The 41,822-nt window shown below is 41.5% G+C and carries 38 protein-coding genes, 2 pseudogenes and 1 other annotated feature (1 of these 41 cut by a window edge); of the genes and pseudogenes, 39 read left to right on the top strand and 1 reads right to left on the bottom strand.

Features of this window, described 5'->3' with window-relative positions; all coding sequences use genetic code 11:
- From I2E70_RS10530 to I2E70_RS02330, 39 genes and pseudogenes are all read left to right on the top strand, one after another.
- Window positions 1-1,765 (top strand): LPXTG cell wall anchor domain-containing protein (locus I2E70_RS10530; RefSeq protein ID WP_229060241.1); only part of this gene is annotated, 1,765 nt, incomplete at its 5' end.
- 146 nt (window positions 1,766-1,911) lie between these two features.
- Window positions 1,912-2,421 carry a dihydrofolate reductase gene (locus I2E70_RS02510; protein ID WP_195423269.1) on the top strand — a complete coding sequence of 170 codons (510 nt, stop codon included), beginning with the start codon at window positions 1,912-1,914 and terminating at the stop codon, window positions 2,419-2,421.
- A gap of 208 nt (window positions 2,422-2,629) precedes the next feature.
- Window positions 2,630-3,862, top strand: a complete 1,233-nt coding sequence (clpX, locus tag I2E70_RS02505) for an ATP-dependent Clp protease ATP-binding subunit ClpX (RefSeq protein WP_009731088.1) — start codon at window positions 2,630-2,632, stop codon at window positions 3,860-3,862.
- 11 nt (window positions 3,863-3,873) lie between these two features.
- Window positions 3,874-4,476: a ribosome biogenesis GTP-binding protein YihA/YsxC gene (yihA, locus tag I2E70_RS02500; protein WP_003007440.1), complete on the top strand. Its 603-nt coding sequence runs from the start codon at window positions 3,874-3,876 to the stop codon at window positions 4,474-4,476.
- A 149-nt stretch (window positions 4,477-4,625) separates the two neighbouring features.
- Entirely contained in the window at window positions 4,626-5,330 is a 705-nt protein-coding gene (locus I2E70_RS02495; protein ID WP_021153281.1) for a glucosaminidase domain-containing protein, read from the top strand.
- Between the two features lie 166 nt (window positions 5,331-5,496).
- Window positions 5,497-6,294, top strand: coding sequence for a formate/nitrite transporter family protein (locus I2E70_RS02490; protein WP_195423267.1), 798 nt, complete (start codon window positions 5,497-5,499; stop codon window positions 6,292-6,294).
- 61 nt (window positions 6,295-6,355) lie between these two features.
- Window positions 6,356-6,490, top strand: a sequence feature (ribosomal protein L10 leader region).
- A 38-nt stretch (window positions 6,491-6,528) separates the two neighbouring features.
- The gene (gene rplJ, locus I2E70_RS02485) at window positions 6,529-7,029 is read left to right on the top strand and encodes a 50S ribosomal protein L10 (RefSeq protein ID WP_003001722.1); all 501 of its coding nucleotides are present in this window, start codon (window positions 6,529-6,531) and stop codon (window positions 7,027-7,029) included.
- Between the two features lie 74 nt (window positions 7,030-7,103).
- On the top strand, window positions 7,104-7,472 hold the full coding sequence (rplL, locus tag I2E70_RS02480; protein WP_045759484.1) for a 50S ribosomal protein L7/L12: 369 nt from the start codon (window positions 7,104-7,106) through the stop codon (window positions 7,470-7,472).
- A gap of 249 nt (window positions 7,473-7,721) precedes the next feature.
- Entirely contained in the window at window positions 7,722-8,165 is a 444-nt protein-coding gene (locus I2E70_RS02475) for a hypothetical protein (RefSeq protein ID WP_061455579.1), read from the top strand.
- Between the two features lie 147 nt (window positions 8,166-8,312).
- On the top strand, window positions 8,313-8,765 hold the full coding sequence (locus I2E70_RS02470; RefSeq protein ID WP_195423265.1) for a hypothetical protein: 453 nt from the start codon (window positions 8,313-8,315) through the stop codon (window positions 8,763-8,765).
- A gap of 108 nt (window positions 8,766-8,873) precedes the next feature.
- Window positions 8,874-9,323 carry a hypothetical protein gene (locus tag I2E70_RS02465; protein ID WP_070673968.1) on the top strand — a complete coding sequence of 150 codons (450 nt, stop codon included), beginning with the start codon at window positions 8,874-8,876 and terminating at the stop codon, window positions 9,321-9,323.
- 178 nt (window positions 9,324-9,501) lie between these two features.
- Window positions 9,502-11,238: an ABC transporter ATP-binding protein gene (locus I2E70_RS02460; RefSeq protein ID WP_037606372.1), complete on the top strand. Its 1,737-nt coding sequence runs from the start codon at window positions 9,502-9,504 to the stop codon at window positions 11,236-11,238.
- Window positions 11,239-11,251: 13 nt separating this feature from the next.
- Complete coding sequence (locus tag I2E70_RS02455) at window positions 11,252-13,030, top strand: ABC transporter ATP-binding protein (RefSeq protein WP_195423263.1); 1,779 nt, start codon at window positions 11,252-11,254, stop codon at window positions 13,028-13,030.
- Between the two features lie 190 nt (window positions 13,031-13,220).
- A pseudogene (locus I2E70_RS10700) lies at window positions 13,221-13,301 on the top strand (YSIRK-type signal peptide-containing protein); the annotation flags it as partial.
- 21 nt (window positions 13,302-13,322) lie between these two features.
- Window positions 13,323-14,879: pseudogene (locus I2E70_RS02450) on the top strand (glycosyl hydrolase family 28-related protein); the annotation flags it as partial.
- Window positions 14,880-15,360: 481 nt separating this feature from the next.
- Window positions 15,361-15,870: a GNAT family N-acetyltransferase gene (locus I2E70_RS02445; RefSeq protein ID WP_070586226.1), complete on the top strand. Its 510-nt coding sequence runs from the start codon at window positions 15,361-15,363 to the stop codon at window positions 15,868-15,870.
- A 105-nt stretch (window positions 15,871-15,975) separates the two neighbouring features.
- Window positions 15,976-17,550, top strand: coding sequence for a cardiolipin synthase (gene cls, locus I2E70_RS02440; RefSeq protein WP_195423259.1), 1,575 nt, complete (start codon window positions 15,976-15,978; stop codon window positions 17,548-17,550).
- A 364-nt stretch (window positions 17,551-17,914) separates the two neighbouring features.
- The gene (locus I2E70_RS02435; protein ID WP_129824906.1) at window positions 17,915-18,916 is read left to right on the top strand and encodes a DUF3137 domain-containing protein; all 1,002 of its coding nucleotides are present in this window, start codon (window positions 17,915-17,917) and stop codon (window positions 18,914-18,916) included.
- The gene (locus I2E70_RS02430) at window positions 18,913-19,464 is read left to right on the top strand and encodes a LemA family protein (protein WP_195423257.1); all 552 of its coding nucleotides are present in this window, start codon (window positions 18,913-18,915) and stop codon (window positions 19,462-19,464) included. The genes I2E70_RS02435 and I2E70_RS02430 overlap by 4 nt, the downstream gene beginning before the upstream one ends.
- A gap of 144 nt (window positions 19,465-19,608) precedes the next feature.
- On the top strand, window positions 19,609-20,685 hold the full coding sequence (locus I2E70_RS02425; protein WP_049473189.1) for an aspartate-semialdehyde dehydrogenase: 1,077 nt from the start codon (window positions 19,609-19,611) through the stop codon (window positions 20,683-20,685).
- 252 nt (window positions 20,686-20,937) lie between these two features.
- The gene (gene dapA / locus I2E70_RS02420) at window positions 20,938-21,873 is read left to right on the top strand and encodes a 4-hydroxy-tetrahydrodipicolinate synthase (protein ID WP_195423255.1); all 936 of its coding nucleotides are present in this window, start codon (window positions 20,938-20,940) and stop codon (window positions 21,871-21,873) included.
- Window positions 21,874-21,944: 71 nt separating this feature from the next.
- Window positions 21,945-22,283, top strand: coding sequence for an ATP cone domain-containing protein (locus tag I2E70_RS02415; RefSeq protein ID WP_006597242.1), 339 nt, complete (start codon window positions 21,945-21,947; stop codon window positions 22,281-22,283).
- 113 nt (window positions 22,284-22,396) lie between these two features.
- Window positions 22,397-23,248, top strand: coding sequence for a ribosome biogenesis GTPase YlqF (gene ylqF / locus I2E70_RS02410; RefSeq protein ID WP_023918177.1), 852 nt, complete (start codon window positions 22,397-22,399; stop codon window positions 23,246-23,248).
- Window positions 23,235-24,002, top strand: coding sequence for a ribonuclease HII (locus tag I2E70_RS02405; protein ID WP_195423253.1), 768 nt, complete (start codon window positions 23,235-23,237; stop codon window positions 24,000-24,002). The genes ylqF and I2E70_RS02405 overlap by 14 nt, the downstream gene beginning before the upstream one ends.
- Before the next feature lie 3 nt (window positions 24,003-24,005).
- Window positions 24,006-24,935: an ROK family protein gene (locus I2E70_RS02400; RefSeq protein WP_195423251.1), complete on the top strand. Its 930-nt coding sequence runs from the start codon at window positions 24,006-24,008 to the stop codon at window positions 24,933-24,935.
- A gap of 60 nt (window positions 24,936-24,995) precedes the next feature.
- Window positions 24,996-25,844 (top strand): DNA-processing protein DprA, encoded by an 849-nt coding sequence (dprA, locus tag I2E70_RS02395; protein ID WP_049473183.1) that lies wholly within the window; start codon window positions 24,996-24,998, stop codon window positions 25,842-25,844.
- An 86-nt stretch (window positions 25,845-25,930) separates the two neighbouring features.
- Entirely contained in the window at window positions 25,931-28,012 is a 2,082-nt protein-coding gene (gene topA / locus I2E70_RS02390) for a type I DNA topoisomerase (RefSeq protein WP_023918171.1), read from the top strand.
- Window positions 28,013-28,118: 106 nt separating this feature from the next.
- Window positions 28,119-28,796 carry a SatD family protein gene (locus I2E70_RS02385; protein WP_195423249.1) on the top strand — a complete coding sequence of 226 codons (678 nt, stop codon included), beginning with the start codon at window positions 28,119-28,121 and terminating at the stop codon, window positions 28,794-28,796.
- Window positions 28,780-29,484 carry a DUF3307 domain-containing protein gene (locus tag I2E70_RS02380; protein WP_195423247.1) on the top strand — a complete coding sequence of 235 codons (705 nt, stop codon included), beginning with the start codon at window positions 28,780-28,782 and terminating at the stop codon, window positions 29,482-29,484. The genes I2E70_RS02385 and I2E70_RS02380 overlap by 17 nt, the downstream gene beginning before the upstream one ends.
- 154 nt (window positions 29,485-29,638) lie before the next feature.
- Window positions 29,639-30,973, top strand: a complete 1,335-nt coding sequence (trmFO, locus tag I2E70_RS02375; protein WP_070659230.1) for a methylenetetrahydrofolate--tRNA-(uracil(54)-C(5))-methyltransferase (FADH(2)-oxidizing) TrmFO — start codon at window positions 29,639-29,641, stop codon at window positions 30,971-30,973.
- A gap of 93 nt (window positions 30,974-31,066) precedes the next feature.
- On the top strand, window positions 31,067-31,894 hold the full coding sequence (locus tag I2E70_RS02370) for an alpha/beta hydrolase (protein ID WP_195423246.1): 828 nt from the start codon (window positions 31,067-31,069) through the stop codon (window positions 31,892-31,894).
- Between the two features lie 38 nt (window positions 31,895-31,932).
- Window positions 31,933-32,673: an esterase family protein gene (locus tag I2E70_RS02365; RefSeq protein ID WP_195423244.1), complete on the top strand. Its 741-nt coding sequence runs from the start codon at window positions 31,933-31,935 to the stop codon at window positions 32,671-32,673.
- Between the two features lie 21 nt (window positions 32,674-32,694).
- On the top strand, window positions 32,695-33,861 hold the full coding sequence (locus tag I2E70_RS02360) for an ATP-grasp domain-containing protein (protein ID WP_195423242.1): 1,167 nt from the start codon (window positions 32,695-32,697) through the stop codon (window positions 33,859-33,861).
- A gap of 219 nt (window positions 33,862-34,080) precedes the next feature.
- Window positions 34,081-35,049 carry a thiamine pyrophosphate-dependent dehydrogenase E1 component subunit alpha gene (locus I2E70_RS02355; RefSeq protein ID WP_070589718.1) on the top strand — a complete coding sequence of 323 codons (969 nt, stop codon included), beginning with the start codon at window positions 34,081-34,083 and terminating at the stop codon, window positions 35,047-35,049.
- 16 nt (window positions 35,050-35,065) lie between these two features.
- The gene (locus I2E70_RS02350) at window positions 35,066-36,058 is read left to right on the top strand and encodes an alpha-ketoacid dehydrogenase subunit beta (protein ID WP_070588982.1); all 993 of its coding nucleotides are present in this window, start codon (window positions 35,066-35,068) and stop codon (window positions 36,056-36,058) included.
- A 424-nt stretch (window positions 36,059-36,482) separates the two neighbouring features.
- Window positions 36,483-37,526 (top strand): dihydrolipoamide acetyltransferase, encoded by a 1,044-nt coding sequence (locus I2E70_RS02345; protein WP_070665775.1) that lies wholly within the window; start codon window positions 36,483-36,485, stop codon window positions 37,524-37,526.
- Between the two features lie 41 nt (window positions 37,527-37,567).
- Window positions 37,568-39,274: a dihydrolipoyl dehydrogenase gene (lpdA, locus tag I2E70_RS02340; protein ID WP_195423240.1), complete on the top strand. Its 1,707-nt coding sequence runs from the start codon at window positions 37,568-37,570 to the stop codon at window positions 39,272-39,274.
- Between the two features lie 229 nt (window positions 39,275-39,503).
- On the top strand, window positions 39,504-40,493 hold the full coding sequence (locus tag I2E70_RS02335) for a lipoate--protein ligase (RefSeq protein ID WP_195423238.1): 990 nt from the start codon (window positions 39,504-39,506) through the stop codon (window positions 40,491-40,493).
- 109 nt (window positions 40,494-40,602) lie between these two features.
- A complete protein-coding gene (locus I2E70_RS02330) occupies window positions 40,603-41,244 on the top strand; it encodes a hypothetical protein (RefSeq protein ID WP_195423236.1) in 642 nt (213 codons plus the stop codon).
- 88 nt (window positions 41,245-41,332) lie between these two features.
- Here the strand turns inward: I2E70_RS02330 and xerS are convergent, their stop codons facing one another.
- On the bottom strand, window positions 41,333-41,822 hold the final stretch of the coding sequence (gene xerS / locus I2E70_RS02325; protein WP_049483475.1) for a tyrosine recombinase XerS. Its footprint extends 581 nt past the window's final position; the window shows 490 of its 1,071 coding nt (coding positions 582-1,071); its start codon lies off the right edge, out of view — the gene reads right to left on this strand; the stop codon is at window positions 41,333-41,335.

The following is a 41,822-nucleotide window of genomic DNA, read 5'->3' as shown; positions in this document are numbered from 1 at the left end:
CCCAATGGATGATGATGTGCCAGCAACCTTTGAAGATGGTTCAACTACGAAGACCATTCCAGGAGAAGGAACTTACACAGTTGCTCCAGATGGAACTGTAACCTTCGTACCAGAAAAAACATTCACAGGAACAGGTACAGGCGTAACAGTGAAACGTGTTGATAAGAACGGTACTCCAGTTACTGCAACTTACACACCAACTGTAACACCTGTTACACCAACTGCAACTTCAGCAGTATCTACTGATGTGCAAGGTGCAACTCAAACAGGTAAACCTGTATTTACTGAAGGCGACAGCCGTGTACCAATGAACGACGATGTTCCAGCAACATTTGACGATGGTTCAACTACGAAGACAGTAGATGGCGTTGGTACTTATACTGTAGCCCCAGACGGAACAGTGACATTTGTACCAGAGAAATCATTTGTTGGAACTGCACCAGCAGTGACAGTGGTTCGTGAAGATAAGAACGGAACCAAAGCTTCCGCAACTTATACACCAACAGTAACTCCTGTGACTCCAACAGCTGATCCTGCAACATCTACAGATATCCAAGGTCAAACACAAACTGGTAAACCAAGCTTCACGCCTGGTAACCCAAGTGTACCAATGGATGATGATGTGCCAGCAACCTTTGAAGATGGTTCAACTACGAAGACCATTCCAGGAGAAGGAACTTACACAGTTGCTCCAGATGGAACTGTAACCTTCGTACCAGAAAAATCATTCACAGGAACAGGTACAGGCGTAACAGTGAAACGTGTTGATAAGAACGGTACATCAATTACCGCTACTTACACACCAACAGTAACACCAGTTACACCAACTGCAGAATCAGTTACTTCAATTGGTAAGAAGGGTCAAACCCAAACAGGCAAACCAACCTTCACAGAAGGTGATAGCCGTGTACCAATGAATGACAAGGTTCCAGCAACCTTTGAAGATGGTTCAACTACGAAGACAATTCCAGGTGTTGGTACTTACACAGTAGCAGCAGACGGAACAGTAACATTCACTCCAGAACCTGAATTCACAGGAACTGCACCAGCAGTGACAGTGGTTCGTGAAGATGTGAACGGAACAAAAGCTTCTGCAACTTACACACCAACTGTCTTTCCAATCACTAAGTTTGTTGATAAAGAAGGTAAGGAAATCCCAGGATATCCTACAGTTGATGGAGAAGAACCAAAAGCTGAAATTCCAGGTTACCGCTTTGTGGAAACGAAGAAATTGCCTAATGGTGATACAGAACACGTCTATGAAAAAGTTACGACTTCATATGTAGACGAAAATGGGGACCCAATCCCAGGTAACCCAACAGAAGATGGGGAACAACCGAAGAAGGATATCCCAGGTTATGACTTCGTGAAGACTGTTGTAGATAAAGATGGAAACACTCAACATATCTACAAGAAGACTGTGACACCAACTCCAATGCCGGATCCAACTCCGACACCAGAGCCACAGCCACAGCCTACTCCACAGCCTACTCCACAACCGCAACCAACACCAGAACCACAACCTACTCCACAACCGCAACCAACACCAGAACCACAACCTACTCCACAACCAAAACCAGAAGAACCAACGATTCCTGTCGTTCCAGAAACGAAAGAAGAAGTGAAGTATATCGATCCACAAAATCCTACTGCACAACTTCCAAACACAGGAACAAAAGAATCTTCTACTGCTGGTCTTGCAATCTTTAGTGCTTTAGCAGGTCTGTCATTATTCGGATTTGCAAAACGCAAAAAAGAAGACTAAGCTAACTTGTGGCTAAGAAAAACCGCGAAAATCTCGCGGTTTTTTTCTGTTTGTATTTAAAAAATATCCTCCAAACTAGATAGTTGAAATCAGTCTTTTATAAGAAAATTTGATAAAATAGAAGTATCAGTGTAAAGGATGAGAGAATGAAAAAGATAATTGGTATCTGGGCTCAAACTGAAAATGGCATTATTGGAAAGGACCAAGTCATGCCTTGGCATCTGCCAGCTGAGCTTCAACATTTCAAAGAAACAACCATGGGACAAGCCATTCTCATGGGAAGAGTGACCTTTGATGGTATGAAAAAACGGGTTCTACCAGGTCGGACTAGTATTATCTTAACGCAAGATCAAGCCTATGATCCTGAAAACGATGCTGTACTCGTCATGCACAGCAAAGAAGAAGTCTTGGAGTGGTACCAGAACCAAGAGAAGAATCTTTACATTATTGGAGGCAGTCAGATTTTAAAGCTCTTCTCTGACCAGTTAGAAGAATTGATCCAGACCATGATTCATGCAACGATTGATGGAGATACATTGGCACCAAAATTTGAAGAGAGTCACTATGAAAGAGTCCGTCAAGTTTCCCATTTAAAAGATGAGAAAAATCCATACGATTTCACGGTCAACTATTACAAGAGAAAGGATTTAGATTAATGGAGCGAAGTGTCTTTGGTTTTTTTACAGCTGTCTTGTGTGTCATCTGTTTGATTTGTGCCTTACAAACCTTTCGTAAAAAACGGTTTGGCCTCGCTATTTTATTCTTACTAAATGCTTTTACCAATCTTGTGAATTCCATTCACGCCTTTTACATGACCTTATTTTAAACTAAATAGAAACAGAAAATGACAGAAAGAGGAAATACATGCCAACGAATCAAAATAATGATATGATGGTTTATTGTTCATTTTGCGGAAAGAGCCAAGATGAAGTCCAAAAAATCATTGCAGGGAACAATGCGTTTATCTGTAATGAATGTGTAGAGTTAGCTCAAGAAATCATCCGGGAGGAGCTTGCTGAAGAAGTCCTTGCTGACCTTAGCGAAGTTCCAAAACCAATCGAATTGCTCAATATCTTAAACCACTATGTCATCGGTCAAGATCGGGCTAAACGTGCCCTTGCTGTAGCGGTATACAACCACTACAAACGCATTAACTTCCACGATACGCGCGAAGACGAGACAGATGTTGAATTGCAAAAATCAAACATCCTCATGATTGGACCTACTGGTTCAGGTAAGACTTTCTTGGCCCAAACCTTAGCACGTAGCTTGAATGTCCCATTTGCTATTGCTGATGCAACAGCCTTGACAGAAGCCGGTTATGTGGGTGAAGACGTTGAAAATATTCTCTTAAAACTTCTTCAAGCAGCTGATTTCAACATCGAGCGTGCAGAACGAGGCATCATCTACGTCGATGAAATTGATAAGATCGCTAAGAAAAGTGAAAATGTCTCTATCACACGTGACGTCTCTGGTGAAGGAGTGCAACAAGCTCTCTTGAAGATCATCGAAGGAACTGTCGCTAGTGTACCACCTCAAGGTGGACGCAAACACCCACAACAAGAGATGATTCAAGTGGATACCAAGAATATTCTCTTCATCGTAGGAGGAGCCTTTGACGGAATCGAAGAAATTGTTAAGCAGCGTCTCGGTGAAAAAGTCATCGGTTTCGGTAAGAACAATAAAGCCATCGATGAATCCAGCTCTTACATGCAAGAAATTGTTGCAGAAGATATTCAAAAATTCGGTATTATCCCAGAATTGATTGGCCGTCTTCCAGTCTTTGCAGCTCTTGAACAATTGACAGTTGAGGATCTTGTCCGTATTCTAAAAGAGCCACGCAATGCCTTGGTAAAACAATACCAAACCTTGCTCTCTTATGACAATGTTGAATTGGAATTCGATGATGAAGCCCTTCAAGAGATTGCTAATAAAGCCATCGAAAGAAAAACAGGAGCTCGTGGACTTCGCTCGATTATCGAAGAAACCATGATGGATGTCATGTTTGAAATTCCTAGTCAAGAAGATGTCAAACTTGTCCGAATCACAAAAGAAGCAGTTGACGGAACAGAAAAACCAGTTCTTGAAACAGCCTAGAAAGATAAAATATGGAAATTAACACACATAATGCGGATATCCTCTTAAGCGCTGCAAATAAGAGTCATTATCCTCAAGATGAGATTCCAGAAGTTGCACTTGCCGGTCGATCAAATGTCGGCAAGTCTTCTTTTATTAATACTCTCTTAAATCGAAAGAACCTGGCCAGAACATCTGGTAAACCAGGAAAAACCCAATTGCTAAATTTCTTCAATATCGATGATAAACTCCGTTTGGTAGATGTACCTGGTTATGGCTATGCACGTGTCTCTAAAAAAGAGCGCGAGAAGTGGGGACGGATGATTGAAGAATACCTCACCAGTCGTGAGAACTTAAAAGCAGTCGTTAGCCTAGTCGATTTTCGTCATGAACCTTCTGCTGATGATGTTCAGATGTATGAATTCTTAAAATATTATGAGATCCCTGTGATCTTAGTAGCGACCAAGGCAGATAAGATTCCACGTGGAAAATGGAATAAACATGAATCCATCATTAAGAAAAAACTAGATTTTGATCCATCAGACACTTTCATTGTCTTTTCTTCGGTAACCAAGGAAGGACTAGAGAAGTCATGGGATGCTATTTTGGAAAATGCGTTTTACGAAATAAATTGAAATGACATGAAAATGTCATTTTTGTTTTGGATTTATCTCGCAATTGTAATAGAAGTGTAATATAAGTGGCTTTGTTTTCTTCTATTTATATGGTATAATCTCTATAAAGATAAAAGATGATAAAAAATTAATTGGAGATAAATTGTATTATGAAAAAGAAAATACGGAATAAAACGAAATTATTTGGTTTGTTCGTTTCTGTATTAGCAGTGGGGACATTTGCTGCTGCTATGAGCGAGCACGTCACATCAGTTGGTGCTAATGATGGAACTTACCAAGCATACTCAGACCCAACTGAAGCTTTCATCTCACAAATTGGTGAGTCAGCTCGTCAGCTTGGTCAAGAGAATGATCTTTATGCTTCCGTTATGATTGCACAAGCCATCCTTGAAAGTGGTTCAGGTCAGTCTGGCTTGTCTTCTTATCCGCATTACAACCTTTTCGGTATTAAAGGAAGTTATGCTGGTCAATCTGCAGTGATGCAAACTTGGGAAGATGATGGTGCTGGAAATGCCTATACGATTAATGACGCTTTTCGTTCTTACCCATCTTACTATGAATCATTGCAAGACTATGTAGCTGTTTTGAAACAAGGACATTTTGCAGGTGCATGGAAGAGCAACACCTCTAGTTATCAAGATGCAACAGCAGCTTTGACAGGTGTTTATGCGACAGACACAAGCTACTATGCAAAACTTAATAACATCATTGAAACTTATAATTTGACTCAATACGATTCACCAAATGTTCAAGGTGGTATTACAGGTTCGGTATACAATCCATATCGTCAACAGTTCACTTCACAAGAAATCTTGAATTTGGATATCGCTTGGGCGAACCGTTTGAATTATTAAAACTAAAACAGGCATCTGCCTGTTTTTTTATTTGTTTTTAGCACACATTAATATTCGATATAAAACGTATGTGTTAAAAAATAATAATTCTCCCTGAAAACCTTTTCAAACTTTTCTCTCTATGATATAATGATTTTGTTCACAAACATTATATAAGGAGAATATTATGTCTGAATCTAATTTTATTCAAAAAGTTGGAGCGGCGTGTAATAAGAAGGAAGATCTCTATCAGAAATCTAAAACTCGCTATGCAGTCCGTTCTATTTTTGCTGGAGGATTTCTTACTTTAAGTACTGCGGTCGGAGCAGTTGCAGCTGACTTATTAAATACCTTTGTACCTGGATCGGGTCGTTTTCTATTTCCATTCATCTTTGCCTGGGGGCTCGTTTACCTCTTATTCTTAAATGCGGAATTAACCACCTCAAATATGATGTATTTGACGGCGGGAACCTATCTAAAGAAAATTCACTGGAAGAAAGCTTTGGAGATTCTTCTTTATTGTACCTTCTTTAATTTAATTGGTGCTTTAATCGTAGCTTTTCTGTTCAATCAAACCACTGCCTTTGCACATATCGATCCAAAAGGATTCCTAGCTACGGTGGCAGAAAATAAACTCCAACGGAGCAATCAAGTGGTTTTCTTTGAAGGAGTCATTGCCAATATCTTTGTAAATATTGCTATTCTCTCTTATCTATATTTCAAAGATGAAACAGCGAAGGTGCTCTTAGCCCTATCTGCTATTTATATGTTTGTCTTTATGACCAATGAACACTTGGCGGCTAATTTTGCTTCTTTTTCATTATTAAGCTTTAATTCAGTATCTAGCCAATTGCCACATTTTGAATTTTTAAATATTTTACGTCACTATGGTGTTACCTTCTTTGCCAACTGGGTAGGAGGAGGAGTCCTAATGGGACTAGCCTATGCCTGGTTGAATAATATCAAGAGCCTTTACAACGACTAAAAAATATAAAAAAAGTTTGCAAAAGTACTTGCATTCTTTTTTTATATGTGATAAACTAGTCTATGGTTTGAAAAAACTGCCTAAGACAGTAGGGGAGCTCGACTCATAAAAATCCTACCGAGGACAAAACGTATCAATTAAAAGAAGCGTATTGTACTTTCGTGTCTAGGTTTGGGCGCGTTTTTCTTTTGGAAAAATTCCCCAAGCAAAATAATTACGGAGGTGAACACACTAATGAGTGAAGCAATTATTGCTAAAAAAGCGGAACTAGTTGACGTAGTAGCTGAAAAAATGAAAGCTGCTGCATCAATCGTCGTTGTAGATTCTCGCGGTTTGACAGTTGAGCAAGATACAGTTCTTCGTCGCAACCTTCGCGGAAGCGAAGTTGAGTTTAAAGTTATCAAAAACTCAATCTTGCGTCGTGCAGCTGAAAAAGCTGGTCTTGAAGATCTTGCATCTGTATTCGTTGGACCTTCTGCAGTAGCATTTTCTAACGAAGATGTTATCGCACCTGCGAAAATCTTGAACGATTTTGCAAAAGACGCTGAAGCACTTGAAATCAAAGGTGGTGCAATCGAAGGCGCTGTCGCATCTAAAGAAGAGATTCTTGCACTTGCAACTCTTCCAAACCGCGAAGGACTTCTTTCTATGCTCCTTTCTGTACTTCAAGCGCCAGTGCGCAACGTTGCTCTTGCAGTCAAAGCGGTTGCAGACAACAAAGAAGACGCAGCTTAATCTTAAGCTACGCAGCGTAGCCTAGCTACAAAAAAATAAAACATAAAATTAAAACTTATTTGGAGGAAATAACAATGGCATTGAACATTGAAAACATTATTGCTGAAATTAAAGAAGCTTCAATCCTTGAATTGAACGACCTTGTAAAAGCTATCGAAGAAGAATTTGGTGTAACTGCAGCTGCTCCTGTAGCTGTTGCTGCAGCTGGTGCTGCTGACGCAGGTGCTGCTAAAGATTCATTCGATATCGAATTGACATCTGCAGGCGACAAGAAAGTCGGCGTTATCAAAGTTGTACGTGAAATCACTGGTCTTGGTCTTAAAGAAGCTAAAGAACTTGTTGATGGTGCACCTGGTGTCATCAAAGAAGGTGTTGCTGCAGCTGAAGCTGAAGAACTTAAAGCTAAATTGGAAGAAGCTGGAGCTTCAGTTACTCTTAAATAATAGAGTTTCCAATCAAAATGAAAACCGAGGTTTAGACCTCGGTTTTTTTGTCGTTGAAAATAATGATGATAGAATGTGAATAGAGGGCTTTTATAAAGCTAACATGTGTAGCTCTCTTTATTTTCTCTAAACCTACTAAATAGTGCAGTTTTAATGATGTTACAATGATTTTACATTTGCTATATTCCCTTGAGATGTTGCTAATTTGTTGCTATAATGGCTATAAATCATATCATAAAGGAGAAGATGATGAAAAATTTTAAACGTCTTTTGTTAGCTGTTGTAGCTGTCTTTGCAGCCGTCCTTTTGGTAGCTTGTGGCGCTAAAAGCGATAATGGGACTTACGTGTTTGAGCCTACTAAGGATGAGATCAAAGATATTATGCCAAGTGAATTTCAATCTTTGATAGGTGATAATTACTCATTCACTATTTCGATTACAATCAATGATAAGAAAGGTGAGATGAAAGTAGACACCAATGCAGGTGGTCAAAATGTAAATCAAGTGATTGATTTGGAAGTAGACCAAAAAGCTAAAACTCTTGTCTCAAAAAATGAGTATGGGAAAGCGGAAATTACTTATCAAGTTTCAGGAAATGTGTTAACGATTAAGGATGTGAAGAATTCTTTGATGGGTGACACAGACATGTTTAATAACTACATGAAAATTGCTAAGTTCAAAAAAGTTAAATAAGCAATCATGGCGGGATTTAAATTCCGCCTTATTCTATTTCTTTGTTGATACAAGAAATATTACAAGAATATGACATTTATAAACTTTCATTGCCGTGTACCTGAATTGTTGATATAATAGTGTTAATCTAACTAAAAAGGAGAAGTTATGAAAAACTTTAAACGTATTCTTTTGGCTGTAGTAGCTGTTTTTGCAGCAGTCCTCTTGGTGGCATGCGGTGCCAAAAGTGATAACGGGACTTATGTCTACAAACCAACAAAAACTGAAGTGAAGGAAATCCTTGAAGAACAAGGTGCTCCAAGTTCAAGTGTAGATGCATTGATCGACAATGTTAAATTGGAAGTTTCAGTGACCATTAAAGATAAAACAGGTAGCCTTAAAATTAAAGGTGAAATGATGGGACAAAAGACTGACCAATCATTTGATATGAAAGTTGACCAACAAAAGAAAACTCTTCAATCTAAAACAGGTGAAGGTGAGAAGGTTAAATACAAAGTTTCAGGCGATGTGTTCACTTTTGATTTATCTGGTGAGAAGAGTTCAGGTCATGAAGCCGCTTTGGAAATGTTCAAAAACGCTAAATTCAAACGTACAAAATAATACAAAAGAAGGGCAGAGAGTATCTGCTCTTTTTCTTCTTTAAAACATCTTGAATCGGTATTAAAATAGTGGTAAAATCTGATTATAAAATACATTAGGAGATTGATTATGAAAAATATTAAACGTATTCTTTTAGCTTTCGTTGCAGTTTTTGCAGCCGTCCTATTGGTGGCATGTGGTGCCAATAGTGATAATGGGACTTATGTCTACAAACCATCAAAAACTGAACTCAAGAAAATTCTTGAGGAGCAAGGCTTATCAGGTAGTCAATTAGAGTCTATTGGAGACGTTATTAATTTTGAAGTTTCTATTAAGATCAAAGATTCTAAAGGAACCCTCAGCATCGCGGGTGAAGTCGCTGGTCAAAAGAATGAGCGATCTTATGATGTCAAAATCAATCAAAAAGAGAAAACAATCTCGTCAAATGATGGTAGTGGAGAAAAGATTACATACAAGGTCGATGGTGACTATTTGACATTTGATCTTTCTAAGTTAAGTAATAGCAACCAAGGGGATCTTATGATTCTTAAAAATGCTAAACTCAAACGCACGAAATAATGCAAGTGAAGAGCGGGGGAAACCTGCTCTTTTGCTTTACTTTTATGCCTAGTTTGGTATAATGAATGAGACTACAGATGGGACTGGGGCAGGAATGATTTTCTTTGAAAATGATTTCGTCTCGCTCCCTCTTTTCTGTGTGATCAAGGTTATTATTTATGGAAAAGGAGAATCATCTATGCTTTATATTTGGTCTTACTTGAAAAAGTATCCCAAGTGGCTAGCCCTGAATCTATTTTCGGCGGTCCTGTTTGTTATTGTCAATTTGGGCTTGCCAACGGTTCTAGCTCGCATGATTGATGAAGGGATTAACCCGCGTGATGTGGACCGGCTGTATTTCTGGGGCTGGGTCATGTTTGCGATTATTTTGCTTGGGATTGTGGGGCGGATTATCTTGTCTTACGCGGTTGGTCAGCTAACGACCACCATGGTCCGCGATATGCGCAATGACCTCTATGCTAAGTTACAGGAGTACTCGCATCGCGAGTATGAGCAAATTGGGGTATCGTCATTGGTCACTCGCTTGACTTCGGATGCCTTTGTTTTGATGCAGTTTGCGGATTCTATGTTGAAGATGGGGGTCATCACACCCTTGATGATGGTTTCCAGTGTTCTCTTGATTTTGACAACCAGTCCTTCTTTAGCGTGGATTGTAGCGGTTTCTGTACCATTTCTTGCGGTCGTCGTCTGGTATGTGGCAGTTAAGACACGTCCTCTTTCTGAGAAACAACAAAAGACCCTCGACCATCTCAATCAATTTGCGCGTGAAAATTTGACTGGACTTCGTGTGATTCGTGCCTTTGCCCGTGAAGAATTCCAAGAGGATAAATTTGCGGCTGAAAATGAAGTCTACGCAGAAAACTCGAATAAATTGTTCAAACTAACTGGTTTGACAGAACCCCTATTTGTGCAGATCATCATAGCTATGATTGTGGCGATTGTCTGGTTTGCTTTGGATCCTCTTCATGACGGTAGTTTGAAAATTGGGGATCTGGTTGCCTTTATTGAGTATAGCTTCCACGCGCTCTTATCTTTCCTCTTTTTAGCCAATCTCTTTACTATGTATCCTCGGACTGCGGTTTCTAGCCGTCGTCTCAAGGAAATCATGGACATGCCCATTTCGATTGATCCAAATGAGAATGGTGTAACAGAAACAGCGTCTCGTGGCTATTTGGAATTTGACAATGTCACCTTTGCTTATCCAGGTGAGACAGAAAGTCCGGTTCTTCACAACATTTCCTTTCAAGCCAAACCTGGTGAAACGATTGCCTTTATCGGCTCGACTGGTTCTGGGAAATCTTCGCTTGTGCAGTTGATTCCTCGATTCTATGATGTCACCTTAGGAAAGATTTTGGTGGATGGCGTGGATGTCCGTGACTACAATCTGAAAGCCCTTCGCCAAAAGATTGGTTTTATTCCGCAAAAGGCCTTGCTCTTTACAGGAACCATTGCTGAAAACCTTCGTTATGGAAAAGAAGATGCCTCTGTACAAGAGCTAGAACAAGCGGCTGAAATTTCCCAAGCCAAAGAATTTATTGACAGTCGCGAGGAACGCTTTGACACGCATTTGGCAGAAGGTGGTAGCAACCTTTCAGGTGGCCAAAAACAACGCTTGTCCATCGCTCGTGCCGTTGTCAAAGATCCTGATATTTTTATCTTTGATGATTCCTTCTCAGCCCTAGACTACAAGACGGATGCCACTTTGCGGAAGCGTCTCAAAGAAGTCACAGGAGATGCGACCGTCTTAATCGTAGCGCAACGCGTGGGAACCATTATGGATGCGGATCAAATTATTGTCTTGGACCAAGGGGAAATCGTCGGTCGAGGAACCCACGATGAATTGATGGAAAGCAATGAGATCTATCGTGAAATTGCCAATTCGCAGCTCGATAGTCCGTCATTAACAGAAGAATAGAAAGGAGAAGCAGATGAAACAAGAACAAAACAGTTTTAGTAGACTATGGACTTATTTGAGAGCCTATCGATTGGAAGTTTGCTTGTCCATTTTCTTAAAAATTCTGAGTGTCGTCATGAGTGTTGTCGAACCCTTTGTTTTGGGGCTTGCGATTACTGAGTTGACAAAAAATCTCATGGATATGGCAAAAGGCCTTGCGGGAGCTGGTCTTAACACCTCCTATATCGCGATCATTATGACGCTCTATCTATTCCGTGGGGTCCTCTATGAGTTGGGATCTTATTATTCTAACTATTTCATGACCAATGCTGTTCAAAAGACTGTTCAGGACATGAGAAATGATTTGTCTCATAAAATCAATCACATTCCCGTTTCTTATTTTGACCGGCATCAGTTCGGAGATTTGCTAGGACGTTTTACTAGCGATGTCGAAACCGTCTCGAATGCCTTGCAACAGTCCTTCTTACAAATCGTTAATGCTATCTTTACCTTGCTCTTTGTCATCAGCATGGTCTTGTACTTAAACATCCAGCTGGGGCTAGTGGTCATTTTGTCCATTCCGATCACTTATTTCAGTGCTCGATTTATCATGAAAAAATCTCAACCTTACTTTAAAGAGCAGGCAGATGTTTTGGGAGCAATGAACGGCTTTGTGCAAGAAAATTTAACAGGCTTTAATGTCCTTAAGCTCTACGTTCGGGAAAAATCTTCCCAGGAAGAGTTTCATGATATTACCCATCGCCTTCAAAAAGTAGGATTCAAGGCTAATTTCATTTCTGGCTTAATGATGCCGATTTTAAATGGGATTTCAGATTTGACTTATCTCATTATCGCTTTGTTTGGTGGCTTGCAAGTGATAGCAGGTCGTTTGACTGTCGGGAATATGCAGGCCTTCGTTCAATATGTTTGGCAGATCAACCAACCGATTCAAAACTTAACCCAATTGGTAGGGCAGCTACAAAGTGCTAAGTCGTCTCTAGATCGGATTTTCCAAGTCATGGATGAGCCAGATGAAGTAGCAGATGTGACAGAAACCCTCTCTGGAGACTTGACAGGGCAAGTCAGCTTTAAAAACGTTGATTTCCAATATGTAGCGGACAAACCCTTGATTCGTGATTTCAACCTTGAAGTCAAACCAGGTGAAATGGTGGCCATTGTCGGACCGACCGGAGCAGGAAAAACAACCTTGATTAATTTGCTCATGCGCTTTTACGATGTGACTGCAGGATCGATTACGGTGGATGGTCATGATATTCGTCATCTATCTCGCCAAGATTACCGCAAACAATTCGGAATGGTGCTTCAGGATGCTTGGTTATATGAAGGAACCATTAAAGAAAACCTTCGCTTTGGTAATCTCGAGGCAACGGATGAAGAAATTGTGGAAGCTGCAAAGGCAGCCAATGTCGATCACTTTATCAGGACACTTCCTGGTGGTTATAATATGGAAATGAACCAGGAGTCTAGCAATATTTCTCTAGGGCAAAAGCAACTCCTAACCATTGCGCGTGCGCTCCTAGCGGATCCTAAAATCTTGATTTTGGATGAAGCGACGTCTTCTGTCGATACGCGTTTAGAGCTCTTGATTCAAAAAGCGATGAAGAATTTGATGAAAGGGCGGACTAGCTTTGTTATTGCTCACCGCTTGTCTACCATTCAAGAAGCAGATAAAATCCTTGTCCTCAAAGATGGCCAAATCATCGAGCAAGGAAATCACCAATCCTTGTTAGCAGATAAAGGGTTCTACTATGAGCTCTACAATAGCCAATTTTCAAATAAAAAAGCGGAATAAGCGCGTGCCATCAAAAGAGGTTTGAGAAAGCATTCTCAGCCTCTTTTTTCTTACTCACTTTTATTACTACATAAAAAGGTTAACATTTCTGCAACAAATTGATACAGAATATTCACACAATTCACCTTGTTTGTCATGATAATTTTTATTAGGATAGAATCGTTGTAAAAAATAAAAGGAGAAATATGTGATGTATCATTTAAACAAAGATATCATTTTTGGCATTCGCAAGTCTAAGCTTGGAGTCTTTTCTGTCGTAATTGCGATCATGGGGGCTTGTTTTTTGACTGGACAATCTGTGGCAGCTGATCAAGTTGGAGAGCAAGCACAAGTCCAAACACAAGGGCAAGAAGCGACAACTTCGGATCCCGCAAGCTCTCAAGTAGATACCAGCCAATATGGAGCATCCATGCCTTACACCCGTTATGAGGCAGACAAAGGGAACCTCCTTGGAAAAGCAGAGGTAGAGCAGTCTCAAGACAGTCAATCAACAGCTATTGAAGCTTCTGATCAGACTTATGTCGCTTTAAAAGAAATGGGAGATGGTGTCTCCTTTAAGGTCAATGAACCAGCTAATGCTTTAACCGTACGCTACACGGTACCAGATGGAGCCAGTGGACAACTCGATGTTCAGGTGAATGGTCACAGTGTTCAACAATTGGATCTTTCATCTACGTCTAACTGGCAGTATTTGAATGACAAAGGTGTTTATGATAGTGCTCAGGCGGATACACGCGCTCGGTTCCAATTTGATGAAGTACACAGCCTCCTTCCAGGACTTCAGCTTCAAAAAGGAGATGTGGTTTCACTGGTGAAAAACAGGTCAGACGACGTCCATTATGGCCTTGACTTTGTGGAATTTGAGCAAGCTCCAGACCTGATTGCTCAAGGGGATAACGCTATCAATATTGTTTCTAAAGGAGCTACGCCAAACGACGATACTGATGACAGCCAGGCCCTCTATGATGCGATTTATGAAGCTAAACAAACAGGAAAGAATGTCTATATCCCAGCTGGGCGATTTAATCTCAATCGAAAAGTCGGTATCGATGCTTCCGATATGAAGATTTCAGGGGCTGGTATCTGGCATACCCAACTGCATTTTACTAGTGACCAAGCTGGTGGCGGTGGATTTGACTTCCTTCACCAAGACAACCATGTTGAATTTAGCGATGTCTATCTGTCCTCCAACCTTCGTTCACGCTATGGTGAAAACGCTCAGTACAAGGCCATTTCTGGAACGCCAGGGAAGAATTCTCATATTCACGATATTTGGGCTGAACATTTTGAAGTCGGCATGTGGATTGGCGATTATGCTAGCAAAAATGATATGAAGTACACAGATGGTCTAGTAGTAGAAAATGTCCGTTTGCGAAACAACCTGGCTGACGGAGTCAACTTTGCCCAAGGGACTAAGAATTCGATTGTCCGCAATTCGAGTATTCGTGGAAATGGAGATGACGGACTAGCCAGCTGGTCAAGTATTGCGGATGGAACAGAATCAGCAGTAGCAGAAAACAATAAATTCTTGCACAATACGATTGAACTTGGTTGGCGTGCTGGTGGTGTTGGGATCTTTGGTGGAAAAGGCCATGAGATTGCCTACAATCGGATTAAAGACAATATCGGGGATGCCGGAATTCGCTTGACGACTGTCTTTAAGGGTCATAACTTTGATCTGAATGAAGAAGGAATTCGGGTTCACCACAATCTCTTGGAGCGTACAGGGACGAAGAGCGATATCTACAACAAGCATCGTGGATCGATTGATGTTGAAACGCGCTATGGAGATATTAAAAATGTCACCATTGAGGACAATGTATTTTTAGCGCCATTTGATACAGGTGTGACCGATCACCTCAATCCAAATGGAGGTATCCTAAATCATGTCGAAGTCAGAAACAATCAAACCATGGGTCAACTCTCTCATCCAGCTCAAGGAGGAGTGTCTGCCTCCGTTTCAAAACCAGTTGGACAAGCCTTGAGAGTGAAAGAAAAAACCCTTCAAGTAAGTGCAGTGAAAGTCCCCCATCAACCTTCGAAAGTTCAACTGTCTAAGAAACAAACCGGTCTGAATCTTAAACAAGCAAAGACAGTCACTAAAACAGTCAAACCTAACTATGTCTTAAAAGCAACATATTCCAAGCAAAAGAGCTTTTTGAAAGCTCCGAGTGCTTTGTTCCTTTACCGGATGATGGGGTTAAGTCAAACGGTTTAAGAAGGATGGAAATCCTGGATACAATTCCAGGATTTTTTGCTTGCTGCTAGTCCTTCATTGACAGTGAGAAGGCAGATCGGTATACTAGGTATAATCTAATTAGGAGGCCACCATGATGATTCGACCCGTTCAGCTCAGCGATGCAGCAGCTATCCGAGCGATTTACCAACCTTATGTGACAGAGACAGCCATTACCTTTGAGCTCGATGTGCCGACTGTCCAGGAATTTGAAAGACGCATCGCAAAAACGCTGACCCAATTTCCTTATTTGGTCGCAGAAGTGGATGGGAAAGTTATGGGGTATGCCTATGCCTCGACCTATTATGCACGCGCTGCCTATGATTGGACCACTGAATTATCTATTTATGTCGCAAAAGAAGCGCGTGGACAAGGGATCGGATCGGCTCTTTATACGGCCTTAGAAGAGGAGTTGCAAGCACGAGGCTACTTACGCTTTCTGGCTTGTATCGCAGTTCCGAACGAAGCGAGCATTTCCATGCATGAAAAGCGAGGCTATGTTCAAGTGGCTCATTTCCCAAAGATTGGCTATAAGTTCAACAAATGGCATGATATCGTCTGGATGCAAAAGACGATCGAAGGGCCGGTGAGAAAAATCAAGTAAGAGCTGTTAAGGAGTAGTAGCTAAATGAAATGAAATCTCCAAATCACTTGAAACAATCCATAAATTATTCAGCATAGAAAATGTTTTTTTACAAAAGAGGTTTTTATGACTCAAGAACAAAGTGCTAGACTGTTACCCCAAAAGCCCTCTAGGTGGGCCCAAATTCTACTTAACCGAAAGGTTCCCATCCTCCTGTTCTTCTTACTGGAATTGGCCTTTCTTGTCTTTTCATATCTCAGCCTACAAGAGCATTTCCCATCCATTATCTTATGGGAACACTTGTTGAGTGTCTTTACCTTCTTATACTTGCTCAATCGTTCCATGGATTCTCGTTCCAAACTGTCCTGGGTGATTATCATTGCCCTCTTTCCAATTTTTGGGACGGCTCTGCTTTACTTTTCGTTAGCTGATTTGGGTGTGAGACGCTTGAAGAAGCGGCTTGAGAATGCTACAGTGCAGGCATCTGACTATCTAAGCACAGATCCAGAAGTTGCTGATTATTTATCCCAAAGTGATCACCAATTACAGAAATTAGCTTATTTTCTGGAGCATAGTCCAGCCCAGTTTCCTATCTACAGAGACACAGAGGTCACCTATTTTCCACTTGGAGATGACATGCTACCAGCCTTGTTGGAGGATTTGAAAAAGGCGGAACGTTATATCTTTATGGAATATTTCATTATTGACGAAGGGATCATGTGGGGCGAGATTTTAGCCATTTTGGAGGAGAAGGCCAAGGCAGGTCTGGATGTTCGTGTCATGTTTGATGGGATGAATGAGATGACTACCTTGTCCTACGATTATATCGAGCGATTGCACAAGGTTGGCATTAAAGCTCAGGCCTTCTCACCAGTCAAGCCTATTCTATCAACCTATTACAATTACCGAGACCATCGAAAGATTACAGTGATTGATGGTCAAGTTGCTTACACTGGTGGCGTTAATATCGCTGATGAGTATGTCAATAAACTAGAACGCTTTGGTCATTGGAAGGATACGGCCCTTCGATTAGATGGTTCAGCAGTTCAAACGCTAAAAGCTCTCTTTTTGACCATGTGGACAGTGACCGGAATAGAAGACAAAGCGGATATGGAGCGCTATCTACAAGAAAAACCTCAACAAAGAAAGAGCCAGGGCTTGGTTCTTCCTTATGGCAATTCACCATTGACTTATCATAAGGTGGCTGAGGATGTTTATCTTCATTTACTGAATACATCGACCGATTATGTTCACATCATGACGCCGTATCTGATCTTGGATGACGAATTGGTTAGAGCTATGACTTTCGCGGCCAAACGAGGAGTAGATGTTCGGATCATTATGCCAGGGATTCCAGATAAACAATATGCTTTTGATATTGCGACGACCTATTTTAAAGTGCTCTTGGATGCTGGCGTCCGTATTTTCCGCTATACCCCAGGCTTTGTCCATGCTAAAGTTTATGTTTCTGATAGCCAACAAGCTGTGGTAGGAACCATTAATACAGACTACCGAAGTCTTTATCAAAATTTTGAAGATGGCGTATATCTTTATAAGAATCCGGAAGTGCTTAACATTGAACAAGATTTTAAAAAAACCCAGGAGCTCTCAGAGGAAGTCACTCTAGAAAGTTTATCTAAAATGCCTATGGCTCATCGTCTAGGTGGTTATCTCTTTTCTCTGATTGGACCTTTGATGTAGATGGAGTTTCTTCTTATTTGTATGCTATAATATTTTAAACTAATAGCTAGCAAGTAGGTACTTGATGAAATCTACTCCTTGACTCTAGCGATTAGTATGCTATAATAGTTTCATGCGATGAGTCGATTGGCTCTTAGGAGCCTTTTGCGCTGAGGAGGTCTACATTCAATTGTAACGCAGGAGCGGACCTTGAACAGTTGTGTGAACCTACTGTTCTCACCGAAAGGTGCCTCGAATCCTGGTCTTCGGATCAGGATTTTTTTGTTTCCTCAAAGAACCGAAAACTATTATAATACAGTTGCTACAAAGTTATGTTGGTGTTATAATATAGTAAAGTGCCTAGGTCAGAAAGGAGTGGAGTTGATTGGGAGATTTCTATCATTCTAATGATTCAGCATCTACAGACTATTCGCATAAAATTGAGGAGCTTGAAAACTCTAAACAATTTCAGGATGCCATCGGATTGATCCGAGAACAGATGAAGAACAATCTTAAGTGGAATGTTTTGCGATCCTTTGGTATTATTTGCGCCATACTGTCTCTCATTTTATTGCGTTTTGCAGCTATTCCTTTGATCCTTTTAGTTGTTGGTTTGTATTATTGGCCACAATATAAAAAACGAAAAGCCTTGTTTGGGGATCGAATTCGTTCGAACGATGAGATCTATCTTGATGATATCCTTTCGCCTGTATTAAAGGAAGTTTTTCCTCGAGCTTCGATCAAAGAGGACGGTTCCATCCCTTCTGAAGCTCTCTCGCATTTATGTCCTCGGTCGACTGATTTTCTATGTTTCAAAGAACTATCGTTTCATGATGACAAAGAGCTAACGGTGTCAAATCTCTATGCCCATCATACAGAGACTCGTTACCGGACATCTAATGGTCATACGAGGACGGAACATGTGGAAGTTACAGATTTCCTTGGACAAGTGTTCTCTTTATGTCTACCGATCAATTTCTCGGGTCATCTTCGGGTGGTTCCGACCAAGAAATCCTTTCTTTTTAAGAGGGAGGTGAATGGGGTTTATCCTGGAGCCAGAGGGGATGAAGTGCAGATTGAAACCGAGGATATTCGCAATAACGAAAATTACAATATCTACTGCACGGATGAATTGTCTGCCCGTAAATTTCTCACCCCTAAGATGTTGGAATGGTTTGATCGACAAATTTCTCAAAATGCCATGTGTGTTTTTTTGAAAGACAAGAAACTATTTATTTCTTTGTATACCGATCGCTATATCTTTCCGACGCCCCAAAAACCAGAAGATATTGATCAACTATCTTTGGTAGCTGAATATCATAAATTATGCAGAGAACTAGCTTTAATTAAAGAAATAACAGCAATTTTTGAAGGAGAAGCATCATGAATCTCATTATCGGCTTAATCATATTTGTTGCCCTATTGGCTATTTGGTTTATTAGTGTAGGAAATCGTCTCAATCGCTATCTAGTGACCATTGAAGAATCAAAGAGAACGGTCGATATCGTTCTCGTAAAACGCTATGATACCATTTCGGAAATGCTAAAAGTAGCCAAAGCCTATGCCAAACATGAACAACAGATTTTCACTGATTTAGTTGCTTTACGTCAAGGAGCATCTATCCAAGAATCTAACCAAGTCATTACCAATCAAAATGATGTCTTGGCACAAATTCGTGCAGTGGGTGAAAACTATCCAGAGCTCTTGTCTTCTAACCAATTCTTGGCCCTACAAAAGGAAATTTCTGACGAAAATGAAGATCTTGCTGCAGCGAAGCGAATTGTTAACAGTAATGTCAGCCACATCAATCAAGAAATTGTTTCCTTTCCAGCGTCTATCGTAGCAGGTGTAAAGGGGATCCATCAAGTTCCATTTCTTGCTGAAGAAACACAAGGTAAGAAAGATTTAAGTGATTTGAACTATGACCTGAATTAAAGAGCTTTTATGATAAATAACCATTAAAAATCCTGGTCTTAGAATCAGGATTTTTTCCTACTGTTGGTACTTTTCATTTATGCCAAAAAATTGTATAATAGTACAAATACTCAATTTTTAGAAAATTTTGAAAGAGGATTTACTATGGGATACACAGTTGCTGTTGTCGGTGCTACAGGTGCCGTTGGTGCTCAAATGATCAAAATGTTGGAAGAATCTACTCTTCCAATCGATAAAATTCGCTACCTTGCGTCAGCACGTTCTGCAGGAAAAGTCTTGCAATTTAAAGGGCAAGACGTGACCATTGAGGAAACGACTGAAGATGCTTTTGAAGGCGTTGATATTGCTCTTTTCTCAGCTGGTGGTTCAACATCTGCCAAATATGCACCTTATGCGGTGAAAGCAGGCGCAGTAGTGGTTGATAACACTTCTTATTTCCGTCAAAATCCGGATGTCCCATTGGTTGTTCCTGAAGTGAATGCACATGCGCTTGATGCTCACAACGGAATCATCTCTTGTCCAAACTGTTCAACCATTCAAATGATGGTGGCTCTTGAACCCGTTCGTCAAAAATGGGGCTTGGACCGTATCATCGTGTCTACTTACCAAGCTGTATCAGGTGCTGGTATGGGAGCGATTCTTGAAACCCAACGTGAGTTGAAGGAAGTCTTGAATGATGGGGTCAACCCACGCGATGTCAAAGCGGAAATTTTGCCATGTGGTGGTGATAAAAAACATTACCCAATTGCTTTCAACGCTCTTCCACAAATCGACGTCTTCACAGAAAACGACTATACTTACGAAGAAATGAAGATGACAAACGAAACCAAGAAAATCATGGAAGATGATAGCATTGCCGTTTCAGCAACTTGTGTGCGGATTCCAGTCTTGTCAGCTCACTCAGAGTCAGTCTACATTGAAACAAAAGAAGTAGCACCAATTGACGAAGTGAAAGCTGCTATTGCAGAATTCCCAGGTGCAGTCCTTGAAGACGATGTCGCTCACCAAATTTACCCACAAGCGGTTAATGCGGTAGGTTCACGCGATACTTTCGTTGGACGGATTCGTAAAGACTTGGATGCTGAAAAAGGGATCCACATGTGGGTTGTTTCAGATAACCTTCTTAAAGGTGCCGCTTGGAACTCAGTCCAAATCGCAGAAACCCTTCACGAACGTGGACTCGTACGTCCAACAGCTGAATTGAAGTTTGAATTGAAATAGGGAGAAAAACAGAAATCAGTAACTCGAAGAGTTTGATTTCGTAGTTTTTCCCCCGCACAGTTGATTAGGAAGTACGAATGTTGCAAACATGAGTAGTTCCAATCAACCACTGCGTCACGATTCAGAAATCTGCAACTCGAAGAGTTTGATTTCTTCCTCAGCTTTCTAACGAATCAACTTGTTTTATGAACAGATCATGAGGCAAAGGCAAGGAAGCCCCAGCCTCTTTCTTATATAGAGAAAGGTTTTTCTATGTCTTATAATGATTTAAAAGATTGTAAAATCATCACTGCATTTATCACCCCCTTCCATGAAGATGGGAGCATTAATTTTGACGCTCTTCCTGACTTGATCGAGCACCTCTTGGCACATCATACAGATGGGATTCTCTTAGCTGGAACGACTGCAGAAAGTCCAACTCTGACCCACGATGAGGAATTGCAACTCTTTGCGGCCGTTCAAAAGATTGTCAATGGCCGAGTTCCTTTGATCGCTGGTGTCGGAACCAATGAAACCCGCGACTCAATTGAGTTCGTGAAAGAAGTGGATGCTTTTGGTGGCTTTGCGGCAGGATTGGCTATCGTCCCTTACTACAACAAACCATCTCAAGAAGGAATGTATCAACACTTTAAAGCGATTGCGGATGCATCTAATCTTCCGATTATTATCTACAATATTCCAGGGCGCGTGGTAGTAGAAATGACACCTGAAACCATGCTTCGTTTGGCAGAGCACCCAAATATCATCGGGGTCAAAGAGTGTACAACCCTTGCTAATATGGCCTATTTGATTGAACACAAGCCAGAAGAATTTCTCATCTATACAGGGGAAGATGGAGATGCTTTCCATGCGATGAACCTTGGAGCTGATGGAGTGATCTCAGTGGCTTCTCATACAAATGGAGATGAAATGCATGAGATGTTCCAAGCGATTGAACACAACGATATTAAAAAGGCTGCGGCTATCCAACGTCAATTTATCCCTAAAGTCAATGCTCTCTTCTCTTATCCAAGCCCAGCTCCTGTCAAAGCAGTCTTGAACTATATGGGCTTTGAAGCAGGGCCAACTCGTTTACCATTAGTGCCAGCTCCTGCTGAGGAAGCGAAGCGCATTATCAAGGTTGTAGTGGATGGGGATTACCACGCGACCAAAGAAATCATTACGGGAGTTCTTCGTCCGGATTATTGATGTCTTAGATTCTTGACAAATCCCCTATTTATTAAGATAATAGAAGTATATTGATGATCAAGGAGAATAAGATGGAAGTCATTAAACGTAGTGGTGAAGTTGTAGAATTTGACCCAGATAAAATCTATCAAGCTGTTTTGAAGGCAGCACAAACAGTTTATGTCTTGACGGATGATCTTCGCCAAAACTTGGCGCAAGTGACCAAGAAAGTTGTGATGGATTTGGAAGAAGCTAAAGTGGAACGTGCGACGATCAGCATGATCCAGTCAATGGTTGAGCACCGTTTACTTGGTGCTGGTTATATTACCATTGCTGAACACTATATTTCTTATCGCTTGCAACGTGATTTGGAACGAAGTGGTTATGGAGACCACATCGCTGTGCATTTGCATTTTGAGCAAATTCGCTAAAATATAAAATTGAAGTTACTTCGGTAGCTTCTTTTTAGTATTTTTATTAATCACTGAGAATTCAAGAAAACATGGTATAATAGAAGAGATTGAACTGGAAAGGAATGGAGAACATGGCAACTATACAATGGTTTCCTGGACACATGTCCAAAGCTAGAAGACAAGTACAAGAAAATTTAAAATTCGTGGATTTTGTGACGGTTTTGGTAGATGCTCGTTTGCCCCTATCAAGCCAAAATCCTATGTTAACAAAAATTGTTGGTGATAAGCCCAAATTAATGATTTTAAACAAGGTAGACTTGGCAGATCCTGTTGCAACAAAAGAATGGCAGGACTATTTTGAGTCTCAAGGCATCAAAACCTTGGCTATCAACTCCAAAGAGCAATCTACGGTTAAGAAGGTCACAGATGCTGCTAAGAGCTTGATGGCCGATAAAATTGCCCGTCAAAAGGAACGGGGAATTCAGATTGAAACCCTTCGGACCATGATCATCGGAATTCCTAATGCCGGGAAATCAACTTTGATGAACCGCTTAGCAGGGAAAAAGATTGCTGTTGTTGGGAATAAACCAGGGGTGACCAAGGGGCAACAGTGGTTGAAAACCAACAAAGACCTTGAAATCTTGGATACTCCTGGGATTCTCTGGCCCAAGTTTGAAGATGAAGAAGTGGCCTTAAAGCTCGCTTTAACAGGTGCCATCAAAGACCAGTTGCTTCCAATGGATGAAGTGACCATCTTTGGTCTTAACTATTTCAAAAAGCACTATCCAGCTGTTTTGCAGGAACGTTTTAAACAAATGGATCTGGAACAAGAAGCTCCTGAAATCATTATGGAAATGACCCAGAAATTAGGATTTCGAGAGGATTACGACCGTTTTTACAGTTTGTTTGTCAAGGATGTACGTGATGGTCGTTTGGGACGCTATTCCCTTGATCGTGTAGGTGAAATAGATGCCAACGATTAAAGAAATCAAAGAGCGTTTGGCAACGATTGACGATCTAGATCATCCCTTATTTGAAGAATTGATCCTTGATGGTCGAGCGGGGGTTCAAGCGGCTATCAGCAAACGAAAACGCGAACTCCAAAAACAAGTGGATGAAGACTTGCGTTTGGAAAAAATGCTAGCCTATGAGAAAGAACTTTATGCTCAAGGGATTGATCTTATTGCAGGTGTGGATGAAGTGGGACGCGGCCCATTAGCGGGTCCAGTTGTTGCAGCTGCCGTGATCTTGCCGAAAGCTTGTAAAATTCTGGGACTCAACGATAGTAAAAAGATTCCAAAATCCAAACACAAGGAAATCTATGAAGCTGTGCTCCAAAACGCCGTTGCGATCGGAATCGGCATCAAGGATAATCAAGTGATAGACCAGGTTAATATCTATGAAGCTACGAAGCTAGCCATGATGGAGGCCATTGGTCAGCTAGAGCCTCAACCCCAACATCTTTTGATTGATGCCATGAGGTTAGATCTTCCTATTTCCCAAACTAGTATCATCAAAGGGGATGCCAACTCCTTATCCATTGCTGCAGCATCCATCGTAGCCAAGGTGACTCGGGATCAGATGATGGAAGAGTTTGATCGAGAATATCCGGGTTATGATTTTGCTCAGAACGCTGGCTATGGGACGTCGAACCATCTGGCTGGCCTCGACCAACTGGGAGTGACCCCTATCCATCGGCGTTCGTTTGAACCCGTCAAATCAATGTGTGAGGATTAGGTTATGCTATTTACTATCGATATCGGAGGGACCTTTATAAAGTACGGTCTGATGGACGCAGACTATCAATTGGTTCATACAGACAAGATCCCAACACCACCTACGATTGAGGAGTTTTGGCAAGGATTAGAAGAAATCGTTACACCCGTAAGGGAAGAAATCGAGGGAATCGCCATTTCATGCCCTGGTGAGATCCAAAAGAGCCTTGGCTTTGTCTTTCGAGGTGGTCTCATTCCATATTTACGAGGCATTCCTCTAGCAAGTAGACTCGAACAAACATTTCAAGTACCCGTCACTGTTCTCAATGATGGAGAAGCCGCAGGTTTAGCGGAAGCAAGGCTTGGCAATCTAAAAGATTATCCTTGCGGTGCGACCTTGGTCTTAGGGACAGGAGTCGGCCTCGCTCTTCTTTCGAATGGTGACCTATTGAGAGGATGGCAACTGACAGAATACATTCGGTCTATTGATAAGGCAGAAAGAACACCAGAAAATCGCCGCTTTCATCGCGAACTCTTTTTGCAAGGCATTTCCAATCTTTTGGAAAACACCGGTTCTGCTGTTCAATTTGTTGAGAAAGCTAGTCACATCTTGAACCTAGAAAAGGCAGATGGTATAGCTGTTTTCAAAGCTCTTGATCTAGGGGGCTATGAGGAGCTGATATCCTTGTTTCAGGAATATTGTCATGATATTGCAATTTTGATTTTTAATCTTCAATCATTGCTCCTGATTGAAAAAGTGACGATTGGCGGGGGCATTAGTAGTCAACCACTATTGATCGATGAGATCAGTCGACAATACCATGAGCTGCTCTCTCAAAAAGGGCATAAACAATTTGAGGCCTTGCCGATCCAAGCGGCTCGCTTCCATAATGAAAGCAACTTGATTGGTGCCGCATCTTACTTTTATTCTTCGACATATCAAAAAAAGTTCTAGAAATAGAGCTTTTTTCTTTTCTTTTTCGAATAAATAAGTGAGAGGAAGTAGAAGGTGACCATGGAGAAATTTGAAATCTTTAAATTAAAAGAAGCCGGTTTATCAAATGAGCAAGTCTTGAGAGTCTTGGACTACTGTAGGAAAGAGCAAGTCTTACCAAGCTTAGAAGAGATAGCGAGGATCGCTCGCTGTCGCAGTATCCTTCATTTTGTAGACAAATACCGGCAACTAGATGAAGACCATTTACACAAGGAGTTTGAACGGTTCCCATCTCTATCCATTTTTGATCCAGAATACCCTGAGGAATTGCTACAGATCTACAATCCTCCTGTACTCCTTTTTTACCAAGGGGATTTGCAACTGTTAAGCAAACCGAAGATTGCAGTTGTTGGAGCTCGAGAGACCACGCGAGAAGGGGTTCGTTCTGTAGAGAAGATAATTAAGGAACTTGGAAATGAACTGGTCATTGTTAGTGGACTTGCTAAGGGAATTGATGCGACAGCTCATTATGCCAGTATACGAAATGGTGGTAAGACCATCGGAGTGATTGGAACGGGACTGGATGTCTTTTATCCTAAAAGCAATCAGAGATTACAGTCCCATATGGGGGAACACCATCTGATCTTGAGCGAGTATGGTCCAGGGCAGGCACCACTTAAGTTTCATTTTCCTGAGAGAAATCGCATCATTGCTGGTCTCTGTCAGGCAGTGATTGTGGCAGAGGCGCGACTCCGTTCAGGCAGTTTGATTACTTGTGAGCGTGCTATGGAAGAAGGCCGAGACGTTTTCGCTATTCCAGGAAATATTTTAGATGGAAAATCTGCAGGCTGCCATCACCTAATTCAAGAAGGAGCAAAGCTTATCACATCAGGCCAGGACATTCTTGATGAATTGAAATACGAATTGTGATTTTCCTATAGGAGAAGTTCCTAGTTGACATCTTTCTTAAAATGTATTAAACTCAATGAGATTTATACAATACAGAGGGATAAAACGTGGTAACAAAAAAGAAAAGCAGTACAACCAAGAAAAATTTGGTGATTGTGGAGTCTCCTGCTAAGGCCAAAACAATCGAGAAATACCTTGGTCGTAACTACAAAGTCATGGCCAGTGTTGGCCATATTCGGGACCTGAAAAAATCTACGATGTCGATCGACTTCGACAATAACTATGAACCGGAGTATATCAATATTCGCGGAAAAGGTCCCTTGATCAATGATTTGAAAAAAGAAGCTAAAAAAGCCAAACAAGTCTTTCTCGCAAGTGACCCGGACCGAGAAGGAGAAGCTATTTCTTGGCATTTAGCGCATATTTTGAACTTGGATGCCAAAGAAAAAAACCGTGTGGTCTTTAACGAAATCACCAAGGATGCAGTTAAAAACGCCTTTAAAGAACCGCGCCAAATCGATATGGACTTGGTCGATGCCCAACAAGCACGTCGGGTCTTGGACCGGATTGTAGGGTATTCAATTTCGCCTATTCTTTGGAAAAAGGTTAAAAAAGGACTTTCTGCAGGGCGCGTGCAATCTGTTGCTCTCAAATTAATCATTGATCGCGAAAACGAAATTAATGATTTCAAACCGGAAGAATATTGGACCATTGATGGCGTCTTTAAAAAAGGGACCAAGCAATTCCAAGCCAGCTTCTATGGGATTGATGGCAAGAAGATGAAGCTCAACACCAATGAAGAGGTGAAAGCTGTTCTTGAACGCTTAGATGGCAAAGATTTTACCGTTGAAAAGGTGGAAAAGAAAGAACGTCGACGGAATGCGCCACTTCCATACACCACCTCTTCCATGCAGATGGATGCTGCCAATAAGATCAACTTCCGTACACGTAAGACCATGATGGTCGCCCAGCAGTTGTATGAAGGAATCAATATTGGCTCTGGTGTTCAAGGTTTGATTACCTATATGCGTACCGATTCTACACGGATCAGTCCAGTTGCGCAAAATGAGGCAGCTAACTTTATCGTAGATCGCTTTGGTGAGAAATATTCCAAGCATGGAAGCCGCGTGAAGAATGCTTCTGGTGCCCAAGATGCCCACGAAGCGATTCGTCCATCCAGTGTCTTCAATACACCTGAAAGCATTGCTAAATACTTGGATAAAGACCAACTCAAGCTCTACACCTTGATTTGGAACCGCTTTGTAGCTAGTCAAATGACTGCAGCTGTCTTTGATACCATGAATGTCCGTTTAGGTCAAAATGGGGTTCAGTATACGGCAAACGGAAGCCAAGTGAAGTTTGATGGTTATTTGGCGATTTATAACGACTCAGATAAGAACAAGATGTTGCCGGATATGGTAGAAGGCGATATCGTTAAGCAAGTCAATAGCAAGCCTGAGCAACACTTTACCCAACCACCTGCTCGATATTCTGAAGCGACCTTGATTAAGACCTTAGAAGAAAATGGGGTTGGTCGTCCTTCAACCTATGCTCCGACGATTGAGACCATTCAAAAACGCTATTATGTGAAGCTGGTAGCCAAACGCTTTGAACCAACAGAGTTAGGGGAAATCGTTAATAAACTGATCGTTGAATTCTTCCCAGATATTGTCAATGTAACCTTCACAGCAGAAATGGAAGGGAAACTCGATGATGTCGAACTCGGAAAAGAAGAGTGGCAAAAAGTCATCGATGCCTTCTACAAACCATTCTCTAAGGAAGTCGCAAAGGCTGAAGAAGAGATGGAAAAAATCCAAATTAAAGACGAACCAGCTGGTTTTGATTGTGAAGTTTGTGGAAGCCCGATGGTGATTAAATTAGGACGTTTTGGTAAGTTCTATGCTTGTAGTAATTTCCCAGATTGTCGTCATACCCAGGCCATTGTCAAAGAAATCGGCGTGGAGTGTCCTGACTGTCATCAGGGACAAATCATCGAACGGAAAACCAAGCGCAACCGTATCTTCTATGGATGCAATCGCTATCCAGAGTGTGAATTTACCTCTTGGGATAAGCCGATCGGTCGGGATTGTCCAAAATGTGGCCACTACTTAGTTGAGAAAAAAGTTCGTGGTGGCGGCAAACAAGTCGTATGTAGCAATGGCGACTACGAAGAAGAAAAAGTGAAATAAGCTTTCAAATAATTCAATGTCTATTATAACGGCAATTTTTATAAATGTCTGTTACAATAGACATTTTGTGTTTTTTTCGTTATAATAGACATAAGGAGGTGGGCTTATGTATCTTGCCTTGATTGCAGATGTGATTGATTCCAAAATCGTACAAGAACGTTTTGACCTGCAAAAACAGTTAGAAAAAACGCTTCAAAAGATCAATGAGCTTTTTAAAGACTGCCTAGCATCGGCTTTTACCTTAACTTTGGGCGATGAGTTTCAGGCGCTTTTGAAAGTAGAGGCTCCCGTTTTTCAAATTATCGATACCTTGCGTTCAGAACTAAAACCGACTCAACTTCGTTTCGGCATTGGCCTCGGGGAGATTGTAACGGATATTGATCCTCTGCAAAGTATCGGTGCAGATGGACCAGCCTATTGGAATGCACGCGCAGCCATTAATCTGGTCCATCAGAAAAATGATTATGGCAATACCCAGATCTATTTTTTGAGAGGTAATGACAACCAGGACTTAGTGGTGAATGCGCTCATCGCTTCTGGAGAGGCCATACGTTCGGGCTGGAGAGAGAGTCAAGAAGAGATCCTGCTCAATCTGCTAAAGAGATCTGTCTATAGTGAAACCTTTAGTCAGCAAGATTTGGCCCAATCGTTGGCCATTAACCCAAGTGCCCTGTCCAAACGTTTAAAGAGTAGCAGTATTCGGGTTTATTTACGGGGACGAGCAGCAGCACTAGCTAGTATTCAAAGCTTAGAGAAAGGAGAGGCCCATGAGCGGATTGTCTAGTATCGTAACGAATCCATATTTGATCCTCTTGTTGATTTGTCATTTGTTATCGGATTATTATTTTCAAAGTCAGAAGATGGCGGATCGCAAGGATCAGGATAAGAAGGTGCTCGGACTTCACATTCTGTATGTGGCTTTGCCTTTGTTCATTGTTTCGCTCTTTCATTTAGACTTGTGGTGGATTTGCTTGGTCATTTTACTAACTCATGCTGGAATAGATTTCTTAAAACCGATCGTGCAGAAGCAATTGAAATTACCAACCGCCTGGACTTTTGCCTTGGATCAAATCTTGCATATTAGCATCTTGACTTGTCTGGTCCTTATGGGAGCGAAGAATGGTTCGACCTATCTGCCTCTGGACACTTTAAATCTAATCTTTTATGTCCTCCTAGTTGGGAAACCGAGCAATATTGCCTTTAAAATTCTGTTTACCAAGTATCAACCCACCAGCAAGAAGAAAATGGATACGATCACTGGGGCTGGTTCTATGATTGGCTTTTTAGAGCGTTTGGTGATTGGTGCCTGTCTGGTCTATGGGCAATTTGCTTCTATCGGCCTAGTATTTACAGCCAAATCCATTGCCCGCTATAATAAAATTTCGGAGAATCCAGCCTTTGCGGAGTATTACTTGATCGGGTCCTTGTTCAGTATCCTATCTGCCCTCTTAGCAGCTTGGTTGTGTCTATAAGAAAATAAATAGTAAAGTCTAAGACAGGAAGGAAAAGCTTCCCTGTCTTTTTACTTGGCTTTTTGGTATAATGGACCAAGTAGAAAATTAGAAAGATTTGTGGGTGTCTAACAGTTCAGTGAGGTGTTTTGATACCCAAAGAGGTATTAGTGTCATGTCTCAATCTTATATCAATGTGATCGGTGCGGGCCTTGCAGGCTCGGAAGCAGCTTACCAGATTGCCCAACAGGGAATTCCGGTCAAGCTTTACGAAATGCGTGGCGTCAAATCAACTCCGCAACATAAAACAGACAACTTTGCTGAGCTAGTTTGTTCCAACTCTCTTCGTGGGGATTCTCTCACCAATGCTGTCGGGCTCCTCAAAGAAGAAATGCGCCGTCTGGGTTCTGTCATCCTTGAAGCAGCGGAAGCGACTCGTGTACCAGCCGGTGGAGCACTTGCTGTGGACCGAGAAGGTTTTGCTAGCCGGGTGACGGAGAAGGTGTCCCAACACCCTCTCATTGAAGTCATTCGTGATGAAATTACGGAATTGCCGACAGATGCCATCACAGTGGTCGCAACGGGGCCTCTAACCAGCGATGCCTTGGCAGAAAAGATCCATGCCCTTAATGGTGGCGATGGTTTCTATTTCTATGATGCAGCAGCTCCAATCATCGATGTCAATACTGTCGATATGAACAAGGTCTATCTCAAGTCACGCTATGACAAGGGAGAAGCAGCGTATCTCAACTGCCCAATGACCAAACAAGAATTTATGGATTTCCACGAGGCCTTGGTCAATGCAGAAGAAGCTCCGCTCAACTCTTTTGAAAAAGAAAAGTATTTCGAAGGCTGTATGCCAATTGAAGTCATGGCCAAGCGAGGCATCAAAACCATGCTCTATGGTCCTATGAAACCAGTTGGTCTAGAATATCCGGATGACTACAAGGGACCTCGTGATGGGGAGTTTAAGACACCTTACGCAGTCGTTCAGTTACGCCAAGACAATGCGGCTGCCAGCCTTTACAATATCGTTGGCTTCCAAACCCACCTTAAATGGGGCGAACAAAAACGGGTCTTCCAAATGATTCCAGGTTTGGAACATGCGGAGTTTGTCAGATACGGCGTCATGCACCGCAATTCCTACATGGATTCTCCAAATCTACTGGAACAAACCTACCGTTCTAAGAAACAAGCTAATCTCTTCTTTGCAGGTCAAATGACAGGGGTAGAAGGCTATGTTGAGTCAGCGGCCTCAGGTTTGGTAGCTGGGATCAATGCAGCTCGCCTTTTCAAAGGAGAAGAAGCAGCGATTTTCCCTGAAACAACAGCCATCGGAAGCCTGGCTCACTATATCACCCATGCTGACAGCAAGCATTTCCAACCCATGAATGTCAACTTCGGGATTATCAAGGAGCTAGAAGGCCCACGCATTCGGGATAAAAAGGAACGGTATGAGAAAATTGCCGAACGTTCTTTACAAGATTTGGCTCAGTTTATGGAAAAATAACCCAAGAAAGAAAAAAGTTTGGAGAAAATCCAGACTTTTTCTTCTAAAAATGGTATAATGAATAAAATTTAGAATATAGAGAGTTTTCTGACAATGAACAAATCCTATTTTTATTTAGATATGAAGATACACGAGTTGAAAGTGCCTTATACCGGAAAACTCCGTCGTGTGCGAGTCTTATTACCTAAGAATTATGAAACGGATACAGATAGACGTTACCCTGTGGTTTATTTCCACGATGGGCAAAACGTTTTGTACAGCAAGGAAGCTTATGCGGGTCATTCCTGGAAAGTCATTCCAGCCATTAAGCGGAATCCAGATATTAGTCGCATGATTGTTGTTGCGATCGATAATGATGGTTTCCAACGCATGAATGAATACTCTGCCTGGAAGTACAAGGAATCCAATATTCCTGGCATGCAATTTGGTGGCAAGGGAGTTGAGTACGGCGAATTTGTCATGGAGGTGGTGAAACCTTTTATCGACCAAGAATACCGGACTCTTGCTGATCGAGAACATACGGCCATGATTGGATCTTCCTTGGGTGGGAATATTACCCAATTCTTGGGCTTAGAGTACCAAGATCAAATTGGTTGTTTAGGTGTCTTTTCATCTGCTAACTGGCTACACCAAGATGCCTTCAATCATTATATCGAACGCAAAAAATTATATGCAGACCAACGGATCTACATCTATGTAGGTACTGAAGAGGCGGATGATACAGATAAAACGCTGATGGCGGGAAATATCAAGCAAGCCTATATTGATTCATCCCTTCGTTATTATCACGACGTTATCCAACAAGGAGTTGCTTTAGAAAATATTGCCATTCGGATTCAATCCGGTGCTATTCACCATGAAGAAGCTTGGGCTGAACATTTACCAGAATGCCTTCGTTTTTTGGCAGAAAATTGGGATTAATAGACTGTAAATAAAGAAATAAAGGAAAGAGGAAACTTATGAATATTGAACATTTAAGCCACTGGAGTGGCCAACTCAACCGTGAAATGTATCTGAACCGCTATGGACATGCTGGTATTCCTGTTGTGGTCTTCGCTTCATCAGGTGGAAGCCATAACGAGTACTATGACTTTGGTATGATTGATGCTTGTGCTCAGTTTATCGAAGAAGGACGGGTTCAATTCTTTACCCTTTCTAGTGTGGATAGTGATAGCTGGCTTTGTAATTGGAAGAATCCTCACGATCGAGCAGAAATGCACCGAGCTTATGAACGCTATGTGATTGAAGAAGCCATTCCATTTATCAAACACAAAACAGGCTGGTTTGATCCGATGATGACAACTGGTTGCTCAATGGGAGCCTACCACGCGCTCAATTTCTTCTTGCAACATCCAGATGTCTTCAACAAAGTGATTGCCTTGAGTGGTGTCTATGATGCTCGTTTCTTTGTTGGTGACTTTGGAGGCGATGAAGCCATTTATCAAAACTCGCCATCTGATTATATTTGGAACCAAAATGATGGCTGGTTTATCGATCGTTACCGTCAGGCCGAAATCGTTATTTGTACTGGTTTAGGAGCTTGGGAACAAGATGGACTTCCATCTTTCTACAAACTGAAAGAAGCCTTTGATCACAAAAATATTCCTGCATGGTTCGCTGAATGGGGACATGATGTTGCCCACGATTGGGAATGGTGGCGCAAACAAATGCCATACTTCCTAGGCCAAATGCATCTTTAAGTAAAAAGGGAGGAGACCTCAATGAATTATATCGTTATTTCACCATATTACCCACAAAACTTCCAACAATTTACAATTGAATTGGCTAATAAAGGGATCACTGTCTTGGGAATTGGTCAAGAGCCATATGAACAGTTAGATGAGCCTTTGCGCAACAGTTTAACAGAGTATTTCCGAGTTGAAAATTTGGAAAATCTGGACGAAGTGAAGCGTGCAGTAGCCTTTCTCTTTTACAAGCATGGACCAATCGATCGCATTGAGTCTCATAATGAATACTGGTTGGAATTGGATGCAGCGCTTCGGGAGCAATTCAATGTCTTCGGGGCTAAGCCAAAAGATCTGAAGAAAACCAAGTTCAAATCTGAAATGAAGAAACTCTTCAAGAAGGCTGGAGTCCCAGTCGTTCCGGGTGCTGTGGTTAAAACAGAAAAAGACATTGATAAGGCCGTGAAGAAGATTGGGTTACCATTGATTGCTAAGCCCGACAATGGGGTAGGAGCAGCAGCGACTTTCAAGATCGAAACAGCAGAAGATGTGGACCATTTCAAGGCAGAATGGGATGGCCATACCGAGTACTTCTTTGAGAAATTCGTCACTTCTAGCGAGATTTGTACCTTTGATGGTCTGGTCGATCGTGATGGCAACATTGTCTTCTCCACTACATTTGACTATGCTTATACGCCACTCGATTTGATGCTCTACAAGATGGATAACTCTTATTATGTTCTTAAAGAGATGGATCCAAAATTGCGTCAATACGGGGAAGCCATTGTCAAAGCCTTTGGCATGAAGGAACGTTTCTTCCACATTGAGTTCTTCCGCGATGGGGATGACTATATTGCGATCGAGTACAATAATCGCCCTGCAGGTGGCTTTACCATCGACGTCTACAACTATGCTCACTCGATTGATTTGTACCGTGGCTATGCTGCCATCGTAGCAGGGGAACCTTTCCCAGCTTCCGAGTTTGAGCCCCTATATTGCTTGGCAACTTCTCGTCGTGCCAATGCAGCTTATGCTCTGTCAGAGGAAGAAGTTTTGGCTAAATACCATGATCAATTCCGTGTCAAGAAAGACATGCCAGTGGCCTTTGCGGAACTTCAGGGAGATTACCTCTATATGCTTACAACACCTAGTCGTGAAGAATTGGAACAAATGATTCATGACTTTGGCCAACGCCAATCATAAGATGATGACCGGTAGGATAGGATCCTATCGGTTTTTTTATATGTATAGCAAAGGAAGAAGAGAAAAGATTGTGAAAAATTGTATTTGGATTTTAAAAAGCGTATAAAACCTCCCTCCAAGGAATAAAGTTTGTGAAATCATATGAGCATTATTTTTGACAGTGCTTTCATTTTTGGCTAGAATGAAAGAGAATGAATAAATGCTAAGAAAGGCGAAATGATGGCAACATTAGATAAAAGTCTCTTATTGGAAATGTTCCGTAAAATGGAAGAAATCCGTCGCATGGACTTAAAAATTGCACAGTTAGTAAAAAAAGGGAAAGTGCCAGGAATGACGCACTTTTCTGTTGGGGAAGAAGCGGCTAACGTTGGAGCTATGCTGGCTTTAAACGACGATGATTTGCTGACATCTAACCACCGTGGACACGGACAAGCCATTGCTAAAGGAATCGATTTAAATGGCATGATGGCTGAGATACTTGGGAAATATACGGGTACTTGTAAGGGGAAAGGCGGCTCCATGCATATCGCTGACCTCGATGCCGGTAACCTTGGTGCTAACGGGATCGTCGGTGGTGGTATGGGAATTGCAGTAGGTGCTGCCCTTACTCAACAAATGAAAAAGACTGGTAAGATTGTCGTCTGCTTCTTTGGCGATGGTGCAACCAATGAAGGTGTCTTCCACGAAGCGGTCAATATGGCTTCCATCTGGAACCTCCCAGTTATTTTCTACTGTATCAATAACGGTTATGGAATCTCTGCTGACATTAAGAAAATGACCAATGTCCAGCATATTCATGAGCGTAGTGCTGCTTATGGCATTCCTGGAATGTTTATTCCTGATGGGAACAACGTTATTGATGTCTATGAAGGATTTAAGAAGGCAGTCGATCACGTCCGCTCTGGTAAAGGCCCTGTCTTGATCGAGAGTGTCACCTATCGTTGGCTTGGTCACTCATCTTCAGACCCTGGTAAATACCGGACCCGTGAAGAAGTCGAAGAGTGGAAGAAGAAAGATCCAATCGAAAACCTTCGCAAGTATCTCCTTGAAAATGAGATTGCGAGCGCAGAAGAATTGGATCAGATCCAAGAAGAAGTAAAAGAAGCAGTTGAAGCTTCAGTGAAATTTGCGGAAGAAAGCCCATTCCCTCCACTCGAATCAGCTTTCGAAGATATTTACGCAGACTAAGGGGGAGTAGAGAATTATGGAAACTAAATTAATGTCTTTCCGCGATACCATTATCCTTGCTATGTCTGAGGAAATGCGTCGCGACGAAAATGTATTGTTGATGGGAGAAGATGTCGGAGTGTTCGGTGGAGACTTCGGTACTTCTGTAGGGATGCTGGAGGAATTCGGTCCAGAACGTGTTCGTGACTGTCCGATTTCTGAGGCTGCGATTTCAGGAGCAGCAGCTGGTGCAGCCATGACCGGACTTCGCCCAATCGTTGATATGACCTTCATGGATTTCTCAGTGATTGCCATGGATGCTATTGTCAACCAAGCTGCTAAAACTCGCTACATGTTTGGTGGTAAAGGTCAAGTGCCGATGACTATTCGCTGTGCTGCTGGGAATGGAGTTGGTTCTGCAGCCCAACACTCCCAATCGTTAGAATCATGGTTTACTCATATTCCTGGTTTGAAAGTTGTTGCTCCTGGTACGCCAGCGGATATGAAGGGACTGCTTAAGTCTTCTATTCGCGACAACAACCCCGTTATCATTCTTGAATATAAATCAGAATTCAACCAAAAAGGGGAAGTGCCAGTTGATCCAGACTACACGATTCCACTTGGTGTCGGAGAAATCAAACGTGAAGGAACTGACATCACTGTCGTAACCTACGGAAAAATGCTTCGTCGCGTGATGCAAGCTGCTGAAGAATTAGCAGAAGAAGGGATCTCAGTAGAAGTAGTAGACCCACGTACCTTGGTTCCACTTGATAAAGAGATCATCATTAATTCTGTCAAGAAGACAGGAAAAGTAGTCCTTGTCAATGATGCCCACAAAACAAGTGGCTATATTGGTGAAATTTCAGCTATTATTTCTGAATCAGAAGCATTTGATTACTTGGATGCACCAATCCGCCGTTGTGCGGGGGAAGATGTGCCAATGCCTTACGCACAAAACCTTGAAAATGCAATGATTCCAACAGTTGAAAGCATCAAAGATGCTATTCGTAAAACGTACAATAAAGAATAATACATAACATAAATTATGTAATATATTCGTGGTTTTATCTTTCATTTTGAAATAGATAAAATGCGACATGAGAGAGTCGAATCGATTCTATTCGACGAATGAATTAGTAAGTCTACTAGGTTGACAGCCTGATAGCGGCAACCGTAGCAACTTGATATACGTGTTATATCCAAGTTGCTTGTAGAATTGAACTCGGGCTAAAGTCTGGGTGAAAAAGATTAACTTTCCTAGAAACTAAAGTTTCTTCGTCAAGTTTCCTATTTTCACTTTGACTTTTGACGCCCTTAGTATCTTGTAACTGAATCCGGACGGAGGACTGTGAAAAAAAGATAGATTTCCTCGTGTTCATGGAACACAGCGTCAATCTTCTATTTTTTCTTTGTCCTCTACGTCCTTAATATCTTGTAATAGAATAGGAGAGGTCATGGCTGATGATAAGCTAAGAGCGACTCCTGCGGCTAGAAAATTAGCGGATGATCTAGGGATCAACCTCTATGATGTTTCTGGTTCAGGCGCAAACGGTCGTGTCCACAAAGAAGACGTGGAAACCTATAAAGACACAAATGTGGTTCGCATTTCACCACTTGCAAAACGAATTGCTTTAGAACACAATATTGCTTGGCAAGAGATTCAAGGAACTGGTCATCGTGGCAAGATCATGAAGAAGGACGTCCTTGCTTTCCTTCCTGAAAATATTGAGAATGAGACCATTAAGTCACCTGCTGAAATCGAGAAGGTGGAGGAAGCTCCAGATAATGTGACACCTTATGGTGAGATCGAGCGGATTCCGATGACACCAATGCGGAAGGTGATCGCTCAACGGATGGTGGAATCTTACTTGACAGCACCAACCTTTACTTTGAACTATGACGTTGATATGTCTCAAATGTTGGCCCTTCGTAAGAAGGTATTGGATCCAATCATGGAAGCCACTGGCAAGAAAGTCACTGTAACAGATTTGCTTTCTCTAGCAGTGGTTAAGACCTTGATGAAACACCCATACATCAATGCGTCATTGACAGAAGATGGCAAAACCATCATCACTCACAACTATGTCAACTTGGCTATGGCGGTTGGGATGGACAATGGGCTGATGACACCGGTTGTCTATAACGCAGAAAAGATGACTTTATCAGAGTTGGTGGTAGCCTTCAAGGACGTTATCGGACGTACCTTGGATGGTAAACTTGCTCCAAGTGAATTGCAAAACTCAACCTTTACCATCAGTAACTTAGGAATGTTTGGCGTTCAATCATTTGGACCGATTATCAACCAACCAAACTCTGCCATTCTTGGAGTTAGTGCAACTGTTGAAAAACCAGTGGTTGTGAATGGTGAAATCGTCATTCGTCCAATCATGAGCTTGGGCTTGACCATTGACCACCGCGTTGTCGATGGTATGGCTGGTGCCAAATTCATGAAAGACTTGAAAGCCTTGATTGAAGACCCGATTTCAATGTTGGTCTAATCAACGAGAGAGAATAGAGACAAGAAAAAGAGGGAAATAAAATGGCCTTAGAAGTAATTATGCCAAAAGCCGGCGTAGATATGACCGAAGGACAAATCGTTCAGTGGAATAAAAAAGTCGGCGAATTTGTAAAAGAAGGAGAAGTGCTCCTTGAAATCATGACAGACAAAGTCAGCATGGAATTGGAAGCAGAAGAAGACGGTTACTTGATCGCTATCTTGAAAGGGGACGGAGAAACTGTTCCTGTAACAGAAGTAATCGGTTACCTTGGTGAAGAAGGGGAAAATATCCCTACAGCTGGAGCAGCAGCACCAGAAGCGAGCCCAGCACCAGCTGCAGCAAGTGCTTCAAACGATGACAATAAGAGTGATGATGCTTATGATATCGTAGTGATCGGTGGGGGCCCTGCTGGTTACGTATCTGCCATTAAGGCAGCTCAATTAGGTGGTAAGGTTGCTCTTGTTGAGAAATCTGAACTTGGTGGAACGTGCTTGAACCGCGGATGTATCCCAACTAAGACTTACCTCCACAACGCTGAAATTATCGAAAATATCGGACATGCAGCCAACCGTGGTATTATCATTGAAAATCCAAACTTCTCAGTGGACATGGACAAGGTTCTTGAAACCAAGACCAAGGTCGTAAATACCTTGGTTGGTGGTGTTGCGGGTCTTCTTCGCAGCTACGGAGTGGATGTTCACAAGGGTATCGGTACCATTACGAAAGATAAGAATGTCTTGGTAAATGGTTCTGAATTGCTTGAAACCAAGAAAATCATCCTTGCTGGTGGTTCAAAAGTCAGCAAGATTAACGTTCCAGGAATGGAATCATCCCTTGTCATGACAAGTGACGACATCCTTGAAATGAACGAAGTACCAGAAAGCCTTGTGATCATCGGTGGTGGGGTTGTCGGGATCGAACTTGGTCAAGCCTTCATGACTTTTGGTTCTAAGGTTACGGTCATCGAAATGATGGATCGCATCGTGCCAGCCATGGATGCGGAAGTTTCTAAGAACCTTCGTTTGATCCTTGAACGTAAGGGAATGACCATCTTGACTGATACGAAACTGCAAGAAATCATTGAAGAAGATGGCAAACTCCGTATCAAGGTTGAAGGCAAAGACGATATCATCGCAAACAAAGCTCTTCTTTCAATCGGTCGTGTTCCAGATCTTGAAGGAATTGGAGAAGTAGAATTTGAATTAGACCGTGGTCGTATCAAGGTCAATGAATACATGGAAACATCTGTTCCAGGTATCTATGCGCCAGGTGATATCAATGGTACGAAGATGTTGGCCCACGCCGCCTTCCGTATGGGTGAAGTAGCGGCTGAAAATGCCCTTAAAGGAAACCACGCTGTTGCCAAATTGAACTTAACTCCTGCAGCTATCTACACACTTCCAGAAGTTGCGGCTGTTGGTTTGACAGAAGAACAAGCTCGTGAGAAATATGATGTCCAAATTGGTAAATTCAATTTTGCCGCAAACGGACGTGCCATTGCATCAGATGCGGCTCAAGGATTTGTTAAAGTCATTGCAGAAAAAAAATACGGTGAAGTTCTTGGGGTTCACATCATTGGTCCAGCAGCAGCTGAATTGATCAACGAAGCTTCAACTATCATTGAGATGGAAATCACTGTAGAAGAAATGCTTAAGACCATTCATGGTCACCCAACCTTCTCAGAGGTAATGTACGAAGCTTTTGCGGATGTACTTGGCTTGGCAGTTCACTCACCTAAGAAGAAATAATATTATTCTTTCAACTAAATTTTCTTTAAGTAGTACGGACGGCAGCGACCTCTCATAGAGTTCCATGCCTAAAAATTGAGCCACTTGTCTCAATTTTTCCGAGAAATGTAACGATAACTCGTTACATTTCTTTTTACTACTTCAAAAAATTAAGTGAAATTCAACTATTTCTGTCTAATGCTCATCCTGCTAAGAGTAGGATTTATAAAACGAATTTTTTGGAATTACTATGAAATACATTATTAATTATTCAAATGATACTGCTTTTAATATTGCTTTAGAAGAGTATGCTTTTAAGCATCTATTGGATGAGGATCAAATCTTCCTTCTCTGGATTAACAAACCATCGATCATTGTAGGTCGTCACCAAAATACCATTGAAGAGATCAATCGTGACTATGTACGCGAAAATGGAATTGAAGTAGTCCGTCGAATCAGTGGTGGTGGAGCTGTTTACCATGATTTGAACAACCTTAACTATACAATCATCTCTAAAGAAGATGAAAACAAGGCCTTTGACTTCAAGAGCTTCTCTACTCCAGTTATCAATACTTTAGCTGAACTTGGTGTTAAAGCTGAATTTACAGGCCGTAACGACTTAGAGATCGACGGTAAGAAATTCTGTGGGAATGCCCAAGCCTATATCAATGGCCGGATCATGCACCATGGTTGTCTTCTCTTTGACGTGGATTTGTCAGTCCTAGCTAACGCACTTAAAGTGTCTAAAGATAAGTTTGAATCAAAAGGGGTTAAATCAGTCCGTGCTCGTGTGACCAATATCATCGATGAGTTGCCAGAAAAAATCACGGTTGAAGAGTTCCGTGACCTACTTTTGGACTACATGAAGAAAGAATACCCTGAGATGACAGAATATGTCTTCTCGGATGAAGAATTGGCTGAAATCAATCGTATTAAGGAAACCAAGTTCGGTAGCTGGGATTGGAACTATGGGAAGTCCCCTGAATACAATGTCCGTCGTGGCACCAAATTCCCAAGCGGTAAGGTTGAAATCTTCGCAAATGTCATTGAATCCAAAATCCAAGACATCAAGATTTACGGTGACTTTTTCGGTATCGAAGATGTTGCAGCAGTAGAAGATGTCCTTCGTGGTGTCAAATACGAACGCGAAGACGTTCTTAAAGCCCTTCAAACCATTAACCTAGGTCGTTACTTCGCAGGTATCACTGCAGAAGAAATTGCTGAAGCAGTGGTGGAATAAAGTAAAAGATATCCATTTAACATGGATATCTTTTATCTTAAACTTGATATTCGAAAACCATGAGTGTACAATATAGAGGAAATCTGAACAAAAAAGGGGATCATATTCGATGATGAAAGTTCCAGTGGAAAATCTTGGTCTATTTGAACAGTTAGATCGTATAGTAGTGGCTTTTTTTAGAAAGCAACAATCTTCAAGTCCTTATGATTTGTATGTCAGTATTACACAAGAACATGTTGACCAGAAAAAGCAGGAGCTAGAACCATTAGGCTATCAAGCTGTCCAACTACCATTAGGAATGGCTTTAGATAACGTCATCCAGCAACCTCATTATGAAAACTTAATCATTGGAGGTCTTGCTCCTGACGAAATTATCGTTAGCAAAGAAGAATTAATGCCTTTGAAAGATATCGTGGATAGTTTTTGTATTATGTACGCTGCAGCGAATAACAGACTGGAAAATAGTAAGGCTTATGAATTAATGAAAGATAAGACGGTTTATTTTATTGGTAAACTATTTACAGATTTTCCAAAAGCAGGTGATGAAATTGCTTATATGGGTATTGATCGAATAGCAAGTGACGGAACACCATATGAAGCAGTGAAATGCTTTTTAACGGAAGAAAGTGCAGAAAAGTATAATGGTGAAAAAAGACCGGTCACCCCAGCAAATCTGGCTTATCTAAAATCATTTTGGGGAAAACCAGTCATTATTGAGCCACACCGTAATTATTGGATTGAATTTTTATAGAAAGAATAAAAGATCGTAAGATTCCATATAAAAATCTACGCTCTTTTTCTAACACAAAAATCATTTACATAATTTACGTTATGTAATATCACAAACTATCCAAGGCATTTTTCTGTTCATCATTAACGATATGCGTATACAAGTCGGTAACTTGTGTGCTAGCATGTCCCAGCTGATGGCTAACCAAAACCTGTGATTTGGTTGCATCATAGAGACGCGTTGCTAATGTATGGCGAAGCTTGTGGGGTGTCACGCGAACTTTGAAGTCTTCTGAATACTTGGCCACCATCTTTTCAACGCTAGAAGCATCAATCCGATTTGGAACACCTCGATACAAGGTCAGAAAGAGGGCTGTATCAGTTTTTTCTGTCTTGTAACGTTTGTCTCTTATAGCAAGATATTGCTCCAGATAAGGCTTCGCAAAGGCAGCAACATTGACCGAGTCACGTTTTCCACCTTTTCGGGTGACGTCAATGACCATCATCTTAAGATTGAGGTCACGAAGATCTAGGTTAACGGCTTCAGAGAGACGGACACCAGAGGCAAGAAGGAGTGCGATAATGGCTAAATCTCGCTCT

This window comes from Streptococcus parasanguinis (assembly GCF_015556095.1).
Taxonomy (GTDB): Bacteria; Bacillota; Bacilli; order Lactobacillales; family Streptococcaceae; genus Streptococcus; species Streptococcus parasanguinis_Q.
This window is presented reverse-complemented; position numbering and strand designations above follow the sequence as displayed.

Bases quoted from the DNA above. Each gene is read 5' to 3' on its own strand.
- I2E70_RS02510 (WP_195423269.1), top strand. From the start codon at position 1,912: ATGAAAAAGATAATTGGTATCTGGGCTCAAACTGAAAATGGCATTATT.
- clpX (WP_009731088.1), top strand. From the start codon at position 2,630: ATGCCAACGAATCAAAATAATGATATGATGGTTTATTGTTCATTTTGC.
- yihA (WP_003007440.1), top strand. From the start codon at position 3,874: ATGGAAATTAACACACATAATGCGGATATCCTCTTAAGCGCTGCAAAT.
- I2E70_RS02495 (WP_021153281.1), top strand. From the start codon at position 4,626: ATGAAAAAGAAAATACGGAATAAAACGAAATTATTTGGTTTGTTCGTT.
- I2E70_RS02490 (WP_195423267.1), top strand. From the start codon at position 5,497: ATGTCTGAATCTAATTTTATTCAAAAAGTTGGAGCGGCGTGTAATAAG.
- rplJ (WP_003001722.1), top strand. From the start codon at position 6,529: ATGAGTGAAGCAATTATTGCTAAAAAAGCGGAACTAGTTGACGTAGTA.
- rplL (WP_045759484.1), top strand. From the start codon at position 7,104: ATGGCATTGAACATTGAAAACATTATTGCTGAAATTAAAGAAGCTTCA.
- I2E70_RS02475 (WP_061455579.1), top strand. From the start codon at position 7,722: ATGAAAAATTTTAAACGTCTTTTGTTAGCTGTTGTAGCTGTCTTTGCA.
- I2E70_RS02470 (WP_195423265.1), top strand. From the start codon at position 8,313: ATGAAAAACTTTAAACGTATTCTTTTGGCTGTAGTAGCTGTTTTTGCA.
- I2E70_RS02465 (WP_070673968.1), top strand. From the start codon at position 8,874: ATGAAAAATATTAAACGTATTCTTTTAGCTTTCGTTGCAGTTTTTGCA.
- I2E70_RS02460 (WP_037606372.1), top strand. From the start codon at position 9,502: ATGCTTTATATTTGGTCTTACTTGAAAAAGTATCCCAAGTGGCTAGCC.
- I2E70_RS02455 (WP_195423263.1), top strand. From the start codon at position 11,252: ATGAAACAAGAACAAAACAGTTTTAGTAGACTATGGACTTATTTGAGA.
- I2E70_RS02445 (WP_070586226.1), top strand. From the start codon at position 15,361: ATGATGATTCGACCCGTTCAGCTCAGCGATGCAGCAGCTATCCGAGCG.
- cls (WP_195423259.1), top strand. From the start codon at position 15,976: ATGACTCAAGAACAAAGTGCTAGACTGTTACCCCAAAAGCCCTCTAGG.
- I2E70_RS02430 (WP_195423257.1), top strand. From the start codon at position 18,913: ATGAATCTCATTATCGGCTTAATCATATTTGTTGCCCTATTGGCTATT.
- I2E70_RS02425 (WP_049473189.1), top strand. From the start codon at position 19,609: ATGGGATACACAGTTGCTGTTGTCGGTGCTACAGGTGCCGTTGGTGCT.
- dapA (WP_195423255.1), top strand. From the start codon at position 20,938: ATGTCTTATAATGATTTAAAAGATTGTAAAATCATCACTGCATTTATC.
- I2E70_RS02415 (WP_006597242.1), top strand. From the start codon at position 21,945: ATGGAAGTCATTAAACGTAGTGGTGAAGTTGTAGAATTTGACCCAGAT.
- ylqF (WP_023918177.1), top strand. From the start codon at position 22,397: ATGGCAACTATACAATGGTTTCCTGGACACATGTCCAAAGCTAGAAGA.
- I2E70_RS02405 (WP_195423253.1), top strand. From the start codon at position 23,235: ATGCCAACGATTAAAGAAATCAAAGAGCGTTTGGCAACGATTGACGAT.
- I2E70_RS02400 (WP_195423251.1), top strand. From the start codon at position 24,006: ATGCTATTTACTATCGATATCGGAGGGACCTTTATAAAGTACGGTCTG.
- dprA (WP_049473183.1), top strand. From the start codon at position 24,996: ATGGAGAAATTTGAAATCTTTAAATTAAAAGAAGCCGGTTTATCAAAT.
- I2E70_RS02385 (WP_195423249.1), top strand. From the start codon at position 28,119: ATGTATCTTGCCTTGATTGCAGATGTGATTGATTCCAAAATCGTACAA.
- I2E70_RS02380 (WP_195423247.1), top strand. From the start codon at position 28,780: ATGAGCGGATTGTCTAGTATCGTAACGAATCCATATTTGATCCTCTTG.
- trmFO (WP_070659230.1), top strand. From the start codon at position 29,639: ATGTCTCAATCTTATATCAATGTGATCGGTGCGGGCCTTGCAGGCTCG.
- I2E70_RS02370 (WP_195423246.1), top strand. From the start codon at position 31,067: ATGAACAAATCCTATTTTTATTTAGATATGAAGATACACGAGTTGAAA.
- I2E70_RS02365 (WP_195423244.1), top strand. From the start codon at position 31,933: ATGAATATTGAACATTTAAGCCACTGGAGTGGCCAACTCAACCGTGAA.
- I2E70_RS02360 (WP_195423242.1), top strand. From the start codon at position 32,695: ATGAATTATATCGTTATTTCACCATATTACCCACAAAACTTCCAACAA.
- I2E70_RS02355 (WP_070589718.1), top strand. From the start codon at position 34,081: ATGGCAACATTAGATAAAAGTCTCTTATTGGAAATGTTCCGTAAAATG.
- I2E70_RS02350 (WP_070588982.1), top strand. From the start codon at position 35,066: ATGGAAACTAAATTAATGTCTTTCCGCGATACCATTATCCTTGCTATG.
- I2E70_RS02345 (WP_070665775.1), top strand. From the start codon at position 36,483: ATGGCTGATGATAAGCTAAGAGCGACTCCTGCGGCTAGAAAATTAGCG.
- lpdA (WP_195423240.1), top strand. From the start codon at position 37,568: ATGGCCTTAGAAGTAATTATGCCAAAAGCCGGCGTAGATATGACCGAA.
- I2E70_RS02335 (WP_195423238.1), top strand. From the start codon at position 39,504: ATGAAATACATTATTAATTATTCAAATGATACTGCTTTTAATATTGCT.
- I2E70_RS02330 (WP_195423236.1), top strand. From the start codon at position 40,603: ATGATGAAAGTTCCAGTGGAAAATCTTGGTCTATTTGAACAGTTAGAT.